The following is a 57,671-nucleotide window of genomic DNA, read 5'->3' as shown; positions in this document are numbered from 1 at the left end:
GCGTCGCCGGTGACATCTGCCAGCGCAAGGAACGCCTCGGTGCTGTGCATGTTGCTGTTGGCACCGCGATAGGATTCTTCACCGCTCCAGTCGCGGGCAAAGGATTCACGCATCGCGCCTTCCTCGTCGCTCCAGAAATGGCTGTTGATGACCTGAATCGCATCGGACAGCAGCGCCTGAGCGCCGGGCCTTCCGGCGACGACCGCAGAACTGGCGGCCAGGGCAACGAACGCATGCAGGTAAGCCTGTTTGGCTGCGGTGCCGCCGTCTTGCAGCGCCGCGCTGAACCAGCCGCCGTGCTCGGCATCGCGCAACACTCCGCTGAGCGCCGTGACGCCGTGATCCACCAGCGAAGCGCAACCGGGGATGCCTTGTGCATGCGCCATCGCAAAGCAATGGGTCATACGCGCCGTGTTCATGGTTTCGGCTTTCGCCCCCACCATCAGGCGACCGTAGTCATCGAGACTGCCAAAACCGTTTTCCAGTTTTGCCGCCTTGGCGAAGGTCAGCAGCCGCCGGCCCTCGTGCGCCAGCCATTGATGATGGGCTGGCGAGCGCAGCCAACTGCTGAAGGTTTGATTGTTATTGTTCATGACGCTGAGCTGCCTCCATCGATAAGACATACCTGCACGGTGGTCTTCGCGACCGGGTGCAATAATGCGCGCCCGGCCGGTCAGTGGCAAGCGCGCTCAAGCCCTGTCGATGTCGGTGTTTCAGACCTTGAAGCGCGCCACGACCTGATTCAGATCGGCGGCCAGACGCGACAGTTCGTGGCTGGAAGCGCTGATCTGATTGGCACCCTGGGTCGATTGCATCGAGAGATCGCGGATGTTGACGATGTTGCGGTCCACCTCACGCGAAACCTGGGCCTGCTCTTCGGCGGCGCTGGCGATCACCAGGTTGCGCTCCGATATCTGGTTGATGGACGAGGTGATTTCGCTGAGCGAATCCCCTGCCCCCTTGGCCAGCGAAAGCGTGGAACTGGCACGGTCACGGCTGGTGGTCATCGACGCCAGCGCCTCGGCCGAACCGCTGCGCATGGCATTGACCATCGAGTCGATTTCCAGTGTCGACTGTTGGGTGCGATGCGCCAGCGCCCTGACCTCGTCGGCCACCACCGCAAAGCCGCGCCCCGACTCTCCGGCGCGCGCCGCTTCAATGGCGGCGTTCAGCGCCAGCAGGTTGGTCTGCTCGGCAATCGAGCGAATCACGTCCAGCACCTTGCCGATGTCCTGAGACTGATCCGCCAGGCTCTGCACCAGCACCGACGTCGCCTGAACATTCTCGGTCAGGGTCTGGATCGACTGCACCGTCTCGATCACGCGAGTCTGCCCCGCCTGCGCGGAAGCACTGGAATGGCTGGACGCGTCTGACGTGGACACGGCGTTGCGGGCCACCTCTTCAACCGCCGAGGTCATCTCGTTGATGGCCGTGGCGGCCTGATCGATTTCGGCGTTCTGCTGGTTCAGCCCGCGGTAGCTGTCTTCGGTGACGGAATTGAGTTCGGTAGCCGCCGACGCCAACTGACCGGCAGAGCTGCCGATGTGGCGCATGGCATCGCGCAGGTTGCCCTGCATCTGCTCCAGCGCACGCAACAGTCGGGTGACCTCATCATCGCCATCCACTTCGATGCGATGGGTCAGATCGCCCTGAGCCACATGCTCGGCGGCGCTGACGGCGCGTTGCAGCGGGCCGACGATGCTGCGGGTCAGCCAGAGTGCCAGGCCGATTGTGCCCAGAGCCGCGAGTACCACGAATATCAGCACGATGCTGCGCGAGGCCTTGTATTGAGCCTCGGCCGCCTTGCCTTCGGCATCGACCTTGGTGACATAGAAATCGGCCAGGTCATTGAGCTGCTTGCCCGATCCGTCGACGATTTGCTTCATGTCAGCCAGCAAGAGCTTGTTAAGACCGGTGCTGTCACCTTGAGAGGCGAGTACGAAGGATCGATCCAGCGCAGTGCGGTACTGCCCCATCGTGACCAGAAACTGATCGGCGAGGACCTTCTCTTCGGGGGTGTCAACAAAGCCGTTGAGAATGCCCAGCTTCTTGGTCAGGTCGCCAAGGCGCACATCCATTTGCCCGCGGTAGGTGGAAATGCTCGCAGGGTCCGTGTCCAGAGCCATGCGCAGGGAAATCGTACGAATGCGCAGCATGATTTCCCGCACGTCATTGACCACTCGCATGCTCGGCACCCAGTTGGTTTCAACGGCCACTTCACTCTCGCGAATGGCCGACATCTGCACCAGCGCGAACCAGCCCAGCAACGCCACCAGAAGGGAGATCAGGGTAAAACCCAGGCCCGCACGGCGGGCGATAGTGAGGGTGCGTAAATTCATGGGCAGGGCTCTTTTGTTGTTGGAAGGCAGTAATGGGATCGACAGTCGTCAGACAACCGCACAGCGTATCGACATTAACCGACCGTTCTTTAACCGCACCGGCAGTCATTTACGGCGACGCGAACAGCCCGACGAATGAACGCGCTCAACCCGAGGTCAGGCTTGTCTACCCCTAAGTACTCGAAACCGGCTTGCACAACCGAGGAGGTTTGCCATGCATCTGGAAGGTTCCTGCCATTGCGGTGCGGTGGAGTTCAGCTTGAACAGCCCGCATCCCTACCCGTATCAACGCTGCTATTGCTCAATCTGCCGCAAGACTCAAGGCGCGGGCGGCTATGCCATCAACCTGAGCGGCGATGCGGCGAGCATGAAGGTCAAAGGGAAGGAAAATATCTCGATCTACCACGCACGAATCCGCAAGGATCATCACGTGGAAACCAGCAGCGCCGAGCGGCATTTCTGTAAGTTCTGCGGCAGCGGCCTGTGGCTGTTCAGTCCGCAATGGCCGCAGTTGATCCACCCGTTCGCCTCAGCCATCGACACGCCCCTGCCGATGCCGCCGGAGCGCACACACATGCTGCTCGACTCCAAAGCGTCATGGGTGGAGATCGATCCCCATCCGGGCGACAGGCAGTTTGAGAACTACCCCGAGGAATCGATTGCCGACTGGCACGAAAGGCTGAAACTGGAGCGTTGAGGCTCGAACCTGTCTTGAGATGCCTCTACGCCGCGAGACGACTGAACTGTGGGAGTGGACCGGGCGGCGTTTCGTTTGGCCGCGAGCCACTGAATCGTTGTCGGGCGTGGAGGCCCTTTCGCGGACACGTCCACCCCTACAATCGAATCATCACGACGTGCTGACAGGTGCTTTCGTCGAGGCCGCCAACTGCCAGATCCGCGCCACGTCCCGCGCACGGTCATGCAACAGGCGCGGCGCTTCGCGGCAGGCTTGTTCAAGGCTCATCGGGCCTCCGGTCAAGGCGAAAGCGGCGCTGATGCCGTGCTGATAAAGCTGCTCGTAGCCCTCGCCAAGCGTGCCAGCCAGAACGATGACCGGTACGCCCTGACGTTGGGCCATCCGTGCAACGCCCAGCGGCGTCTTGCCACGCAGCGTCTGGGCATCGAAACGGCCCTCGCCCGTGATGACCAGATCGGCACCGACCAGCGCCTGCGCGAGGCCTGTCAGGTCTGCAACCACTTCAACACCCGCGCGAAACGAGGCATTCAGGTAGGCCTTGGCCGCGAACCCCATCCCACCCGCTGCGCCGCTGCCGGGGCTGTCGCGCCTATCGTGCCCCAGCACTTGAGCCGAGTGATCGGCAAAATGCGCCAGCGCGGCATCAAGTGCCTGCACCTGTTCGGGTGACGCGCCCTTCTGCGGGCCAAACACATGAGAGGCGCCATTCGGGCCGCACAGCGGGTTGTCGACATCGGCGGCGATCTCGACCCCCACGGACGCCAGCCGTGGGTCCAGAGCCCTCAGGTCGATGCGCGCCAGATCGGCCAGCGCCAGACCGCCACGCGGCAAGGGCTGATCGTCAACGCCCAGAAAGCGCGCACCCAATGCCGAAAGCATGCCACTGCCGCCATCGTTGGTGGCGCTGCCGCCGATGGCCAGAATGACCCGCTGCGCACCGGCGTCCAGCGCTGCCGCCATCAGTTGCCCTGTACCTTCGGTGCTGGTGCGGCAGGCATCGCGCTGTGAGAGGGAAAGCAGTTGCAGGCCGCTGGCCGTGGCCATCTCGATGATCGCCGTACGGCTTTGCGCCAGCCAGCCCCACTGCGCCTGGACGATGTCACCGAGCGGGCCGCTGACCTGCGCGCTCATCAGTTGGCCGTTGCAGGCATCCAACAGTGCTTCGATGGTGCCCTCACCGCCGTCTGCCATCGGGCATTGGATCAGTTCGGCGTCGGGCCAGACCTCAGCCAGCCCGCTGGCAATGGCAATGGCCACGGCTTGAGCGCTCAGGCTGTCTTTGAACGAGTCGGGGGCGATGACTATTTTCATTGTTTGTTCTCCAGGTCCGTGACGGGATGTTCTCACCCCTGCCCCGCGCTGCCGTCTGCCCGGCGCACAATGATTCTCTGCACTTGTCGGGCATGTGAACAAAACCGGTGCTCAGCGCTGGCGCGGGTTGATCTGGACACCCACATACAAACGAAACAGGTCCTCGGTCTTGTAGGGATTCCAACCGGTCAATTCAGCAATCCTGTCCAGCCGGTAGCGAAGACTGTTGCGATGAATACCCAGCGCATCGGCACAGGCCTGGCTCTCACCACTGCAATCGAACCAGGCGCACAGGGTTTCGAACAACTGGCCCTGGTGGTGCAAACGGCCGACGGGCTCGGCGATGTCGGCGGCCAGCCAGTCATGGCGATGGCGCCAGAACAGCACCGGCAGGCGATGGTCCGCCAGAGGCAGCAGCCTGTGGGTGGGGCGAGCCTGAATGGCGTAATCCAGCAGGTCCCGGGCAGCCGCGCAGGCTTGGCGCAGTTGCGGCAGGTCCGCCGAAGGCTCGACCACCGCCATGCGCACGACCGGCCAACGATGCTCGTCGAACTGCTTGAGCAAGGCCGCGTCATCCCGGTCCTTGCCGGTCGCCCGGCACCAGCAGAGCAACGTCGGCTCACGCAGTACGAACCAGCTGTCGGCATAGCGTGAACCCAGCCACCCGGCAACCTGACTGGCCATCGAACTCTGCCCCTCAAGCTGGATCAGTACGGCCTGCCGTGGCAACTGCGGTTGCAGCCCCAACTGCCGGGCTTCATCCACAAGGCTTTCAGGACAGTCCTGCAGCAACAGGCGCGCCAATAGGTCCTCACTGCGCTGCTGCCGCCATTGGCGATCCACCTGTTGGCGGCGATGCTCCATGAGCATTTCAGCGGTCATCTTGACCAGTTCGCCATAGACCCGGACCTCGTCCGGCTCGCCGGTGATGCCCAGCACCCCGACCAGCTTGTGATCGAGCATCAGTGGCAGATTGACCCCAGGTTTCACGCCGCCCAATTGCAGCGCGGCCTGGGAATCGATTTCCACCACTCGACCGTTGGCCAGCACTCGCTGCGCGCCTTCGTGCCGAGTACATAGACGCTCGGGGTCGCCACTGCCGATGATGATGCCCAGATAGTCCATGACATTGACGTTATAGGGCAGAATCGCCATGGCGCGGTCGACGATGTCCTGAGCCAGGTCCCGATCAAGCGCAAACATGAAGAACTCCCGGTGCCACGAGGGGCTTGGAGTGAGTAGACATGCGGATACATTTTGTTGAAGTTATTGAGGCAGGGAGTGTGCCTGAAACGGCCGGTGAGCGCGATGCGCATGGCATAGTGCCCTTGCAGCCAGCAGTCTCCCACGGTTTGTGATCGTTCCCACGCTCTGGACTGCCTCCCTAAAATTGGACAGTTTCAGCTTGCTGCCTTAGCCCTGTAATTTGCATGACCCAATCCAGACTCGCCAAACCCAAGGCTTTCAGAACTTGATCAGATCCCGACTCGCCAGCCTGCTGTCCCTGCTCACGCTTTCGGCGTGTACCTCAATGGCCGAGAGTGAAGACCCCACCCGAGGTTTCGAGGATTACCGCGAGCAGACGCGTGAGCTGATCCGTTCGCAGCGTGCCTTCCAGACCGCCGACCATGAAGCCGAATTGAACTGGAATGCGCCGCAACAGTGGACACCAAGCGGCGACGTGAAGGGTGGCGTGTTGCTGGTTCACGGGCTGGGTGACTCGCCCTGGTCGTTTCACGACATCGGCCAACGGCTGGCCGATCAGGGTTATCTGGTGCGCACCGTGCTGCTGCCCGGCCACGGCACCCGGCCTGAAGACATGCTCAAGGTCACACTTGAGCAGTGGCAACAGGTGGTACGCGAGCAGGCTCGCCTGCTCGAAAAGGACGTACCCAAGGTGTATCTGGGTGGTTTTTCGACCGGGGCCAATCTCGTACTGGACTACGCCTATGACCATGACGAGGTCGCCGGCCTGCTACTGTTCTCTCCCGCTTTTCGCTCGGACAGCAGTTATGCCTGGCTGACGCCCTGGATCGGTTGGGCAAAACCGTGGCTGCTGGCGTCCCCCAAGGACAGTCTGCGCCCGATGCAAACGCCGCTGCGCTACATGAATGTGCCCACCAACGGTTTTGCCCAGTTCTACCGCAGCAGCGCCCTGGCCCAGAATCGCCTGCTCAAGCGCCGTTACGATAAACCGGTGTTCATTGCCATTGCCCAACACGACTCGGTGCTGGACACCGCCTACGTGCTGGACACCTTCAATGAGCGTTTCAGCCATCCTGACAGTCGCCTGGTCTGGTACGGCGACCTGCCCGCCCAGGCTGCGCGCACGCCGAGGGTTGAAGTGCGCACCGATTACCTGCCGGACTACCGCATCAGCCGTTTCTCGCACATGGGCCTGGTGTTCTCACCGGACAACCCCCTGTACGGCATCAATGGCACGCAACGGATCTGCTGGAACGGCCAGACCGATGAGGACACCGCCACGTGCACGGCGGGTGAAACGGTGTGGTATTCAGACTGGGGATACCGGGAGCCGGGCAAGATTCACTCGCGACTGACCTTCAACCCCTACTTCGATTGGCAAATGCAATTGATGCTGGGTGTGCTCAACGTAGCGAATTAAGACTCTTCCAGCGGCACCAGACGCTCCCGGCTGTTGCTCAGGTGTGTCCACATCGCCGCCCTCGCCGCGTCGGGGTCTTTGCGGCGGATGGCGCTGAGCAGTGCTTCGTGTTCCAGATTGGCCAGATAGCCTTGATGCGCCAGCGTGTTTCCGGCCCGCTCGCTTGAGGCGATGCGGCTGCGCGGAATGATCGCGCTGCCCAAGTGCTGCATGATCTCCATGAAATACGGGTTACCGGTGGCTTCGGCAATCAGCATGTGGAAGCGTTTGTCAGCCTCTACACAGCTGTCTTCGCTGGCCAGCAGGTCCTGATAATCGTCCAGTGCCTGGCGCATGGCAGCCAGTTGCTCGTCGGTGCGTCGTACCGCCGCCAGCGCCACGGCCTGGGTTTCCAGACCGATGCGCAGTTCTATGATGTCCCGCACCCTGGACACCGTTTCGACTTTCAGGCGCAGCCCGGTCTGGTCGCCACGCTCCAGCACGAAGGTGCCGATGCCGTGATGGGTCACCACCAGCCCCGATGCCTGCAACTTGGAAATCGCCTCGCGCACCACCGTGCGACTGACACCGTGCTCCCGGACAATCTGATTTTCCGACGGCAGCTTTTCACCCGGCGCGATCTTCCCGAGCAGGATGCGCTGGCTCAATTCCGTGACCAGATCGGTGGCCAGACTGTGCTGACGGCGTTTGGGCGCGGTGCTTGAAGGTTCTTGCATGAGGGTTGTCCTGAACGTATCTGGCGCTTGTCTGATTGTGGGGCCTTTAGCGAACCCGCAACGCAACGGCCGGGCTGACCGAGGCGCTGGGGCCTGCGTTTTAACGCCACTGGAACTTGTCTGACTTGTATTACAAGTCGCCTGTAGCTGTCAAAACTTACACCCTTTTTTTGTTGTGCTTGTTCTCTTGCGGCCAGACCAAAAAAATAGCGCACGCCCGCCTTACCCAGCGCCACCAGTCAGGCTTAAATCCTTGAATACAAGCGATAAAGTGATTTACAGGCTGATCAAGCCCTGAACCCAACGCTTAAACCTTTCGTCGCCAGCCGCGAAAATTTATGACGATAGCCCCTCTCAAGGGGCTTGCGCACGCTCGCCTTACTTGTATGATGACCGACAATGCGAGGGACACACCTCGCACAGACCCGCATAAAAACAACGAGTGGGAGATTCAACTGTGAGCACATCCAATTCCGGGATGGCCAACGGCGCAGATTCGGTCCTGAGTTCAGCCGTCTCGAAAGTCAAACGTCATGTCCTGCCGCTTTTCGTCATCATGTTCATCGTCAACTACATCGACCGGGTAAACATCGGCTTCGTGCGTTCGCATATGGAGCACGATCTGGGCATCGGTGCTGCGGCCTATGGCCTGGGTGCCGGGCTGTTCTTCATCGGCTATGCGTTGTTCGAGGTCCCTTCCAATATCCTGTTACAGAAAGTCGGCGCACGTATCTGGCTGACGCGAATCATGCTCACCTGGGGCCTGGTCGCCTCCTGCATGGCCTTCATTCAGAACGAAACCCACTTCTACATCCTGCGTTTTCTGTTGGGTGTGGCCGAGGCCGGTTTCTTTCCTGGCGTGATCTACTACTTCACCCGCTGGCTGCCTGGCGTCGAGCGTGGCAAGGCGATTGCCATCTTTCTCAGCGGCTCGGCCATCGCGTCGCTGATTTCCGGCCCGCTGTCCGGCCTGCTGTTGCAGATCACCGGCTTCGGCATGAAAGGCTGGCAGTGGATGTACTTCATCGAAGGCCTGTTCTCGGTGGGCCTGTGCTTCTTCGTCTGGTTCTGGCTGGACTCCAAACCGCACGATGCCAAGTGGCTGACCCGCGAGGAACAGGACGCACTGGTCAATGCCATCGACGCCGAACAGGCCGCTCGCGAAGCCGCCACGCCGGTCAAGGCGTCCATCGGCAAGCTGCTCAAGGACGGTCAGATCATTCTGTTCTGCGTGATCTACTTCTTTATTCAATTGACCATCTACGCGGCGACCTTCTGGCTGCCGAGCATCATCAGAAAGATGGGCAGCCTGACCGATTTCGAAGTCGGCATGTTCAACTCCATCCCCTGGCTGCTATCGATCATCGGCATGTACGCCTTCGCCACCCTGTCGGCCAAGTGGAAGCGCCAGCAGGCCTGGGTTGCCGCTGCGCTGTTGATCGCCGCTGCGGGGATGTTCATGTCCACCACCGGCAGCCCTATCTTTGCCTTCGTTGCCATTTGCTTCGCGGCGCTGGGCTTCAAATCGGCTTCGTCATTGTTCTGGCCGATTCCCCAGGCGTACCTGGACGCTCGCATTGCCGCTGCGGTGATCGCGCTGATCAACTCGGTGGGCAATCTTGGCGGCTTCGTGGCGCCGACCACCTTCGGCCTGCTGGAAGAGCATACGGGCTCGATCCAGGGCGGACTTTATGGGTTGACCGCCACCTCGCTGATCGCCGCAGTCATCGTGTTCGCCGCCCGCAACACGCCAAAGCCCGGCTCGACACCGGTCGCTGCCGTGCAAACGCCTGCCACTCACTGACGCTCATTCCAACAACAATTTCGCTAAGGATTTCACCATGAACGCTCAGCATTCCAACATCACTGCCAAGGCCCCTGTCATCACCGAGATGCAGGTTGTGCCGGTAGCGGGCCACGACGACATGCTGCTCAACCTCAGCGGCGCGCACGGTCCTTACTTCACCCGCAATATCGTGATCCTCAAGGACAACGCTGGACATACCGGCGTTGGCGAAGTGCCGGGCGGTGACCTGATTCGCCAGACACTGGAAGACGCACGCTCGCTGGTGGTCGGCAGCAGCATCGGCACGTACCAGAAGATCCTCAATGACGTGCGCAAGGCCTTCGCCGAACGCGACTCGGGCGGTCGCGGCCAGCAGACCTTCGACCTGCGCATCACCATTCACGCGGTCACCGCGCTGGAAGCCGCCCTGCTCGACCTGCTTGGCCAGCATCTGGACGTGCCCGTCGCCGCCTTGTTGGGGGAAGGCCAGCAGCGCGACCAAGTAGAGATGCTGGGTTATCTGTTCTACGTCGGCGATCAGAACAAGACCGATCTGGCCTATCGCAGCGAAGCGGACGCCGACAACGACTGGTTCCGTCTGCGCCATGAGGTCGCTCTGACGCCTGAGGCGGTAGTACGCCTGGCTGAAGCGGCGCATCAGCGTTATGGCTTTCAGGACTTCAAGCTCAAGGGCGGCGTGCTGCGTGGCGACGAAGAAATCGAGGCGGTCACGGCGCTGGCCGAACGCTTCCCCGACGCGCGCATTACCCTGGATCCCAACGGCGCGTGGTCGCTCAAAGAAGCCATCCGCCTGTGCCGCGATCAGCATCATGTATTGGCGTACGCCGAAGACCCGTGCGGCGCGGAAAACGGCTTCTCCGGTCGCGAAGTGATGGCCGAGTTTCGCCGCGCCACGGGCCTGAAGACGGCCACCAACATGATCGCCACCGACTGGCGCGAGATGGGTCACGCCATTCAGTTGCAATCGGTGGACATCCCGCTGGCCGACCCGCACTTCTGGACCATGCAAGGCTCGGTGCGTGTCGCGCAGATGTGCAACGAGTGGGGGCTGACCTGGGGCTCGCATTCCAACAACCACTTCGACATCTCGCTGGCGATGTTCACCCACGTGGCCGCCGCTGCGCCGGGCAACATCACCGCCATCGACACCCACTGGATCTGGCAGGACGGCCAGCGCCTGACCAAGGCACCTTTGCAGATCGTTGGCGGCAAGGTCGAGGTGCCGAAAAAGGCCGGCCTGGGCGTTGAGCTGGACATGGATCAGTTGGCCAAGGCACACGAGCTCTATAAAGGCATGGGGCTGGGCGCACGTAACGATGCCGTGGCCATGCAGTTTCTGATCCCGGACTGGACATTCAACAACAAGCAGCCCTGCCTGGTGCGCTGAACCGCTTTCACCTGTTTCAAACACTCGCCACAGTGTTGGCACACGGCGCGCAACCCCCTTGCGCGCCGTTTTTTCTCGCTTCGCGCTGCCTCGTGATACTGTCTTGCAACAATCAGTAACGACTAGCCCGCATGCGCCATCTCGTTCATACCCGCCCCCGCTTGACCATCGCCGCCCTCGTGGGCCTGACCTGTGGTATTGCGTCCGCCTGGGTGCTTCCCGACGCCAGAATCACCCAGAATCTGCTCATTGGCTGGGACCTGGGCGTCTGGCTCTACCTGATCCTCATCTTTATCCGCACTCTGCGCAGCGATGCGAGCGATGTGCAGCGCATCGCCATGATGGAAGACGAGAATGCCGGCGCGATTCTGGTGACCGTGTCCATCGCTGCACTGGCCAGCCTGGCCGCCATCATCGTTGAAATTGCTGGCACCAAAGGCCTTTCGCCGCATGCTCAATTACTGCACCACGCGTTCACCGGCGTCACCGTGATTGGTTCGTGGCTGCTGATCGGCGTCGTGTTCAGCCTGCATTACGCCCGCCTGTTCTATACGTCGACCAGTAAAGAGCCGGCCCTTTCATTCGCTGGCGGGGAAAAGCACCCCGATTACTGGGACTTTCTGTATTTCTCGTTCACCTTGAGCGTTGCGGTGCAGACCTCCGATGTCGGCGTGGCAACCCGTCAGATGCGCCGGATCGTGCTGGCCCAGTCGCTGATCTGCTTCGTGTTCAACACGGCTATTCTGGGGTTCTCGATCAACATCGCGGCCAGCCTGTTCGACTAGCCGCTTTCTCCGAACCTGCCCAAGGAGACCACTACTCATGACCCGATTGACCATTGCAGTGCTTGATGACTGGCAGAACGTGGCCAGCGATGTGGTGGACTGGTCGCCACTCGGCGCGATTGGCGACGTCAGCTTCCTGCATGATTTCCCTGCCGAGACCGCCACTATGGTCCAGCGCCTGAAAGACTTCGACATCATCTGCGTGATGCGCGAGCGGACGCTGTTCGACGATGCCCTGCTCAGCCAGCTGCCACGCCTCAAGCTGCTTACCACCGGCGGCATGCGCAATGCCGCCATCGACGTGGCGGCTGCCAAGCGGCTGAACATCACAGTGTGCGGTACCGACAGCTACAAGCATGCAGCGCCGGAGCTGACCTGGGCGCTGATCATGGGCATCACACGCAATCTGGTGGCCGAAGCCAATTCGCTGCGCGCCGGTCATTGGCAGGTCGGGCTGGGTGGCGACTTGCACGGCAAGACGCTGGGGATCCTGGGATTGGGCAGTATCGGCAAGTGGATTGCGCGCTACGGTCAGGCGTTCGGCATGAAGGTGATCGCCTGGAGCCAGAACCTGACGCCCGAGGCCGCCGCCGAATGTGGCGTGACCTATGTCAGCAAGCAGGCATTGTTCGAGCAGGCCGATGTGCTGTCGGTGCATCTGGTGCTCAGCGACCGTAGCCGTGGGCTGGTGGATACCCAAGCGCTAGGCTGGATGAAGCCTGGCGCGTTCATCGTCAACACGTCTCGCGGGCCGATCATCGACGAAGCTGCGCTGATCGAAACCCTGCAACAACGCCGGATCGCCGGTGCCGCGCTGGACGTGTTCGACGTCGAACCGCTCCCGGAAAATCACCCGTTCCGCACGCTGGACAACGTGCTGGCGACCCCGCATATCGGCTATGTCACCGACAACAACTACCAGACCTTCTACAGCCTGATGATCGAAAACATCCAGGCCTGGCATGCGGGGTTGCCGATCAGGGTGTTCGCCTGATCGCGGTCGTTTAACGCTTAAAGGGTGTAGGCAATCCCGACCTGCACCGTGCGCGGGGCGCCTGGGTAGGCATACACGTTGCCGAAGGCGCCTTCTTCATACTCGGTGTTGAAGAGGTTCTTCACATCCAGGTTGAGCTTCACATGCTCGTTGACCTTATAAAAGGCCAGCAGATCGAACACGGTATAGCTGTCCATCGAGAACGCGGTATTGGCGGTCTGCCCGGCACGCTGATCGACATAACGCCCGCCAGCGCCCAGACCCAGGCCGCGTAGCGCACCCTCCTGGAATTCATAGACGTTCAACAGGCTGAAGGTCTGCTCCGGGATGTTCAGCAGGCGGGTGCCCGAGCGCAGGGTGTTGTCTTTGGTGACTTCGGCATCGACATAGGCATAACTGCCCATCACGCGCCATTCCGGCGTCAGGTTGCCGACCACGTTCAGGTCCAGGCCTCGACTGCGCACTTCACCCGCCGCCACACTGAAGGTGGAATCGACCGGGTCGGTGGTCAGCACGTTCTGCTTCTCGATCTGATACAGCGCGGCATCGACACTCAACTGACGGTCCAGCGCTTCCCACTTGACGCCCACCTCGTAGGATTTACCCTCCTCCGCCTTGAAGCCTCCGCCCAGACGGCTCGCGCCCGTATTGGGTTTGAAAGAGCGCGCCGTGTTGGCGTAAACCGCCACGGTGTCGGTCAGGTCATAGGTCAGGCCGAGACGCGGGGTCACGGCGTTGTCGCTATTGGTGAACGGCACGCCGACGCCGAACGTGTCGTAGTCGTGTTCAAAACGCTCGAAACGCACGCCTGCCAGCAGCTTCATGCGCTCGGTCAGGGCCACCTGATCCTGCACAAAGGCCGCGTAGGTCTTGAGGTTTTCCTTGTCGTTGGTGGTGGTGCGGGTCAGCGCCGGACGGGCCTTTCCGTAAACCGGATCGAAAATATCGATGGTGTAGGCATTCACCGCACCGCTGGAGCGTCGGATGATGGACTTGTAGTCGTAGTCTTCGTACTCCACACCCGCCAGCAATGTGTGGTCGAACGTTCCCGTGGCGAAATGCCCGGTGACGTTCAACTGCACGTCACGATCAGTCCATTCCAGTTTGCGGTAGTTGAAGTTGCGCCCCAGCGTGCGCCCGTCGGCTGCCAGGCCGTTGGCTTCAATGGCGTCGCCTTTGAGCGAGCCGTCGAGCATCTGGATGCCGCCGCCCAGTTTCCAGTCGGCATTCAGGTCGTGGTCGAAGCGGATCTGCGCCATGTTGTTGTCGTTGTGCAGTTTGCCCGCATCTTTCTCACCGAAGAACGTGTCACGGGAAGCCGTGCGAGTCTGCGCGGGATAACGTGTCAGGCCGCGGTCCAGCGGCGCGTTGTTGCGCATGAAATCGCCTTCGAACGTGATGCGCGTGGCGTCATCGACCTGCCAGCTCAAGACCGGCGCCACACCGTAGCGTTCGGTTTCGACGTGATCGCGAAACGTATCGCCGCCCTCGCCCACTACGTTCAGGCGATAGGCAAACCGTCCTTCATCGTCCAGCGGACCGGACGCATCCAGCGTGCCGCGCTTCATACCCTGATCATTGAGCTGACTGCCCAGCGTGACGGAGCGCTCGGCCAGCGGCTGCTTGGACACCACGTTGAACGTTCCCCCTGGATCGCCGCGCCCGTAAAGCGTAGTGGCAGGGCCGCGCAGCACCTCCAGACGCTCAATGACATTGGCGTCCGGCATGTTCGGGTAACCGCGATTGATCGGGAAACCGTTGCGATAGAACTCGCCGGTGGTGAAGCCACGTACGGTAAAGGTGGTCAGGCCCTGGCCACCGAAGTTGTTGGCCCGCCCGACGCCCCCTGCGTAATCCAACGCATCCTGCAAGCGCGTGGCACCGATATCCTCAACGGCTTCACGGGTTACCACACTGATGGACTGCGGGGTCTCATGCAGCGACGTATCGGTGCGGGTCGCGCTGGCAGACCGCGTTGCCCGATAACCTTGAACAGGTCCCTGTGCGGTTTCGATATCCGTCGCGCTCTGGATGTCGATGTTTTGCAACTCGATTGATGAAGGAGAGGGAGTGATCTGATCGGCCCAGGCAGACGGGGAGATCGCTTGAATGACGCAAAGAGACAGAAAGGTACGACGCATCGATGTGCAGCCCTTGGCAAAAAACCGGTACCCATAGGAACCGGCAGGATTTTTTCGCGAATAGTACAGATTCTTATTAGCGCCTGATACACATTACCAAAAAAGACTTTAAAGCCGTTCTGCCGGTTTTTGGCTGCAAAACAGGGTCGTCTGCCGCTCCTTCTGCCAACTGGTGCGCACAACCTTCGATGCAACAGGTCCACAACGAACGACGGCGTGCGGCGCCTGTCTGAAGCATCGGACCGGCGCAGACCGCGTCTTCATCTTCAGCGCACCAGCAACGCATCAGGAAACGGTATGGACCACGAAGTAGACGGCAAGACCCCCGGCCTGTCAGCCGATGAGGAGCGCGAGATCGATGAGAACCAGCCGCCCCGCGCGGCGGTACTGCATGAAACCATCCGTATGCAGGGTGACCACGAGCTGGAGCGCAGCGTCGCGGCTCTCTGGTGGTCGGCACTGGCCGCCGGCTTGACGATGGGCCTGTCGCTCATGGCGATGGGGTTGCTCATGTCAAACCTGGAAGGTATTCCCGGCAGTCACGTGATCACCAGCCTGGGTTATTCCGCAGGTTTTCTTGCGGTCATTCTGGCTCGTCAGCAACTGTTCACCGAAAACACCATCACGGCGGTGTTGCCGATCATGAGCAAACCCAACCTGGCCAATATCTGGCGTCTGCTGCGGCTGTGGGGCGTGGTGCTGGGCGGCAATCTGATGGGTACGCTGCTGGTGGCGTATGTGATGCTCAACCTGCCCATTTTCGACGCCAAAACCGACCATGCCTTTCTGGAAATCGGCCGCAAGGTCATGGAAAACGACGTCGGTCAGATGTTTTCCAAAGGGATCGTGTCAGGCTGGATGATTGCGACGATGGTCTGGATGATCGCGTCGATGGAAAATGCCAAGATCGCAATCATCGTGCTGATTACCTACCTCATGGCGCTGGGCGATTTCACGCACATCGTGGTGGGCTCGGCGGAAGTGTCGTACCTGGTGTTTGCAGGAGAAATCGGCTGGAAGGACTTCTGGTTCACCTTCGCAGGCCCTACCCTTGCAGGCAACATCATCGGTGGCAGCTTTATTTTCGCGCTGATCAGCCACGCGCAGATCCGCAGTGAAAAGGACACCAGCGACAAGCTGGAGCGGGACAAGAATCGGCGCGCCGAGGAGAAGCGTCTGGCAGAGGAGCAGAAGCTAAAGGACGCCGATGCAGCGAGCCGGAAAGAAATATGATCCCCGTCATTAAACTTTCTTTCAGAAACTTTGCGGTCATTTAGGGGCAAACTAGACTCTTGAACGTACTCATTCAGGCAGGGACCATGACCCGAATTCTGGCAATCGAAGATGATGCCATCACCGCAAAGGAAATCGTCGCGGAACTCAGCAGCCACGGACTGGAAGTGGACTGGGTCGACAACGGCCGTGACGGGCTGGAACGTGCGGTTAGCGGCGACTACGACTTGATCACCCTTGACCGCATGTTGCCGGAGATCGATGGCCTGACCATCGTCACCCAGCTGCGCGCGCAGGGGATCTCTACGCCCATTCTGATGATCAGCGCATTGTCCGATGTGGACGAGCGCGTTCGGGGCTTGCGTGCTGGCGGTGATGACTACCTGCCCAAACCTTTCGCGTCCGACGAGATGGCGGCGCGCGTCGAAGTGCTGTTGCGCCGCAGCAACCCGGTCAGTGCCGCCAAGACAGTGCTGCAAGTGGCCGATCTTGAGCTCGATCTGATTTCGCGGGAAGCCTGCCGTGGCGGTGAACCGCTGGTGTTGCTTCCGACCGAGTTCAAGCTGCTTGAATTCCTGATGCGCAACAGCGGGCAAATCATCACGCGCATGATGATTTTTCAGGAAGTATGGGGCTATCACTTCGATCCGGGCACCAACCTGATCGATGTGCATATCGGTCGTTTGCGCAAGAAGATTGACCAACCCGGCATCGCACCGCTGATACAGACCGTGCGAGGTTCCGGTTATGTCATTGCCGAACCCGTCTAACGGCTGGCGTTCTTCCTCCAGCCGACTCCTGGCGCTCTACAGCTCGTTATTCGTGGCTTGGAGCGCCATTTTGCTGGGCGTTTTGTATTGGGAGGTGACCAGTTACCTCGACACCCTCGCCCGCCATTCGCTGATCCACCGCCAGCAACTCTTTTCACGCTTCCAGGGCCAGGCCCTGGTCGATGCGCTGGCCACCAGCATGACCTTCGACATGCGCGCCGTGGACGCTTACGGCCTGTTCGATGATCAATTCCGACATATTGCCGGCCCCATCACCCACGTGCCTAAAGTGCTGCCCATCGATGGCCAGATACACGAGTTGAGCAACTGTATCGACTCGGACGACCCGGGCCTGCCCAAAGACAGCTGCGACGCGGTGGCGTCCCAGACCCTTGATGGGCGCTGGCTGGTGCTGGTAAAGGAAAACGGCTCGCTGTTCGCCGTCAGTACATTGATTCTGCATGCGCTGCTCTGGGGCATTTCGCTGACGATCATTCCCGGCGTAGCGGGCTGGCATCTGTTACGTCAACGCCCTCTGCGCCGCATCCGGGCTATCCAGCTCAGCGCAGAATCGATCATCGCCGGCGACATGGCCGGCCGTCTTCCGGTGTCCAACAGGCGCGATGAGCTGGACATGCTGGCGGTTATCGTCAACGCCATGCTCGACCGCATTGAAAAGCTGATGAACGAGGTCAAGGGCGTCTGCGACAACATCGCTCACGACCTGCGCACCCCGCTCACACGGTTGCGCGCTCAGCTCTATCGCATTCAGCAGCAAGCCAAATACGACTCACCCTGCGCCCTGCAGATTGCACAGGTGATTGGTGAAGCCGACACGCTGATGGCCCGTTTCCGGGGATTGCTGCGAATCTCCGAGCTGGAAGATCGTCAGAGGCGCTCCGCGTTCGTCGAGCTTGAACTGCGCCCCCTTTTGCAAGAGCTTCACGACTTCTACCTGCCGCTGGCCGAGGAAGACCAGATCACGCTGTTGCTGAACCTGGCCGACCCTTTGCCTACCCTCGTGGGTGACCGGGCCCTTTTGTTCGAAGCACTGGCCAACCTGCTCAGCAATGCCATCAAATTCACGCCCGCAGGCGGCACCGTGGCAGTGAACGCCTACGCCGGAAAAGACGGTAAAAGCCCCTGCATCGATGTTCAGGACTCAGGACCCGGTATTCCTGTCACCGAGCGCGCAGCGGTGTTTCAACGCTTTTATCGCAGCGAGACCGGAAACCAGCACAGCGGTTTTGGCCTGGGCCTGTCGGTAGTGGCCGCCATCGTCAACTTGCATGGTTTTACGCTGCAGATCGGCAGCAGCCCCTACGGTGGGGCCAGTTTGAAACTGGAATGTCGCGCTGTAAGCCCACTGGTCTAAAGGCCCCACTTATACCCCGCGACGCCTGCTTTTTGACGAGGTTAAGGCGTCTAGCCCGAGGCTTTCGGGCGTTTAGTTGTTAATCTGACGCTCCTTGCCAAGCGCTATTTTGTTTCTGAATGTTTCAGAAAATGTGTTAGCAGACCATTTTTCTTTCTGCAAGTTCCCTCTAATAATTCAACGTTTGCGCATCGTTCAGATGTTTTTCTCCGAATTAACTCAATTAACTGTCAAGAAATGCGTCACGCCGTCGATAGTAAAACGTGACCAGATCGACACTTTTATGGCGTCAGTGTCTTGTCGGTATACCAACACTGCGTTATCTATAGGCACCGTGATACACGGTCCAGATGCACCCAAAACAAGAACTCATCGGATTTCGCTCTGAACAGGGCGAGGCTTTCGGCATGGTCGCCGGGGCAGAGAATGCTGCACTAATTTCGTAGGATCGACATCGGCTGGGAGGCTGTTATGGGCGCACAATCAACTATTTTAAGCGTGGGCAACTACAAGGTTTACACCGAAACTTACTGGAAAGGCAGCCATGTAAAGACCATCTTGCTGGTCAATGGCGCATTGTCGACTACTGGCTCTTTCGGGCAAACCGTCAAATACCTTCAACCGCACTACAACATTGTTTTGTTCGACCTGCCCTTCTCCGGTCAGTCACGGGCTCACAACGCCGACGACATGATTGTGACCAAGGAAGATGAAGTCGGCATCCTGCTTCAGCTCATCGAGCGTTTCGAGGTCAACTACCTGCTGTCTGTGTCCTGGGGCGGTGTTTCGGCCCTGCTGGCGCTTGCACAGTGCCCTGCGTCGGTTGAAAAGGCGATCATCAGTTCGTTCTCGCCCGTGCTCAACGAACCCATGCTCGACTACATCGACAAAGCCCAGGTTTACCTGGCCGCCCGCGAAAAACGCAAGATCGGCGCCTTGCTCAACGACACCGTGGGCAAGTACTTGCCGCGCCTGTTCAAACTCTACAACTACAAGCACCTGATCAGCCTCGCCGAACACGAATACGGTCAGATTGATTTTCATATCGGCCAGATTCGTCAACTCAGCGCCAGCAATTACGTCGAGCGTTTTTCATCGATCAAGATCCCGGTGCTTTTCGTCAATGGTGAGAAAGATGAGTACACCACGGTCGAAGATGCCCGAACGTTCGCCCACTACATCAAACGAAGCAGTTTCGACGTAGTTCCAGATACCGGTCACTTTCTGGACCTGGAAAGCAAAGCGGCCTGGCACCACTCCCAACGTAACGTGCTCGCCTTTCTGGGCACCGAAGCCTGTAACGAGGAATGGCCCAGCGTGACTGCAATGGCCTGAAACGCCCGCGCCACTCCCCGTGGCGCAATGGTTCACGGATGACCGTTTATTTTTTTGGGCAGTGGCTATTCATTGATGATGTCTTTCTGTGCAGATCTTGTGCGTCGGCTCGGCCGCGCTTGCAAAACAAGCCGGCCGACCCACCTCCCTCCATTTAGGTTGCAGCTGTCTCTCGGTTGCACCGTCGCGATAACCCTGACGCTCGGCGCCTGCTCTGCGGACAAACCGGAAGAGAAGCGCCCTGTGCGGGTCGCAATCCAGGTGATTCAACCGCAGAACATTGCGACTGACGTTGTACTGAGCGGCGACATCCAGGCACGCAAGGTCACGGACCAGTCGTTTCGTGTCTCGGGCAAACTGGTGAAACGTTTTGTCGACGTCGGTGACCGGGTACGCGTCCATCAGGTGCTGGCCAGACTGGACCCGAGCGAGCAGCGCACGAACCTTGAATCAGCCAATGCCGACGTCATCGTCCGAGAGTCCCGGCTGCGCCTTGCCGAACAGAATTACCAGCGTCAGCAACGTTTGCTGCCCAAGGGCTACACCAACCTGAGCGAATACCAGCAGGCGCGTTCGAATCTGGACAGCGCACGCGGCGACCTGGCCTCGTTCAGGGCTCAACAGGCCACTGCACGCGAGCAGGTCGGCTACACCGAACTGATTGCCGTCGCGGATGGTGTGATCACCGCCCGGCAGGCAGAGGAAGGCCAGGTGGTGCAGGCGGCAGCGCCGGTGTTCAGCCTGGCGCATGACGGCGAGCGCGACGCGGTGTTTTCGGCCTATGAGTCGCTGCTCAGCCCTGACCGGATTGGTGATGAGGTGACGATCAGTCCGGTTGGCCAGCCAGACATCAGACTGACCGGCCGCATTCGCGAAATCACACCCATCGTCTCGCAAGCCAGCGGGACATTACGTGTCCGTATAGCACTTGCGAACGCACCCGACCTACCCGGCCTGGGAACCGTCGTCAGCGCGCGTGTGGAAAACGGCTCGCAGCGCGCCGTTGTCCTGCCCTGGTCGGCCCTGACCCGTACCCAAAGCCAGGCGGCAGTGTGGCGGGTGGATGACACATCACACGTCTCGCTGCGAAAGGTTCGGGTATTGCGCTATGAACACGGTCAAGTCGTCGTGGCCGAAGGCCTTTCGAGCGGAGATCGGGTGGTTTCCCAAGGCCTGCAATTTCTCTACGCAGGGCAACGCGTCGAGGTCGTCACGCTGCCTGAACAGCTACCCGCTGCCTCACTTGCCGTCGTGGAGCCGCAGCCATGAGCGCGCCCGGCATCGCAGCGCGACGCCTCTGGCTGGTCGGTGCGTTGATGATGATCGCCCTGCCCGGCTGCCGGGACAAACCGGTTCGCGAAATCGTCGAGCGCCCGGTGCTATTTGCCGAAATCGTCGCGCAGCATGACCTGTTGCATGGCCGCTTCGCCGGGAGCATCCAGCCGCAGTACGAAGTACCGCTGGGGTTTCGGGTTGCCGGGCGAATTGCCACCCGCCAGGCCGAGATCGGCACTCGGGTGCGCAAGGGTGAGCTTTTGGCCACGCTGGAACCCACCGAGCAACACAATCAGTTGCGCGCTCGACAGGCAGAGCTGAGCAAGGCGCAGTCGTCCTGGCAACAGGTGCGTGATGAGCAACTGCGTTATCAGCAACTGTTCGAGCGCGGTGTCGGCTCGCAAGCGCGGCTCGACCAGTTGAACAGCGACCTGCGCAACCAGGACGCCTTGCAACAACGGGCCGGGATTGCCCTGCAGCAAGCCCGCGATCACCTGTCGTACACACGGCTGTTCGCCGAGTTCGATGGACTGGTCACAGACTGGCGCGCCGAAGTCGGTCAGGTGATGTCTGCAGGGCAACCGGTGGTCAGCCTGGCGCGTCCAGAAAGCCGTGAGGCCGTGGTCGATTTGCCGGTCGGACTCGCTGCGTCGCTTACCGACACTGTGCGAATCAAGGTGACATCCCCCCTCAACGAGCAGGTATCGGTCACGGCGCAGGTGCGCCAACTGTCCCCGCAGATCGATGCCAACACCCGCACCCAACGGGTCCGATTGGCCCTGCAAAACCCGCCGGATCTGTTTCGCCTGGGCTCCGTCGTTAGTGTCGAAATCAGCGGCGCAGCGCCTGTGTCGCATCAACTGCCGCAAAGCGCCGTATTACAGCGCAATGGACAAGCGCAGGTCTGGGTGATCGACCCACTGACCTCAACCCTCAGTCCACGCGCGGTTCAGGTGCTCGCCCAGAAAAGCTCGACCGTGCAGGTCAGCGGCGAATTGCACCTCGGCGACAAGGTCGTTACCGCAGGCGTCAACACCCTGCAACCGGGTCAGAAGGTCCGTATGTCACGAGAGGTCGGCTTGTGAGGGAGCGCTTCAATCTGTCGGCCTGGGGCCTCAAGCATCGCACGCTGGTCTGGTACATGATGTTCGTTTCACTGCTGATGGGCAGTTGGTCATTCCTGAATCTGGGCCGTGAGGAAGACCCCTCGTTCGCGATCAAGACGATGGTGATCCAGGCCCGCTGGCCGGGTGCAACCCTGGACGATACCTTGCAGCAAGTGACCGACCGCCTGGAGAAAAAGCTCGAAGAAATCGACGCCCTGGATTACGTAAAAAGCTACACCCTGGCGGGCGAGTCGACGCTGTTCGTCTTTCTCAAAAGCGAAACCCGTAGCGCCGACATTCCCGAAGCCTGGTATCAGGTGCGCAAGAAAATCAGTGACGTGCGCGGCGAACTGCCCAGCGGCATTCAGGGCCCGGCGTTCAACGACGAGTTTGGCGACGTGTTCGGCAGCATCTATGCGTTCACCACAGACGGCTTATCCTTTCGCCAGTTGCGCGACTACGTCGAACAAGTGCGCGCTGACATCCGCAGCGTGCCCAACCTGGGCAAGATCGAATTGCTGGGCGCACAGCGCGAAGTCATCTACCTCAACTTCTCCATCCGCAAGCTGGCGGCGCTGGGCATCGACCAGCGCCAGGTGCTGCAAAGCCTGCAAGCGCAAAATTCCGTCACGCCCGCAGGCGTCATGGAAGCAGGCCCGGAGCGTATCGCGGTCCGGGCCAGCGGCCAGTTCACCAGCGAACAGGACCTGCTGGCGGTCAACCTGCGCTTCGGCGAACGCTTTTTCCGTTTGAGTGATCTGGCAACGATCGAACGCCGTTACGCCGACCCACCCTCTTCCCTGTTCCGCTTCAACGGCCAGCCCGCCATCGGTCTTGCGGTGGCCATGAAACAGGGCGGCAATATCCAGGCCTTCGGCACGCAATTGCAGCAGCGCATTGAAGCCCTGACCACCGAATTACCCTTGGGCATCGACGTACACCTCGTCTCGAGCCAGGCCGACGTGGTGGAGAAAGCCATTGGCGGCTTCACCCGCGCCCTGTTCGAAGCGATCCTGATCGTGCTGGTGGTCAGTTTCATCAGCCTGGGCGTCCGCGCCGGGCTGGTGGTCGCCTGCTCGATCCCCCTGGTGCTGGCGCTGGTGTTCGTGTTCATGGAATACAGCGGCATCACCATGCAACGTATATCCCTCGGCGCGCTGATCATCGCCCTCGGCCTGTTGGTGGATGACGCGATGATCACGGTGGAGATGATGGTGACCCGTCTGGAACACGGCGACACCCGTGAACAGGCTGCGACCTTCGCCTACACCTCGACTGCTTTCCCCATGCTGACCGGCACGCTGGTCACCGTCGCGGGTTTTATACCGATCGGTCTAAACCACAGTTCGGCGGGTGAATACGTGTTCACCATGTTCGCGGTGATTGCCGTGGCGCTGGTGCTGTCCTGGCTGGTGGCGGTGCTGTTTGCGCCGCTGATCGGCGTACACCTTCTAAAGGCCTCTCCCGCACACGCTGCGCCGGGGCGCTGGATGCGCGGCTTCAGTCGTATCCTGCGCAGCGTGCTGGAGCAACGCTGGTGGGTGATCGGCGTCACGGCGATGATCTTCATCGGCTCGCTACTGGCCAGCAAACTGCTACAGAACCAGTTCTTTCCGGACTCGGATCGCCCGGAAGTCCTGGTGGATATTTACATGCCGCAAAACGGCTCCATCGATGGCACGCGTCAGACGATGGACCGTTTTGAAGCCTCGCTCAAGGACGACCCAGACGTGCTGCGCTGGAGCTCCTACGTCGGCAAGGGCGCGGTGCGCTTTTACCTTCCGCTGGATCAGCAACTGAGCAATCCGTTCTACGGTCAACTGGTCATTGTCAGCCGTGGCGGTGAATCGCGTGACCGGCTGATCGAGCGCCTGCGTCAGCGCTTTCGTGACGACTACCTGGGCGTCGGCGGGTATGTTCAGCCTTTGAACATGGGGCCGCCCGTGGGCTGGCCGATCCAGTACCGCATCAGCGGACCGGACATTGAACAGGTGCGCAGTCAGGCAATGGCACTGGCCGCCCTGCTCGACACCCATCCCGACATCGGCCAGGTGATCTACGACTGGAACGAACCGGGCAAAGTGCTGAAGATCGATATCGCACAGGACAAGGTGCGTCAGTTCGGCCTGTCCTCCGAAGACGTGGCGCAGATTCTCAACAGCTTGGTCAGCGGCACCACCATCACCCAGGTGCGCGACAGCACTTACCTGATCGACCTGGTCGGACGCGCCGAAAGCGATGAACGCAGCTCGATCCAGACCCTTGGCAGCTTGCAGATTCCTACACCCAATGGCGCAACCGTGCCGCTGCTGTCTTTCGCCACCCTCAGCTATGAGCAGGAGCAGCCTCTGGTTTGGCGTCGTGACCGATTGCCCACCATCACGCTAAAAGCCAGCGTGCTGGGCAAGCTGCAACCGGCAGCGCTGGTCAAGCAGCTCAAACCGCAAGTCGATGCGTTCAGCGCCAGCCTGCCCCTGCGTTATGCGGTCGCCACTGGCGGTGCCGTCGAGGCCAGCGCTCGATCGCAAGGACCGATTCTGAAAGTGGTGCCGCTGATGCTGCTATTGGTCATAAGCTTTTTGATGATCCAGCTCCACAGCGTGAAAAAGCTGCTGCTGGTGGTCAGCGTGGTACCGCTGGGGCTGATAGGCGTCGTCGCCGCACTGCTGATATCGGGCTACCCATTGGGTTTCGTGGCAATACTTGGCGTGCTGGCGCTGATCGGCATCATCATCCGCAACTCGGTGATCCTGGTGACCCAGATCGACGAGTTCATGGCCACAGGCGAAACCCCTTGGACATCGGTCATCAAAGCCACCGAGCATCGATGCCGCCCCATCCTGCTGACCGCCGCCGCAGCAAGCCTGGGCATGATCCCGATTGCCCGGGAAGTGTTCTGGGGACCAATGGCCATCGCCATGATCGGCGGCATTGCAGTCGCCACGTTGCTGACCTTGTTCTTTCTGCCAGCGCTGTATGTGGTGTGTTATGGGATCAGGCCGGAGGGGCAAGGTCGTTGAGAAGATGGCAGGCAGGGGCGTGGGTACGAACCGGCTTCCATCATCACTCACAGAAATATCTTGTATCACCTCGGCACACCTACTTAATGCCGTGCAAAACCGTTAGCCTGCTCCGCATTCCATCCTGAGCGGCTCGCACGTCATTGAATGCGTGTGCAGCCCGATTGCCCGAGCGAGATCCGTGATGCCCCACTCGACCCATCCCCGCAACGGCAGCCTCACCATGACCCGTGGTCTGGTGATGCTGTTTGCGTTCTGCTGCGGCGCCATCGTCGCCAATATCTACTACGCCCAGCCGATCATTGAACTCATCGCGCCGGACATCGGGCTGTCCAGCACGGCGGCGAGCCTGATCGTGTCATTGACGCAGATCGGTTATGCGTTGGGGCTGTTCTTTTTGGTGCCGCTGGGCGACTTGCTGGAAAACCGCAAGCTGATGCTGCTGACCACGGCGGTGGCGACGTTGAGTCTGCTGGGCGCAGCATTTGCCCAGCAGCCGAACCTGTTCCTGCTGGTGTCGCTGCTGGTGGGTTTCAGTTCCGTGTCGGTGCAGATGCTGATCCCGCTGGCGGCGCACCTGGCCCCGGAGGAATCGCGTGGGCGTGTGGTGGGCGGCATCATGGGCGGTTTGCTGCTGGGCATTCTGCTGGCACGGCCAATCTCAAGCCTGGTGGCCGACCACTTCGGCTGGCGCGCGGTGTTCGGCTCGGCGGCGGTGGTGATGATCGGCATCAGTGTCGTGCTCGCGACCACCATGCCCAAGCGTGTGCCTGACCATCGCGCCACGTATGGCCAGTTGCTGTTTTCGCTGTGGACGCTGCTGCGCACCCAACCCGTTCTGCGTCAGCGTGCGTTTTATCAGGCGTGCATGTTTGCCACGTTCAGCCTGTTCTGGACGGCAGTGCCGCTTGAGCTGTCGCGCAATCATGGCCTGTCGCAAACCCAGATTGCCCTCTTCGCGTTGATCGGTGCCATTGGTGCGATTGCCGCACCGATCAGTGGCCGACTGGCTGACGCGGGTCACACACGCATCGTCTCACTGGGCGCGCTGTTGTTCGGCGCACTGAGCTTTTTGCCCGGTTTGGTCCACCCCGCCTACAGTGTCGTCGGCCTGGCCATCACCGGCGTGCTGCTCGATTACTGCGTCCAGACCAGCATGGTGCTGGGCCAGCGCACCGTCTATGCCCTGGACGCCGCCAGCCGCAGCCGACTCAACGCGTTGTACATGACCAGCATTTTCATCGGTGGTGCCATTGGCTCGGCCGTGGCCAGCCCGCTGTTCGATCACGGCGGCTGGACTTGGGTGCTGGTGGTCGGCACTGTCCTACCCCTGATTGCACTGCTGGCGTTCTTGAAAGATGCAACAGGTGAGCGAGCTGCGCGGATCAGCCAGAGCTGAGTGCAGCCAAACGCTTTTTTCGCGGACAGAACAGCCTGTCCGCGTTCCTTTGAACAACCCTTCTTCTGCCTGACGTGCTCTATCTCAATGATTGCACGACGTAACGCTGCACTTTGCACGAAAATTACCGGATAATCGCGCCGCGCCGACATGGTTCGATCGCCCTTCTGTTTCTTTGCGCATCAAAAAGCTCAGGCAGCGCGATTGAACACGGATCGTACAAACGCCTCATGACCAGGCCTTTATCTGCCATGCAGTTGATCTGACATCGGCACGCACCTCTCGATTTTCGAACAAGGCAAAACAGCAATGGACGCAGCACCACCCGCACCCACTCCATCACCCGCCGCCCGTAAGATTTCAGCGATTTTTGCCAGGATATCGTTAGGTATCGGCGGCATGATCGGTGCTCTGTGGAGCATCTTCACCTACCTTTTTCCAGACCCGAGCGTGCTGGGCCTGAACGTCGACTCGATCAACTGGCAAACTCTGATCACCATCGTCGCCAGCATGACGCTGTGCGGCGGGCTGGTCATCGCGATCATGGCCAGAAAACTGCCTGGTTTTCTGAAACTGGGCGTCTGGCTGCTGCTGGCACTGATCCTTTGCGGGGTGTTCTTCAAGCTGGGCGGCGAGTACGCCAAGCCCTCAGTGGAGTTTGCTCGCAGCCAGAAACTGTTCGTTGAGAACGACAATGCCAATGTATTCGGCAAGCGTGCAGAGACCGTCGACAACCTGACCCTGGAGCTGCTGGAGTGTGATCAGAACGGTCAGGCACCGACCTGTACGCTGGAGTTGGTGAACAAGAGTCCGGACCGTGACTTCCGTTTCCTGAACCCGGTCAGTCTGTTCGACGAAACCGGCGGCGCGTTGAACATGGTCCAGATGCGTGTCGGTGATGCAAAGTTTGATCGTTGGGATTCATTTCAGTTAATTCGTAACGTTCCGACCCGCTTGACGTTGACCTTCGAGGCAGCCAAGGGCCGACTCAAACTGTCCCCCGCGCTCAAGCTCACGTTCCGTGATCGCGAGAGCAAGGAAAACGTGCTCAAGTTCAAGGACGTAAAGGTCAATTAATCGTTGGGCCCTGGTTGTGTTCGATGCAACGCATGCGCTGGTTTCGCTGCCGGTGCCCGGCAGATCGCTGGCAAGCCGCCTCCCACAGTTCGGTGAACAGCTGTGAGAGGTGGCGAGCTGGAGAGAAGACCGGTCAGCGCGCCGACTTTTCCAGCCAATTCGCCAGGTCTGCAATCTCTGCCTCACTCAGGCTGTGCCCGAGCCCCTGATAGCCGTGAAATTCGGGCTTCAAGCCAAGGGCTTTAAGGGTCGCTTCTGCTTCAGGGCCACTGGCGTAGGAAACCTGACGATCTTCGGTGCCGTGGCCGATGAACACGTTCAATCCTTTCAGCTCATCACCAGGCTTGAGTTCGGATTTCACCACGCTCAACAGCCGCCCGCTCAACGCCGCGATTCCGCCCACCAGCGCTGGCTGACGCAGGGCCACTTCGTAACTCATCATGGCGCCCTGACTGAAACCCACCAGAAATACCTTGTCTGGCCGGGTCTTGTACTTGCTCGTCGCCTGACCGATGAACGCGGTCAATTTATCGGTGCTGTTTTTCAGGTCTTCGGTCACGCCGTCGTACTCGACGACGCCGGGCTTGCGGGTGAACCACTTGTAACTGTCGGGTTGCAGCTGCACCGGCGCCTGGACCGACAGGTAGTTGTAATCGGCCGGCAAACGCGCCTTGAGGTCGAACAGGTCTGCTGCGTTGCTGCCGTAACCGTGGATGAAGATCACCAGCGGCTTGTCAGGTATGTCGGCGCTGGCTTTCGCCAGGTAATCCAGTGGCAAGTCGGTGTTCAGGGTGTCCTGCGCCTGAACCAGACCCGAGCAGACAAACAGCAACGCAGCAAAAAACTTCAGCATCGTAGAAGACCTCTAATGAACGCTGCCCACGGGCAGCGTCTTGGGTGGACGAGGCGTCAAAAACTAACACATCCTCAGTTCTGCAGGCTGGTCCGCGAGGCTTCGGGCTTGATCAGTTGCATCTGCTGGCGATAGTCATCGGTGACCTGACGCGCCTGGCTGCTGCTGGTGATCACACGCGGCGTAATCAGCACGATCAACTCGGTGCGGTCCTTGGATTTCTGGCTGTTGCCGAACAGCCACTTCAAGCCCGGAATACGGCCTAGATAAGGCACAGCGTTAACCGTCTCGGCGTTGTCCTGCTTGATGAGGCCACCCAGCAGCACGGTCTGGCCACTCTGCGCCGCGACCTGCGTGGCAACCGAGCGGGTCGAAATGCGTGGGTTGCCGCTGGGGTCCGTGGTGCCGGTATTGGCGTCGCTGACCTGCTGCTGGATGTCCATGTACACCAGGCCGCCCGGATTGATCCGCGGCACCACATCGAGGATGACGCCGGTCTGCACGTATTCAACGCTGCTCAAGGTCGTGGCCGAGGCATTGGTGTTGACGGTGGTCTGGTTGATCGGAATGTTGTCGCCGACCTGAATCTGCGCCTGCTCGTTGTTCATCACGACCAGGGACGGAGCCGACAGCACTTGGGTGCGACCATTGCTTTCCAGGGCACGCAACGCCACTTGCAGGTTATTGCTGACAAACGAGTAGAAGAACGAGTCGGTGGCTGCCAGTGCAGCGCCGCCCGCGCCCAGCGCACCCTGGCTGCCAGGGGTGTTGATGACGTTGTTGGGCGTCCCGGCATTGCCTGCCAGACGACCCAGATACCATTGCACACCCATGTCCAGCTCACCGGTCAGCTTGACCTCCAGAATGCGCGTCTCGATTTGCACCTGAAGCGGCGGATTGTCGAGGCGCTTGATAGCCGACTCGATCTCCTTCCACTGTGCCGGACGCGTGCGGACCAGCAACTGGTTGCTGCTTTTCTGCGCCGTGATGCGGGTGCTGGCGTCCAGGGACTTGGAGTTACCCGTCGAGCCGCCTTCTTCGCTGGCTGCGTCGCTTTCGCCACCGCCCTGCTCGTCTTCGGATTCACCGTTACTGCCATTCTGGCTGTTCATGCCCTGGCTATTGCCGAAGCCGCCGCCGTTCATGCCATTCATGCCGCCACCCATGCCACCGCCGCTCATACCGCCGCTGCCCATGCCACTGGAGCTGCTCATGCCGTTGCTGCCGGTGCCGTTGAGCGAGGACAGGTTGGTGGTGCGCAGACCCGGGGCGACCTTGGCGGGCGAGTCGTCCTTGATCGCACCTGTGCCGTAGATCTGCCGCAGGTATTTGGCCAGATCCGTGGCTTTCATGTTGCGCACGTCGTAAACGTACATCTGAGGCTCGTTGCCGCCGCCTTCGTCGATGGTGTGAATCCACTCGCCGACCTCACGCAGATACTCAGGCTGCGAGGAGATCGCCACCACCGAGTTGGTCCGCTCGATAGGCAGGAAGCGCACCATGCCCGCCAGTGGCATGCCGCTGTCCGGGCCGAACATTTTTTGCAGTTCGGGCATCAGCTCGCCGACCGAGGCGCGTTGCAGCCCGAACACGCCGACCGACATGCCTTTGAGCCAGTCCACGTCGAAGGTGTCGATGGTGTCCTGATAATTCGCCAGTTCTTCCGACGTACCGGCCATGCTCAATACATTGCGCGCCGGATCAACCAGCAGGAAGGCGTTCTCACGGGCAAAGGGCTTGAGCAGCTTCTGCATCTCGTTGGCCGAGATGTAGCGCAGCGGAAACAGGCGCGCCGACATGCCGGCAGAGGGCTGAGCCACGCGCATTTCCGGGACCAGCTTGCCGGCAACGGCCTGATTGGACGGCAGGATGACATAGCGGTTGCCCTGCTTGATCATCGCGTTATCGGTCCAGGACAACAGGGTTTCCAGAATTGACAACGCTTGCTGCTTGTTGACTGGCTTGGAGGTGGAGAAACTGACATCCCCCTTAACACCCTGGGCAATGCTGTAGTTCTCGTGCAGCAAGTCGCCCATGATGCTGTTGATCACCGCCTGGATTGGCTGATTGGTGAAGTTGAACACGATGTCGCCCGTCTCACCCGCCTTGGCGGCCGGGGCCGCTGCGGGCTGGCGGATGAAACGCTGGTTACCCTGAATGATCTGGCGCTGCGGGGAAATCGCAGGCGACGGGGGCTGCGCCTGAACCGGCAGCTGTTCGCTGCGTGGATCCACCGGCGGGCGTTGTGAACCTGTTCCCTGGAGCGCTTCCTGCAGCATGCCATTGTCGGGGTCGAGGGTATCTTGCCGTGATGCGCAGCCGCCAAGGGCGACAGCAGTGGCGAGACAAAGCAGGGGGGTGCGCAAGGTAGCGATGACGGAAACTCCAGGAAAGGTACCCATCACTGGGTCGAATCGTTGGTAAGGGAAATGGGGGGTGTCGTCGATGGCGGCGGCAGACGCGGCGCGGGCAGGCGCAGGGTCTGTGTGCGACCGTCGAGGCTGAACGTGGCTTGCATCGGGTCGAGTCGATCAAGTGTCCAGCCGTTGGCGAGCGTATCGCCCTGTTTGATTTTCACGGCAGGGCCGCTGGCCTGCTTGAGTAATGCCACGCGCAATGTACCGTCGAGTATGACGCCAGTCAGGGTCAGGCCCGCCAGGCTGCTGGCCTGAACATCGCTCTTGCGCACCGCAAGATCAGGGCTGCGGTCGGTGCTGAACAGCGGGGTTTTCCAGGTATTGGCCAGGCTATCCAGCGCCACGGTCGGCGCACTGTAAGTCGGCGCTGGGCGGTCGGCAGAAGTGCGCGGTGCCTGTTCCGGCAGCCAGTCCGGCGAATGCGCGGCACCGCTGAGAATCAACGCCGCCAGCGCGGCGAGTACTGCGGCGATACCCAGCAAGGTCCACTCCAATGGACGCATCGAACGCATCATTGCTCGCCCTCCCCGGCAACTGCCGGTTGCAGGTAGCCGCGCACCAGCAGATGCACGACCAGCTTGCCGGCACCGCCTGTGGCAGGGGCGTCGGTGTCGCGGCGCAGGCTCATCTCGTCGACGAACAGAAACGGACGCTGGTATTCCAGCGCATGCAGGATGGCGGTCAACGGCTCGATGGCGCAGTCCAGCGTCAAGCTGACCTTCACCTGCCGATAAGGCTCGGCGCTGTCCTGTTCCGGGGTGATAGGCATGCGCTGGGTCAACGCACAACCGCCGCCGGTGTCGGCCTGGCTGCTGATCAGGTCGGCGACACGCTGCATCAGGTCAGCCGCCACGGCACTGGGATCATTGCCTGGCAGCAGACTGGTGCTGCTGGCCGGATCGCTGCGAGCCTGCTCCAGTTGCTCGCGCAGAGCGTCTCCCTGTTTCAACAGACTGGCATAGCGCTGCTGCTGCTCACGCAGCTGTTCGGTTTGCTCGCCGATGTCGCGCAACGGGCCGGCAAACCAACTGCCGATCAGCAGCCAGTAGGCCAGATAAAGGACCAGCGCCAGAATGATCAGCGCCGCACCCCGCCGCTCACGGCTATTGAGTGGACGACGCATCGGCGCTCTCCTGCGATTCTGAGGGATCAGACTGTTGGGGCTGATCCGGCTGCTGGCTCTGGCGCAAATGCGCACGCAGCGAATACTGGTCCTTGCCGGTCTTGCTGTCCGGCTGGATCACGCCCTGGAACTGGGCGTTATCCAGACTGCGACAGTCCTTGACCCTGCCAATGAGGGCGCTGGCCTTGGCGCTCTGGCCTGCAAAAGCCACCTCGGCGCTGTCGCTGATTTCCAGATGATCGATCCAGGTGTCGGACGGCAGGCAGGCGGTGAGTTCGCTGAGCAGCGCCGACAGCGGCGGTTGCGCAGCCTTGCGCCGCAACAGGTAATTGGCCGCGCCACGGGTGTTGGTCAGTTGTTGACGCAATTGCTGGACTTCGCTGACCTGGGCCTTCTGCGCCTTGACCTCGGCCTGCATCTCTTCAAGCAGCTGCTGGCGGTCGTTGAGCCACAGCAGCATGGTGCCCAGCAGCAGCCCGGCAGCCATCCACAGCAACCCGCGTTGCAGGCGATGGCCTGAACGGGACTGCTGGGGACGCAAGGGGCCTGGCAGCAGGTCGACTTTCATGCGGGCTTCAGGGGTACCGACATCCACCACGTCAGGCCTGAGGCCCTGCGCCGCGCACGCCTCCAGAATGGCGTCCAGCCTCTTGCGCAGCACCGCGACCAGCGTGACCTGAATGAAGCTGGCGTTACGACTTTCCTGACGGGCGACGAAATACACCTGCCCGGCATCGAAAGGCGTGAACCGGTCCAGCTCGTAACCGATCACGGTCGGCAGATTACGCGCCGCCGCCACCGGCAGTTGCAAGGTCTGGATCAAGACCAGGGATGAGGGCAACAACAGGGTCTTTTGCGCATCGGCACCGGAGGCGACCACCGGCTCGAAGAGCGGCCAGGCATACACCTGCTCTACGGTTTCGTGAACCAGCCACTGCCGGACACGCGGCGGCAGGCAGGCGCGCAATTCTGCGCTCCACCACTGCCAGGCCTGTTGCCCCAGACTGCCACGCCATTGCTGGACAACCCGGTCGCGAAGAGCGATCAGCGGTGCCAGACGTGCTGAAACGGATGCATTCATTCTTGCCAACGCAATACCCGATAAGGCTGTGCGCTTCCCTCCGATGGGCTCAATAAAATAATGGTTTGTAACAGGGCGACTACGCCGTCCGGTCGTTCTGCACGGCTGTCGATGGCCAGCACCTCACCCGCATCGGCTCCCACCGCGCTCTGGTTCGGCAAATTCAGCGCCCGGCGCAACAACGCCGAAGCAAAAGCAGGGTCAGGCCGGTCCAGCCCGCTCCATAACGTCACTTCCGGCAACAGCCGGGCGTACAGCGCTTGAGTCATCCCCGGCAACTGACGCACTTCTTCCACCACACGCAGCGGCGCCTGACCATCGTCACGCTGCGCCTCCACGGTCTGCGCAATGCTGCTGGCCAGATTGCGCGACGCACCGCAGGCTTGCAGCAGCCGGGCGATATCGGCTGCGGGCGCACTGTTGAGGTCAAGCTTGCCGCGCTCACTGCGAATACTGATCAGCAGTTGCGTATCATCCAGCCGCAAGGCCACCGGCCGTCCATCGGCGACCCAGCGCTTGCGCTGGGTCGGATCAAGCAATCCTTGTACCGCCATGTTCAGGCCACCTTCAGCGGCCAGCAGCGCGTGTGTGCTTTGACGCAGCCAGAGCGCCTGACGACTCTCAAGCTGCACCCAGCCGGCCAACCCGCCCAGCAACAGACTCAACAGCGCCAATACCCAGAGCACCACCAACAACGCCACGCCTTGCTGGCGCTTATGAAAACCGCTCACTGGCCGCCCGCCCCGCCTGAAAGATCCAGACGCAAGGCCACCACTTCGCTGACCCAGGCAATGGAGCCTTTGACCCTGGCATCGATGCGCACCGCACCGGGCAGGCGTGTCGGCCAGGGCCATTCGTTCAGCCAGCCCGTAGGTTTGCCCTTGGGGGTGAGGCCGCGATAGCTGAAATTCAACGCTTCAACGTTGTGCAACAACACCTGCGGGTCGCCCCAAGGCTCAAGGGTGATGCCGTTGGCCGAGGTGTGAATGCGAGCGAACGCCACCTGCAAATCGCGCTTGCCCTCAGGCCCCTTAAGTTCCAGGGTATGCAACTGGATCCCGCCGCCCAATTCCCCCGGCAATGTGGCCACGAACCGCAGACGCTCACCCGTGCCCTCAAAAAAGCCGCTGTTGGCGTCATCTTCGGCGGAGGTGTCCAGCGGCAGCGCCTGACTGATGGATGATCGCAAGAAAGCTTGTGCAGCGCGCATTTCATCCAGCCCCACGGTGTAGCGCTCGGCCTTGAGCACCGCACGATTGGCGCCCAGCAAGGCGCCGGCAACCAACACCAGCAGCACGCCCAACAGGCTGATCACCAGCAGGACTTCCAGCAGGGTGAACCCGCGCTGTCGGCCTTTCAAGATCCGGCACCGGTCACGGCGCCGCGCAGACGCAAGGTGCTGAACTGAACACGCCGCTGATGTTCCAGTAACGTCAGATCCAGACGAAACAGCCGGGCCTGATCGTTACTGCCCGAGACTTGACGGATGTCCAGATTCCAGTCGATACCGGCCACCCGCCCCTTGCGTGTTCCGTTTTCAAGCGGGCCGCCGCTTTCCTGATCGAACACCGTGCGCGCAGCATGACTCAACCGGTCGCTGCGCGATACCTGCTGCAACGAGCGTGCGCTTTGTCCGAAGGCCACCAGCAAAACCCCGCTGCACACCGCCATGACCGTCAGGGCGGCAAGCATTTCAAGCAGCGTGAACCCGGACTGCGACGTTTTCATTAAAGAGGGCGCACCTGGACACTGCCCGTAAGCCATCCGATATCGATGCGCCAACGACGATCACCGTCGGCCACCATCACGTTGCCGCCGCTCGATCCGCCGTCGGGGTAAAACTCCACTGCCGAGCCCAGGTCAGACGCCGTTTGCATGGTCACCTGCAAATGCTCAGGCCAGCGCTGCTCGCGCTTTCCGGGTGCCTTGAACGTCAGGTGGCGCAGGTCGAACTCGGTGCGTGCCGGTTGTCCGGTCACGATGGCCCGTACGCGGGTAGCGCGCAACGCTTCGACCATATCGCCCACTGCCCGACGTTCGCTGGCGGTACTCAATCCCTGCTGCAGGCCAAACCCTACCAGACCGACAGCGATGCTCATCAACACCAGCACCACCAGCATTTCCATCAGGGTAAAACCACGACTTGCAGCACGCATCTTCATACCGATAGTTACTCCCAGTTACCCAGATCGGCGCTGTAGCCTTCACCGCCAGGCTGACCGTCCTGACCATAGAAAATCAGATCGAAGCTGCCGTGCTGGCCGGGGAACCGGTAGCCGAACGCATGACCGAACGGGTCTTTGAGGTCCGAAGGCTTCGCGTACGGGCCATTCCAGCCAGCGGCGTTACCGGGTTTGTCAGTCAATTGCTGCAAGGTCTTGGGCGGCGATCCGACGTCCAGCGCGTAGCTTTCGATCTTCATGCCAAGGCTCGCCAACTGCGCTTTGCCAGCGCCGTATTTGCCTTTGTCGACGTTGCCGCCCACCTGGCGCACGACGATGGTCGCCACGATGCCCAGCAGCACGATAACCGCGAGCATCTCAAGCAACGTGAAGCCGCTCTGTCGGCGTGCAGGGGTAAAGCGTTTACGGCTAGCGTTCATCGGGGTGATTTCCTCGTTCATGAATTCAGATATTGCTGGTCAGGCTCATCAGCGGCAGCATGATCGCAAGCATGATCACAGCGACCATGCCTGCCATGACAACCGTGAGCGCCGGGACCAGTGCGGCGAGCATACGGTCAATGCCGCGCTTGGCTTCTACGTCGAATATATCGGCCACTTTGAGCAGCATGCTGTCCAGTTCGCCAGCCTGTTCACCGACTTCGATCATTTGCAGGGCCAGATCGGGAAGCAGCGGCTGTGCACCAAAGGCGCTGGCCAGCGTGCCGCCGCCTTTCACCGACTCGGCGGCCTGCTCCACTTGAGCCTGCAGTGCGCGGTTGGTGCAGACCTGACGGGCGATAACCAAAGCCTGTAACAGCGCCACGCCATTGCTCAACAACGTACCCAGCGTGCGGGTCAGGCGGGCCGCTTCGATCCGTTGCAGCAGCGGGCCGATGACCCGGATGCCCAGCACCCGACGATCATGACGTTCGCGGCGCTGCGGATCGCGCATGCGAATCACCAGCCCCCAGATCAGCACGATCAGACCGGCGAAAACGGCCAGCCCGTAATCGCCGAGAAACTGCCCAAGGTCCAGAATGACCTCGGTGATCAACGGGATCGGCACCCCAAGATCCTTGAAGATCGGCACGAACTGCGGCACCACATAGGCCAGCAACAGCGCCAACGAGCCCAGCACGCCGACCACCAGAAACGCAGGGTAGATCAATGCATTGATGACCTCGCCACGCAGCAATTGGCTGCGCTCCAGATAATCGCTCAACTGGCGCAGGGTGCTCTCCAGCGCGCCACCGGCTTCACCTGCGCGCACCATGCTTATATAAAGCGGCGAGAACTGGCTGCCCTCCTCTTCCAGCGCGACAGACAACGGCTTACCGGCTTTGACCTGCTCACGAATGCGCTCGATCAATGCCTTGGTCTGTGGTTGTCCGGGCTGTTTGAGCAGAATTCCGAGTGATCGTTCCAACGGCTGCCCCGCGCCCAGCAATGTCGCCAGTTGCTGAGTGAAGCTGACCAGCGCCGCTCCATTGAGCAAACCGTTGCCCAGCGCACGGCGCAGACCACCAAGACCTGCGCTGTCGACCTGCAAGACCATCAGGCCACGCTTTTGCAGAGCCGCAACGGCGGCGTCCTGATCGCGGGCCTCAAGCGTGCCATTCTGTTGCACGCCCTGGGCGTCCAGCGCACGGTACTTGAACAGGCTCATCAGCTCTCACCCCGAGTGACGCGCAACACCTCTTCCAGCGAAGTCACCCCGGCCACTGCCTGACGCAGACCTTCTTCATGCAACGTGCGCAGACCGCCGCGACGGGCAGCTTCTTCCAGCGTGGAGGCATCGGCGTGGCGCATGAGCAGGCTGCGCAGCTCTTCATTCATGACCAGCAATTCCGTGATCGCACTGCGGCCGCGATAGCCGCCGCCCGGCGCATCGGATCGCGGCCGGTACAAGCGAATCGGGCGCTCGTCGGTAAACCGCTCAAGACCATGCTCGGCAATCAATTCAGGCGGCGCATCGAAGGCTTCACGGGTTTCCGGGTCGAGGCGGCGGACCAGGCGCTGGGCCAGAATGCCGTTGACGGTCGAGGCAATCAGGTAGCTTTCCACGCCCATGTCCAGCAGACGCGTGATACTCGCCGCGGCGCTGTTGGTGTGTAGGGTGGACAGCACCAAGTGGCCGGTCAGCGAGGATTGAATCGCGATACGGCAGGTTTCCAGGTCGCGCATCTCACCGATCATGATCACATCCGGGTCCTGACGCACGATGGAGCGCAGTGCGCCAGCGAAGTCTAGCCCGATGGCCGGCTTGACTTGAATCTGGTTGATGCCTTCGAGCTGGTATTCCACCGGGTCTTCAACGGTGATGATCTTGCGCTCGGCGGTATTGAGCCGCGACAGCGCAGTGTAGAGCGTGGTGGTCTTGCCTGAACCGGTTGGCCCGGTGACCAGCAGAATACCGTGGGGCCGTTCGAGCACATCGAGAAAATGATCGAGGCGTTCGCCATCGAAACCCAGGCTTGGGAAGTCGAAATCGATGGTCTGTCGATCCAGCAGACGCATCACTACGGATTCGCCAAAACTGGTCGGCACGGTCGAAACCCGCAGGTCCAGCTCCTTGCCTTGAATACGCAGCATGATCCGCCCGTCCTGCGGCAGTCGACGCTCGGCAATATCCAGACGGGCCATGATTTTCACGCGAGAAATCACCGCAGCGGATGAACTGGACGGCGGCGCTTCAGCTTCGTGCAGCACACCGTCAATGCGGTAACGCACTTTGAGCTGACTTTCGAACGGTTCTATATGAATGTCGGAGGCGCGCTGCTCGACAGCACGCTGCAGAATCAGGTTGACCAGGCGAATGACCGGCGCTTCGGACGCCAGGTCCTTGAGGTGCTCGATGTCTTCCAGCGAGCCGCCTTCATCATCGAGGTTCTCGATCAGCGTCCCCATCGCCGAGCGACCCTGGCCGTAATAACGCTCGATCAGGGTTTCCACTTCATTACGCGGGCCGATCGCAACCTGCACCGGCGCTTCGCACGCGTACGCCACTGCCTGAAACGGATAGAGCACGCAGGGGTTGGCACTCAGCACCTGCACGCCGTCTTCATTCCAGCCGACCGGCACCACCTGATACTGCCGCATGAAGCGCTCGGTCAGCGGTGGCAACGGATCCAGCAGCGGCGGCAATGCATCGGCCATTAATAGAGGCGCTTGCAACAACGCAGCCCAGGCACGCGCCAGTTCAAATTCGGACACCACCCCCAGACGCGTCAGCAGCCCTAGCAACTCGGTGCCTTCGGACTCCTGCTGCAAACGCTGCGCGCGCTCAAGATCCTGGGGCTTGAGGCCAGCATGCTCGGTCAACCAGGCACACACCTGCCCTGCATCGGGGATCAGTATTTGGGTGGCATCGACGGGGGCTGGCTGCATGGGCGAGAACATCTACTACTCGGAGGGACAGGTTCACGACCCTCGCCTGCCTTCGTAAGGCCCGACAAGGATCGTGGTCAGAAGCATCAAACGGTCAGTTTGACTGTTTCTGAGGCGTTGCGTTCTGTGGACGACCACCTTTTGTGGTTTCAGTCTTCTGCTGCTGCGCCTTTTGCGCCGCCTTGGCATCGGTGGTCTGGGTCATGACGGTCGAATCCGCAGCACCGGAGGCCGTATCACTATCCGTGGACTCGGCAGCCAACACTGCACCGCTCAATGCCAGACCCGCAATAACACCTGCTGCCATATTGGACAACTTCATAATAATTACTCCACTGGATAAACAATAAGCCCTCCAACAGGAAGGGCTATTAACGACACAGTCAGGAAGAACACCACAGTGCCACTACCGGAAACAAGCCAGAAGCATCACAACACCTGAAAAATCTTAAACCCATCGACCAGTAGGTTTAAGGGGAGTTCCCGAGATGTAAGAAAAAAACAACAAAAGCAAGAAAAATACGCTTTTGTTTGACATTTATGCTCGGTTTTAGACTTAATTGTAACGCTTTGCGAATTCAAAGTGCCATCTATGATAGCTGTATGATGGCACTCGCCACAATGTAAAACATAATAAATAAAAACTGAAACTTGATTAAAACCCCCATGAATCGCATTCCAGACTACTGGAATAAGTCGCGACAGCGGGTAACGCTTGCCGAAAGAAAAGAACACAGACCCGTGCGGAATATCACGGTGGCCTGTGGGAAAACTTTTAATTGAAACGTAGTTGGAGAGCGGTATGAATAAGCGAAAGATGATGGGTGCGCATTCCGCACTGGCCTTGCTGGCGCTGGCAGTGTCGCAGGTACACGCTGCTGACGCTTCGACGCTGCAGGCGCGGGAAGCCCGTGCTGAAAAAGCGGCGCAGAAGACGCTGGACAAGATGACCCAGGAAGAAAAGCTGGCCTATATCGGTGGTACAGGCGGCTGGGATGTGAAACCCCTTTCCAACTACGGCGTTCCACAGATTCATGGCGCCGACGGCGGCGTGGGTGTGCGCTACACCAGCGAAGGCAATGCACAGGGTGTGGTCTACCCGTCAGGCCCGAACCTTGCGGCCACCTGGAACCCGCGTCGTGCCATCGACCTGGGTCGTGCGTTGGGCTATGACACCGCTGTCGGCGGCTACCAGTTCGTCACCGGCCCGGGTGTGAACCTGTACCGCATGCCATACGGCGGCCGTGCCTTCGAATACCTCTCCGGTGAAGACCCGTTCCTGGGTGCCAGTCTGGCACCGGGCGTGATCAACGGCATCCAGTCCCGTGGTGTATGGGCCAACGCCAAGCACTACGCGGCCAACGATCAGGAAAGCAACCGCTTCAACCTCGACCAGATCATGAGCGAGCGCGTGCTGCGTGAAATGTCGCTGCCTGCGTTCGAATCGGCGTCGAAGAACGGCAACGTCGCGATGATGATGTGCGCCTTCCAGAAAGTGAACGGCGAGTTCGCCTGCGAAAACGACCACCTGATCCGCCAGATCCTGAAGAAGGAATGGGGCTACAAGGGCTTCGTGCAGAGCGACTACAACGCCGTGGTTCATGGTTTGAACGCTGCGCAAGCGGGCACCGACCTGGACATGATGGGCTTCCAGATGAACAGCAATGTTCTCAAGCCTTACCTGGACAGCGGTGAGCTGAGCACTGCGACCATCGACGATAAAGTCCGTCGCATCCTCAAGCAGATCTACCTGTACAAGTTCGACAGCAAGACCCCGTCGACCCTGCACAACATGAACAGCTCCACCAGCAACAAGGTTGCGCTGAACGCTGCCCGCGAAGGCATCGTGCTGCTCAAGAACCAGAACAACCTGCTGCCGCTGGACAAGCAGAAAGCCAAGCGCATCGCCGTCGTCGGCAACCTGGCCAAGTACGCACCGCCGACCGGTTTCGGCAGCGCCAATGTCATGGCCAGCCACTACATCAGCGAGCTGAGCGGTCTGCAGCAGATGGCGCCCAATGCCAAGGTCGAGTTCATCGACGGCCTGTCGCTGGACCCAAGCACCACTGCCTGGAGCAGCACTGACCAGACAGGCAAAGACACTCAGGGCATGAAGGTCGAGTACTTCAGCAATGCCAACTGGTCCGGTGATGCTGCCGTGACCCGTACCGAGCAGCATGTCGATCTGGACTGGGCCAACGACAAGAACCTGCCGTTCGAAAGCAACGCCGCAGGCTCTGACCCCTACACCAGCAAAGGCTCGACCGCAGGTTCGCTCAACGGCGACACCTCGTCGACCTCGATTCGTTACACCGGCAAAATCACGCCGACAGAAAGCGGCGACCAGGTCTTCAAGGTCCGGGCCGACGGCGCTGTGCGCCTGTGGGTCAATGGCAAGCTGATCATCGACAACGGTGACGGCAAGCCACTGCCGGGCAACAGCATTCCGCCAACCATCCCGGAATTCGCCAAGGTCAATCTGCAGGCTGGCCAGTCTTACGACGTGAAGCTTGAATACTCGCGCCGTGCCGGCTACCTGTCGACGATGGGCGGTCTGGTAGGCGTACAGATGAGCTGGGCGTCGTTGAACGCGCCACAGGATCTGTCGGCTTACGATGCAGTTGTGGTTGCAGTAGGTAACAGCAGCGAATACGAAGGTGAAGGTTTCGACCACAGTTTCGACCTGCCTGAATACCAGAGCCAGCTGATTCAGAGCATCGCCAAGGTCAACCCGAACACCGTGGTCACGATGTTCGGCGGTACGGGCCTGAAGATGAGCGACTGGATCGAGCAGGTTCCGGTCGCGCTGCATGCGTTCTACCCGGGTCAGAACGGCGGTCAGGCACTGGCTGAGATCCTGTTCGGCAAGGTCAACCCGTCGGGCAAGCTGCCGATCAGTATCGAACGCAACATCGAAGACAACCCGATTTTCGAGACCTTCCCGAAATTCGACAACCAGAACTCGCTGGCCGAAATGAGCTACAAGGATGACCTGATGCTGGGTTATCGCGGCTACGAGAAGAAAGGCATCAAGCCGCTGTATCCGTTCGGCTACGGCCTGTCGTACACCACCTTCGGCTACAGCAACATCAGCGTGACGCCTGGCGTTGCGGTGGGTAACACGCCGATCAAGGTGTCGTTCGACCTGACCAACACCGGCAAGGTCGGTGGTTCGGAAGTGGCACAGCTGTACGTGGGTCAGCAGAACCCGAAAGTCGAGCGCCCGATCAAGGAACTCAAAGGCTACAAGAAGGTGTTCCTCAAGCCGGGTGAAAGCAAGCGCGTGACCATCGAGCTCAACGATCGCTCGCTGGCCTACTTCGACACCAAGACCAATCAGTGGGTGGTCGACGCCGACACCTTCAACTTGTCGCTGGGTGCTTCGTCGCAGGATATTCGCTTGAACGCCAAGCTGACCAACTCGTTCCGCCAGGAACTGTCGACCACCACCAGCAACCCGCTGCCACGTTCGGCGCTGAACTCGGTGAACGTCGAGAAGCCACCGGTCAAGACCGGCGGCGTGTTCGATCAGACGGTTGAGTAAGCGTTACGCAGTGACTGACTGAATCAGGGACGGAACAAGGCTCAAGGATGAGCCCTTACTGCGGCATCGACCTGCGCAATGTAGGCATCGAAGCTCTTGACCAGATCCACCCGTTCGGGAAAGCGCAGCCACTGAATCTGCAACCCATCCATCATCGACAGGATTTGCTGGATCAACATGTCCAGATCCACATCCGCCCTCACCTCCCCACGCGCCACTAATTCCGAGAACTGCTTGAGCAGGTGCGCATGTATGCGCGCGTATCGGGTCTGGAACCATTCATAAGCAGGCTGGTTGTCCAGCAGACTTTCGGCGTTGAGAATCGAGAAGGCCCGCACCACGCCCGGTGCCGTCGAGTTGGAAAGATTGATTGCGCGCAGCCCGCCCAGCAGGCCGGTCAGGCTGTTATCCGTACGCACTTCAGCAGCGATGCGCCCGTTGACCTCGTCGCGTCGATCCAGTACGCCCATGAGCAAAGAAATCTTGCTAGGAAAATGGTGCAAAAGCCCTGCGACCGAAATCCCGACAATGGCCGCAACCCTGGCAACCGAAGCACCGGTATAGCCTTCCAGTGAAAACACCTGCAAAGCCGCATCGAGCAGTTCTTCGCGACGTTTCTCGCCCTTCGGTGCGCGCCGTTGCCGGATCGCAACCGCACCGGTTTCCCTGGGTTCATGCTGTGTCATATCAGGTTCCTTCTTGAGCAGGTGGGTACCCTACCCATTCGAAACAAAAGTGGCAACGGTGATGACCGGTCGGTCACATTACAATCAGTTCACCTTTCCTCCGACATCGGTCTGATCAGGCCGCCATCAGTAGCCTTGGCCGACAGTACCTCTGCAGTAAGAGCGACGTCATCAGCAACACACCACTGATGCCCAGCGACAGCCACAACACTCCAGAATCGCCCGACACCGCCTGCACCCACGCGTATAGCCACGGCGCGGCCGCCGACATCATGAAACCGGGCGCCAACAACCGGCCCTGCAAGCGCCCATAATCGTGAGGCGCGAACAGCTCGAACGGCAGAGCGGCGCGCAGCAGTGTGCCCAAACCGTTCATGGCGCCATAACCGAAGACAAACAGGCACGCCAGAAAAGCGTGCCCCTGACTGTGCAGCGCCATCACGAAACACAACACCATTGCGGCTGCGACCCAGACGTTCAATCGTAACGCGGGCAGGTTCTGCCCCATGAGTCGACTCACCAGACGTGCGCACGTCTGGCCGATACCCCATAGCGCCACCCAAGCAACCGGAACCCCCAAGCCTGCCAGCAGCGCGGGCAGATGGGCTGACAACCCGGCAGACATAAAACCGATCAGCATCATGCACAGCGCGTACCCCGACTGGCGCAGCCAATTCGTGGTCGCGGGCTCGCCAGATAACGCGTCGAGCGGCGGCGCAACGGTTGAAGACGCATCGGGCAATCCACTCATCAACAAGCCGCCCAGCAGCGCGAAACAGCCGTAGACCGCCACCGCGCTGCGCCAGCCGAGCGTCTCCAGCAACACGTTGCCCAGCGGCCAGAACACCGCCGATGCCAGTCCGCCCAAGAGCGTGATCTGCACCATCAATGGCCGGGACCGCACGCCGATCAATCCTGCCAGCGCAGCAAACAGCGCGTCGTAAAGCGACAGGCGCATGCCGACACCCAGCACCGTCCAACCGAACAACCAGGTCGGCGCGGTTTCGCACATGGCCAGTACGCAGCAACCCGAGGCTGCCAGCGCAGTGCCCAGTTGCAGCACCTGGCGCGCCCCCCATAACCGGATCAACCACGACACCGCAGGAGACACGCACCCCATGACCAGCAGCGCAACCGACAGGCCGGAAAACACCTGCGGCCCGCTCCAGCCCAGGTCTTGAGCAATGGCGTTACCGAACGCGCCGGGCAGATAAAAAGTCGTGCCCCAGATAATCAGTTGCGCCAACCCCAATCTGAAAACGGTGAGCCGGGACAGATCAGGGTTGCTCATGCCGGTCAGACCTTGGGGTCAACGGGAACCGTGGACGCGCCGTCGCCCAGCGCACATTGCATCAGCACAGTGTCCACCCAACGACCGTGTTTGAACCCTACCGACTCGAACGCCCCGACGCGATGGAACCCCAGGCTTTCGTGCAGGGCGATCGACGCAGCATTTTCACTGTTGCCGATCACCGCGATCATCTGCCGCCAGCCGCCCTGTTCGCAGTGCCAGATCAGGTCACCCAGCAACGCCCGGCCGATACCGACGCCGCCCATGCCGTGGCGCACATACACTGAATCCTCCACGGTGAAGCGATAGGCCGGACGCGGTCGATAAGGCGTGACGTAGCCATAACCGAGCACCTCGCCGTCGCGATCCGCAACCCGATAAGGCAAACCGTGTTCAAGCACCTGCGCGCGACGGCGCAGCAGTTCGTCAACGCTGGGCGGTTCCAGCTCGAAGCTGGAAATGCCATGCAACACATGCTCGGCGTAAATCGCCTGAATGGCAGGCATGTCGTCTTCGTGGGCGTCGCGCAGAATAAAAGTCGGGCTCATGGCAGGCTCTTGGCGGTGTCAGGGAATGAGGGCAATGATGCGTCCGGTGTCATCATTAAAAAAGCTATGATTTATCATCCTCAGCATAAGAAATATTTTGCCATGCGCCGATTGAACCTCAATCACTTGCACACGTTTTCGCTGGTCATCGCTCATGGCAGTTTCTCGGCCGCTGCCGAACGCCTGCACCTCACACAGCCAGCCGTAAGTGTGCAAATCCGGCAGTTGGAAGAGCAGTTGAATCTGCGCTTGATCGAGCGCGTGGGTAAACGCATCAAACCCACCTCAGCCGGCGAAACCCTGATGGAGCATGTTTCGCGTATCGATGCGGTGGTCGAGGATGCACTGCTCGCGCTCTCCAGCCACGCCGAAGGGATCGCCGGACAGGTCGCCATCGGCACGGGTGCCACGGCGTGCATTCACCTGTTGCCGCCCCTGCTGCAGACCTTGCGTCAACGGTTCGCGCAACTGGACGTGCGGGTGAGCACCGGCAACACCGACGTCATTCTCAAGGCGGTGGAAGAGAACCGGCTCGACCTGGCGTTGGTGACACTGCCAGCCTCGGGTCGCAGCCTCGACATCACGCCGTTGCTGGAAGACGAATTCGTCGCGATTTTCGCCAGCGACCACCAGCCCATGCCCAGCGAAATGAGCCCCGGGCAGTTGAGCGAATTGCCCTTAGTGGTGTTCGAAGCCCAGAGCAGCACGCGACTCTTGATCACCGAGTGGTATCTAAAGGCTGGGATTCGCGTCAAACCGGTGATGGAACTGGGCAGTGTCGAAGCGATCAAGGAGATGGTCGCTGCCGGACTCGGCTATAGCATTGTGCCGCGCATGTCAGTGGCCGCGCCCCACCACCGGCGCGGCTTGCAGGTTCATGCACTGACACCTGGAATGAGCCGTACGCTGGGCGTCGTTCTGCGTCAGGACAAACCGGTCAGCAAAGCACTTCGTCAGGTGCTTGACGCATTACAGGCCCTGAAAGGGTCATAAATACGGGTCATGATTCACTGCGTGAGGGCCTTTGCTCTATAAAGAGCAGCGGCAATGCTGGCACTCGCCGCATCTTATAGCAGGGACTGGCAGTTGCATCGTCAGCAAGTCAAGTTGTACGATGACTGCCGACTTATCCAAGGCGCCGCCGGCCCGCTCACACGACGAGCGCCCGCGACCCACGAACACCGTAAAGCAACTCGGCAACCCATAAGGAGCGCAAGGCCCATGTACACGGTCCCCGCCTCCACCTTCAAAACAACAGGAGATACCGATGCCTAACATTCTCGGCCAGAACTTCATCGCTGGCGGCCGCAGCGCTCTGGGCCAAAGCCTGCAAAAAAGCCTCGATGCCACCACGGGCGAAGAACTGCCCTACAGCTTTCATCAAGCCACCGACGGCGAAATCGACGCTGCTGCCCTGGCTGCCAAAAACGCTTTCCCTGAATACCGTCAACTGAGCCCGGCACGCCGCGCCGAGTTCCTCGACGCCATCGCCGACGAATTGGACCAGTTGGGTGATGATTTCGTCGCCGTCGTCTGCCAGGAAACCGCCCTGCCGCAAATGCGTATCCAGGGTGAGCGCGGTCGTACCAGCGGCCAGATGCGTCTGTTCGCCAAGGTGCTGCGTCGCGGTGACTTCGTCGGTGCGCGCATCGATCAGGCCCTGCCGGACCGTAAGCCGCTGCCACGTGTTGACCTGCGCCAGTACCGCATTGGCGTCGGTCCGGTTGCCGTGTTTGGCGCCAGCAACTTCCCGCTGGCCTTTTCGACGGCCGGTGGCGACACCGCCGCTGCCTTGGCCGCCGGCTGCCCCGTCGTGTTCAAAGCGCACAGCGGTCACATGGCCACCGCCGATCTGGTTGCGAGCGCAATCATTCGTGCCGCTGAACGCACCGGCATGCCAAAAGGCGTGTTCAACATGATCTTCGGCAACGGCGTGGGCGAAGGCCTGGTCAAGCACCCGGCCATCCAGGCGGTCGGCTTCACCGGCTCGCTGAACGGCGGCAATGCCCTGTGCAAAATGGCCGCCGAGCGTCCTCAACCGATTCCGGTGTTCGCAGAAATGTCGAGCATCAACCCGGTGGTCCTGCTGCCAGGCGCATTGACTGCACGTGGCGAAACCGTTGCCAAGGAACTCGCAGCCTCCGTTGTCATGGGTGCCGGCCAGTTCTGCACCAACCCAGGTGTGGTCATCGGCCTGCGCTCCCCGGCGTTCTCGTCGTTCCTTGAGCAACTGACCGAACAGATGGGCAGCCAGGCTCCACAGACCATGCTCAATGCGGGCGGTCTGCGCAGCTACAGCAAAGGCGTCGAGCACCTGCTGTCGCACCCGGGCGTCACTCACCTGGCCGGCAAGCCGCAGGAAGGCAAGCAGGCTCAGGCCCAACTGTTCAAGGCTGACGTCAGCCTGCTGCTCAACGGCGATCAACTGCTGCAGGAAGAAGTCTTCGGTCCGACCACACTGGTCATCGAAGTCGCTGACGATGCGCAGTTGAAAGAAGCGCTGCTGGCGCTGCGCGGTCAACTGACGGCAACCCTGATCGGCGAACCTGCCGACTTGAGCCAATACAGCTGGCTGCAGCCGCTGCTGGAAGAGAAAGTCGGCCGCATCCTGGTCAACGGCTACCCGACCGGCGTCGAAGTCTGCGAAGCGATGGTCCACGGCGGCCCATACCCGGCCACGTCGGATGCCCGTGGTACATCGGTAGGCACCTTGGCCATCGACCGCTTCCTGCGCCCGGTCTGCTACCAGAACCAGGCAGACAGCCTGCTGCCACCTGCGTTGCAGAACGCCAACCCGCTGGGTCTGCGTCGCCTTGTGAATGGCGAATGGAGCGATCAGCCGATCGCTTGATGACTGAGTAAAAAACGGCGCGCCCTGTCAAAGAGCGCGCCGTTTTTTTACGCCCAAAGGAAATCTCAAGCGATAGGCCGGGTTAGAAAACAGTACTGAAAAATTTCCGTTTTGTGCGTGCATACACGTTTCACGGGGCGATTTTTCAAGGCGGTGGCAGCATCCATGAGGCGCGAAACCGATGCTGTTCATAAATTAACCACACCGCTACACACCACGAAATACAAGGGTTTCGAAAAGTTACCCACAGACATACCCACGATTTCCGTGGACAACTTCTGGTGAATTTCGAACCTTAAAACCCGTGATGAGCGCAAGCCAAAAATCTTACATCAACCCCCTGCAATTCCAGCCCAAAATATGCATAGGCGTGCCCTTGCTGATCGTTATACGAAACTGGCGGTTGATTCCCGATGCGCTTGCCCTTGAAATAGCGATTTTGCTCAAGGTGGGTCTGCAAATGGAGCATCACTGTGAAGTCGCCGTTCTCGGCCTCGGGGCGATGGGTGCCGCCACCCTCTATCAACTGGCCAAAGCAGGCGCGGACGTTCTGGGTGTGGACCGATACTCACCCCCTCACACGCAAGGGTCCAGCCACGGCGACACACGCATCACACGGCTGTCGGTGGGTGAAGGTCCGCAATATCTGCCCCTGGTGCGCGACTCGCATCGCATCTGGCGCGAGCTGGAAGCGCTGACGGGTGAGTGCCTGTTTGAGCAGTGCGGCGTGCTGGTCATGACCTCAAGCCCGACGTATGCCTCCGAAGACCCTGAAGACTTTACCCACAAGACACTCGCACTGGCCCGCCTCTACGGGATCAGACACGAGGTGCTGTCGGCGAGTGATATTCGTACACGATTCCCGCAGTTCAGCCCGGTACTGGACACCGCCATCGGCTATTTCGAACCTGAAGGGGGTTACATTAGGCCGGAGCGCTGCATCGCCGTGCAGCTTCAACAGGCTGCAAAAATGGGCGCGCGCATTCGCACGAACGAAACCGTCACCCACATGGAGCCTGATGGCGAACGCGTACGAATCATCACGGATCGCGGATCGATCATCGCGAACAAGGTGGTAGTCAGCGCAGGCATGTGGTCATCGCAGTTGCTGGGGGCACCGTTCACCGACCTGCTGCGGGTCTGCCGGCAGAAGCTGTTCTGGTTCGGGCTGGAAGACGATGCGGTGTTTGCGCCGCGATCACCCAGCTTCATCCTGACCCACGGGCCGGGCGAGACAGGCATCAACTACGGATTCCCACCCCTTCTTGGCGAGCGCAGCATGAAGATCGCCACCGAGCAATACCGGGAGTCATCGACGCCCGCTGAACTGGACCGCAGCATCAGCAATCTGGAAAAACAGGTGATGTTCCAGACCCAGGTCAGCGGCAAGATCGCAGGCCTCAAGCCAGACGTGGTCAAGTCGTCGGTCTGCGCCTACACCGTGACGCCGGATGACCACTTTATCGTTGACGAGCATCCGCACTTGAACAATGTGACGGTCGTCTCGGCCTGTTCCGGTCACGGCTTCAAGCACTCGGCCGGGCTGGGCCTGGCGTTGGCGCAACGCTGCCTGCAGGGTGCCAGCGAAGTAGACCTGTCGGCGTTTTCACTGCAACGCTTTGCCCAAACCCCATGACAGATTCCACTTGCCAGCCAGTTATCGCGCCACCACGAACGCTTCATCGATGCGTGCAAGGTCGGTATCACGCAGGGTGCCTGCGTGGTAATGCAGCTTGATCCACGCCATCAGGTAATCGTATCGTGCCCGCGCCAGGTCGCGGCGCGTGCTGTAAAGCTGCTGCTCGGCATTGAGCGCATCGAGGTTGATGCGCTCGCCCCCGAGAATGCTCTGACGTGTCGACTCGACCAGCGCCTGCGCCGACACCAGCGCTTTCTGATAAGCACGCAGCTTGCCGATGCCGGAGGCGCAGGCGTTGAACTGGCGACGCAATTCGATGAGGGTTTCCCGCGTCTTGCCCTCCAGCTCGTATTCGGCCTGATCTCTCAAGCTGTTGGCCTGACGCACCGAGGCGCTGGTGCCTCCGCCCGCGTACAGCGGCAGGCTGACCTCGATGCCAACCGTATTGGTGTCGTAGCGCTGGTTATAGGTGTTGCCGCTGTCCGACTCGTTCTGACGAATGCTCGCGTAGGCATTAACCCTTGGCAGGTGACCCGCGCGGTTGCGCTCGACTTCGTAACGCGCCACTTCCAGCGCCTGCCGCTGCGAGGCCAGCACCGGACTGTTGGCCATCGCCAGCGCATGCCACTCGGTGAAGCTTGAAGGCTCCAGCGCCAGTGTCTGAAAGCCGTCCCTCAGCGGTTCCAACTGTTTGATGTCGAGGGTTGGCTCACCCAGCAGCGCGCCGAGTTCACGTAACGAGGCATCCTGCTCATCACGTGCTTCGATCTGCTCGGCAATGGCCAGCTCATTACGCGATTCGGCCTCCAGGATATCGGTGCGGGTGCCCTCGCCCTGCTGGAACATCTGCCGGTTCTGTTCGAACTGACGGTTGAAGGCTTGCTGCTTGGCCTGGGCGATGTTGATTTGATCCTGCGCGAACAAGGCCTGGGTGTAGGCCGTCAGCACCCGGACCAGCAACTCCTGGCTTTTGCTGCGAAAGGTTTCGTCGGCAAACAACGCTTGAGCAACGCCTTTGCGGTAGTTCGCATACGCCTCGTAATCCAGCAGGGGCTGCTGAACCGTGAGCGCGGAACCGAAGCTGTTGTAATGCCGATGGTCAGTCGTGTCTTCGCGCCCTCCCTTCAAGGTTGCCTTGGAATCATTACGCCCCTTGTTGTAGGTGTACGAAACCCTGGGCAGCAGACCCGCTCGGCCAATAGTGCGATTTTCCAGTCCCGCGTCACGTTCTTTAAGCGCACCGAGAAAGACCGGATCATTGCGTAGCGCCAGTTCGTAGACCTGAAACGGTCCCATCGCATGGCTTGTGGGAGCGACACAGAGCAGCAGGGCTGCCAGAACGGCAGCCTTCGAGTTGAAGTGGATCATCCTATTCCTCGGTCAACGCGGAGCCGGCACGATCCAGCAAAGGTTTAAACAGATAATTGAGCAGCGAGCGCTCGCCCGTGCGCACGAACATCTCGGCAGGCATTCCAGGCTTGATCACCAGACCATTGAGCTTTTCCATGACCGCATCACTGACCGAGGTGCGCAGCACGTAATAAGGCTGACCGGTTTTTTCGTCTTGCATCTGGTCGGCCGATATCAGGCTCACCTCGCCGGTCACCCGTGGCGTCCTGCTCTGGTTGAAGGCCGTGAACAAAATGTCTACCGGCAGATGGCTGCCGACCTTGTCGATCAGGTTGATCGGCAGGCGCCCTTCCACCTCGAGTCGAGTGCCTTGCGGCACCACTTCCAGCAGCGTCTGACCAGGGCGCACCACGGCGCCTTCGGTGTGAACCCCAAGATTCACGGCAATACCGTCGGCAGGCGCAAGGATCTCACTGTGTTGCAGACTGAAACCGGCTGAAGCCAGTTGTTGCTCCAGCGTCAGGGTTTTTACCTGGGCGTCGGCCCATTGGGTGCGCACCTCTTTCTGGTATTCCTCGCGCTGCTGTTGCAGGCGCAAGCGAGACTCGATGATGCTCTGTTCGATTCGTCCGGTTTCACCTGTGTTTTGTGCCAGCTCCTGCTGGACCTGGGACAACTGCCGCTCGTACTCCAGCAGACGATTGCGCGGAATGAAGCCGTTTTGCGCCAGCGGTTGCAGATTGCTCAATTGCTGGCGCAGAGAGTCGGCCTGAGCCGACAAGTCCGAACGCGCCCGACGCATGCCCGCCAATTGCGCTGCGGCACCTTCGATACTCGCCTGCAAACCCGCTTGCTCACGCGCCAGAGCCTGCCTGCGACTGCTGAATAACTGGCGCTGCCCCTCGAGCACCAGCGCCAGCCGCGGATCAGGGTCTTTGCCCTGGCCGGCTGCGATCAGCTCGGCGGGAAAATTCACTTCAGCCAGGTTGTCGCGCTCACTCTGCCAGCGGGCCAGACTCGCCCAGGCCATTCGGTACTGGGCGCGCAACGACTGAACGTCGGCTTCAACTTGCGTCTGATCCAGACGAAACAGGGGTTCACCCTCTTTGACGGCCTGCCCTTCGCTGACCAGAATCTTGCTTACCACCCCACCGTCCAGCGATTGCACGGCCTTGCGGTTGCCAGACACCACCACGGTGCCCTGTACGGCAATGCCTTGGTCCAGCGGGGCCAGGCTTGCCCAAAGAAAGAAACTGCCAGCGCCCACCAGGGTCAGCACCCAGCCGGCTCGGGTAAAGAAATGCACGCCGCGTTCCTTGCCTGGAACGGCGTAATCGTTATCGCGTGGGCTACTCATACGTCTGACTGCCTGTTCTGTGTGCCGTACTGGCGGCTCATGGAAAGCCCCACCGCCGGACGAGGCTGCGGCTGCGCTGACGGTTGAGGTTGCGCCTGCGGAGTCTGTCCGGAAAGCGCTTGCAGCACTTGCGCGGTGGGGCCGAACGCCTGCATCCGTCCTTCGCTCAATACCAGCAGTTGATCGGTCTGGGACAACGACGGGGTGCGGTGCGTGACCAGCACGACCGTACAGCCACGCGCCTTGAGTTCGCCGATCGCTCGGGTCAGCGCAGCCTCACCAGCGGTATCCAGATTGGAATTGGGCTCGTCGAGCACCACCAGTTTTGGCTCGCCGTACAAGGCACGGGCCAGGGCAACGCGTTGCTTCTGGCCACCGGAAAGGCCACTGCCGTCGTCGCCCAGACGAGTGTCGTACCCATGCGGCAGGCGCAGGATCAGCTCATGAACACCGGCCAATTGGGCCGCCGCCACCACTGCGCCTGGATCATTTTCACGAAACCGCGAGATATTCTGCGCGACGGTGCCGCTGAACAATTCGATGTCTTGCGGCAAATAGCCGACGTAAGGGCCCAGCGCTTCTCGGTCCAGACGATGCATATCCGCACCGTCGAGTCGGACCGTGCCGCCCAGCACCGGCCAGATACCCATGAGCACACGCGCCAGCGTTGACTTGCCGGAGCCGGAGGCACCCAATACACCTAACACTTCTCCAGCCTTCAATTGAAAGCTGACTTGATGCAGCGTGGGGAAAGTCCCGCCAGGAGGCGCGGCGCTCACTTGCTCGAAACCGATCTGACCTCGTGGAACCGGCAACGCCATGCGCTGCGCAGGTTCCGCGTAGGTCTTGAGCAACTGGTCCAGACGCCCATAAGCCAGGCGTGCAGAGCTCCATTGTTTCCAGACTGCGATGACTTGGTCGATGGGGCTCAGCACCCGGCCCATCAGGATCGAGCCTGCGATCATCATGCCTGGGGTCATCTGGCCGCGAATCACCAGAAACGCACCCAGCCCCAGCACCAACGATTGCAGGCACAGGCGCAGCGCCTTGCTGATCGAGCTGATGACTGCGCCGGTATCACTGGCATCGTTCTGTCGGGCGAGAAACCGACCATGTACGTCAAACCAGCGACGGCGCAGCGCATCGAGCATGCCCATCGCCTGAATGGCCTCGGCCTGTTGCAAATGACGGGTGGCCAACTGTGAGGACTGTTGCGAAAAACCACTCGCTTCGCCCAGCGGTTTACGGGTCAGCCATTCATTCAGACACGCCAGTGCCACCAGCAGCGCAGCGCCCACCGTCGCCAGCAGCCCCAGCCACGGATCGAAAAGAAAGATCACCGCCAGGTAGATAGGGAACCAGGGCGCGTCGAAGAACGCAAACAAGGCCGGACCGGTGAGGAACTGGCGAATGAAGGTCAAATCGCCCAAAGCCTGCCCGGCCTGGCGTTGACCTGCGTGCAGGTTGCTCTCGAACGCGGCCTGGTACACCCGCAGGTTGAAACGACGCTCAAGCTCGCTGCCGATGCGAATCACCACGAAACTGCGAACCATCTCCAGCAGGCCAATGAACGCGAAAAAGCCGACCACCATCAGGGTCAGCATGGCCAGTGTGGTCTGGTTTTGCGAGGTGAGCACGCGATCGTAAACTTGCAGCATGTAAATAGACGGGGCCAACATCAATACGTTGATCAGGGCGGTAAAACAGCCCACGCTGATCAGCGCATGCTTGTAGTGCGCCAGGGCTTTATAAAGAGGGGGGCGGGCACCCAAAGGCAACGCACTCATGGTATTTCCTTCACGGCAACAGTCGGTGCCGGGTGACATCGGTAGGGAGGTTTATCGATTCATGAATGGAGCAACGCATCACCTAGTCGGCCAAGCGTTCCAGGTTCAGCAGCTCACCGTCTGGCAAGCGGGCTTGATAACGCTGATTGCCCAGATGGCTTAAATGGATCAGGCCAGTGCCTTCCTTGCCGGTAAAACCCAACCCGTCAGGTGTGGGATACCATCCTGTCGGCGCCTCGCCCATCCAACGGGCTGCGCAGGCCGGGTCACCGCCTACTTGCGGTGCATTGGTATTGAGGTGAAGTTCGCAGACTTCACGTGAGTCAGTCTGAATGAACAGCCGCCACTTGCCGCTGAGCTCCGCGGCACTGGGTAACTTCAAACTCGTCGCCATACTGACTCCAGAAATACTGAACAACAGCGCAAGCGCCGTCGTCGTGCTTCGAAAAAAATGCAGGGTGATCATGGTCAGTGCGTTCCAGAACATGGGCAGCCCGGTCTGAGCTGCCCACGAATGCTACGGATTAAACCACGATATCCGTGGCGAGCGCTTGGCCGACAGTGCCCACCAGGAAGTCTGCAACGCCTTGACCGGTGAAGTCGATAGCGAGGCTGCCCAGGTTAGTACTCTGGCTGTAGCTCAGAACGGCTTCGCCGACTTTGCCGCTGAACGCGTTAACGAACTGCAGTGAAGTGAGCGCGGAGATGGCCGACACGTCGATCTTATCCTGACCCTTGGTGAAGTCGCGGATTGTATCTTGTGCCGCACGGTTGGAATCGGAACTGGCACCGAACACAAAAATGTCCGCGCCTGCGCCGCCCCACAGGGTGTCCGCACCGCCACCACCGTAGATGATGTCGTTGCCGGCACCGCCTTTCAGGTCGTTGGCCGCCGCATTACCCACCAGCAGATCGTTGCCCGACCCACCCACAGCGTTTTCAACCAGCACGCCCTTGGCAATGGACACGTTGCCGACCATGCCGCCCACGTCCGAGAACGACGCCTCGTTGAGGTTGATTTTCTGGTTTTGGGTAAAACCGGAGAAATCCAGCGTGTCTTTACCGCCGCCATCCCAGACCGAAAATACCACCTTGGAAGAGGCGGAGGTTGCGCTGTAGAAATCACGCCCTGCGGTGGAGTTGAAACCGTACACCGTGTCACCGGCACGGGTGCTCATGTTCGCGCCGTAGAGTTGCTGGATGGCCGCAATGTCATCCATCAACGGGCCTGACGAATACACCGGGGTGCCGCCCTTGACGAAGTTCTGGTCGGTGTTGGACTCACTCCAGTAACTCATGACGCTGTAGCCGCGCGTGTCTTCTGCGTAACTCACATCGTTGTAAGTCGGGTTGCCTTCGCCAGCGTTGTAATCGCCAGGGTGAGACAGGCCCAAGGAGTGACCGATTTCATGGGTCAGCGTCTGGCGACCGTAGTTGCCATTGTCAGGGGTCAGGTTGACCGTGTACGAGTTGTTGGTCAGGTACCAGGACTGACCGTCGTAACGGCTGTTGCCGCTAGGCAGATAGGCGAACGCCGCACCACCGCTGCTGCCGTCGCTGTAGTTACCGAAGGTCATATGCCCGTCACCGCCGGACGCCGCCTGGGTGAAGTTAACCTTGGCAACGTCGGCCCAGGATTGCATCGACAACACCGCTTGAGCTTTCTGCTGTGCGTTGAATGCGCTGAACGTTCCCAGGGAGGTGTCGAACCCGGAAGGTCGGGCGGTCAGGAACGTGTAGGTGAGGTTGATGGTGCCGTTGCCGTCGCGATCAACCCATGCAGCATCGTCACGCAGGATGTAATCAGCGGCCTGATCCACCGAATACGACGGTTTGCCATTGATCGTGAGATTGCCACCGCGATCATACGTATGAATGAATGTATCGATCTGGTTGAACGCTGTGCTTCCGGTTGCAGCCAGTTGAACAGCTGAGAGTGCAGCACTTTCTTTGACTTTCGACATGTCACTTCCTTGTCTACAAATAGAACAGCTTGATACGACAGCCTCTCTCAGGTAGCGAGAGAATCCTGTCACTCGCCTTTTGAAGCGTAAGCAAACTGACACATTCAGAAATCCTGTGTCTATGCCTCCGCGAGCATGTCAAGAAGCCAAAAGGCGAAAATGCCTACAGCCATTGGGGAATAACCCGATAATTATTTTAGTGATATGACAAGCGGCCATAAATGGCTGAAAGGACTGTAAGAATCTTGATAAATATGACCGATCGGTCATGGTTTTTATGACTGATCAGTCAGCTAATTTTCAGGAAACAGGACGCCGAATCAGTCACGACTCGTGCCTTAGGGACAAGTTGCAATTCGCAGGTAAGCGAGCACGGGGAGGCCCTGCTTTTCGAGTAACGGAAATGCAAACGCCCCGACGAGTCGGGGCGTTTGTTTAGAGCTTGGCAAACCAGGCGTTCATTCAGCAGAGGCAGGCCTCTGTGAAGGTTGAACCTCTGTCAGTCGTCGCGGCTCATGATGCCGAAAATCTGCAGCAGGCTGATGAACAGGTTGTAGATCGAAACGTACAGGCTGACGGTCGCCATGATGTAGTTACGTTCGCCACCCTGAATGATCGCGCTGGTCTGGAACAGAATGCAGACCGACGAAAACAGAACGAAGCCCGCGCTGATCGCCAATTGCAGCCCGCTGATCTGAAAGAACAGGCTGGCCAGGACTGCAGCCAGCAGGACAAAGAAACCTGCGGTGATGAAGCCACCCAGGAAGCTCATGTCCTTGCGAGTGATCAGTACATAAGCCGACAGACCACCAAACACCAGAGCGGTCATCGCAAACGCCGAGCTGACAACCTCAGCGCCGCCGGCCATACCCAGATAACGGTTAAGAATCGGGCCTAGCAGAAAACCCATGAAACCTGTCAGGGCGAAGGTCGACACCAGCCCCCACACCGAGTCACGCAGCTTGTTGGTCAAGAAGAACAGGCCGTAGAAACCGATCAGCACCACGAAAATGTTCGGGTAACCGACCCGCATTTGTTGAGCCACGAATGCCATGACACCGCTGAACGCGAGGGTCAAGGCCAGAAGACCATACGTATTGCGCAGGACACGACTAACCTCTAGCTGGTCGGCCTGCATGCCGGTTTTAAGGGCGTAATCCTGTTCGCGCATCGCGAAACTCCTTCCTGTTGAAATGTTGAGTTGCAAAGATCATAACAGAGGCGCTGCAACTGGCTAGTCACAGAGTTTGACAGCTTGTTTCATTCCGGTATTATGGCGCCCGCAACGAAGTGGAGGTATGGCCGAGTGGTTTAAGGCAGCAGTCTTGAAAACTGCCGACTGTAACAGGTCCTAGAGTTCTTATCTAAGGCCGATTCTGGTTGCATACTGACACACACGTTGCGAGTGATCGTAAAAAATGGAAGGTTGGCTGAGTGGTTTAAAGCTCTGGTCTTGAAAACCAGCGTGTGAGAAATCGCACCCGGGGTTCGAATCCCCGGCCTTCCACCACGAATTTCAAGGCATATGCTTTGCAAATCAAGGGCTTAGAGAAATCTAAGCCCTTTTTTTATGCCTGCTTATCTTAAGCCGCTCAGCCTCAAAATCTAGTCTGGAGCACAGGTCGCAGGCATTGTTCAAAGTACGCAATTCGGCTGGTTGCTCAATATTGCATGCTGTTGCACGCCTCCAGGGCAAGGCGAGCCTACTGAAACCAGTTGCATCCTTCGCGCATCGCCTGTCAGCAAATCCTTGAAAGTCAACTGGATGGGTATGGACACAGTGCACTCCTTATAAAACGGCACCTCGCCAGCTGCTAGGGACGTGTATGGAGCTACCCATGATCCCTCTGGCCATCCCTGATGCTTCACTTAGGTTGCGCCATAAGCTGCCCATACGAGTCCTTTTGGCATGTGCTGCAACCTTTATCGGCTCGGGACTTGCTCAATTGTGTTCCACGTTCTGTACCTTAGCGCCTTCCCCACCGATCACTTAATTGAGGTTGTTCATCAAAGCCTCGAACGCTCGCTTGGCAACAAAAGTTTTGTCGTTTTCTTTAATCGACCGTTTTCACAGTCGCCATGCCGGCGTTCTTGTGAAGCTCGGCGCTACGGTCTTTATACGCGTTTCTCGAAGCGTCTCCCTTAGGACGGCGACGAACGAAAAGCTAAAGCCTTGGATGGGCTGTACGTAGTCTCGTCGGAGGTGAGCAGCAAACGTATGCGATCCATAAACCCC

General features: G+C 60.1%; 47 protein-coding genes, 1 tRNA gene and 1 pseudogene (1 of these 49 running past the window's edge). 20 read left to right on the top strand and 29 right to left on the bottom strand.

All coding sequences use genetic code 11. From position 1 onward, the window contains the following. The 3 genes and pseudogenes from ALP40_RS13105 to ALP40_RS26180 form a co-directional block, all read right to left on the bottom strand. A protein-coding gene (locus ALP40_RS13105; protein ID WP_122208686.1) for an AGE family epimerase/isomerase crosses the window boundary here: on the bottom strand, positions 1–593 show its 5' portion. The gene continues 652 nt to the left of window position 1, outside the view; the window shows 593 of its 1,245 coding nt (coding positions 1–593); it begins with the start codon at positions 591–593; the stop codon falls past the left edge of the window. A 120-nt stretch (positions 594–713) separates the two neighbouring features. Further along, complete coding sequence (locus ALP40_RS26185; protein ID WP_409077525.1) at positions 714–1,553, bottom strand: methyl-accepting chemotaxis protein; 840 nt, start codon at positions 1,551–1,553, stop codon at positions 714–716. Positions 1,554–1,568: 15 nt separating this feature from the next. Next, positions 1,569–2,339: pseudogene (locus tag ALP40_RS26180) on the bottom strand (HAMP domain-containing protein); the annotation flags it as partial. Between the two features lie 214 nt (positions 2,340–2,553). On the opposite strand from ALP40_RS26180, the gene ALP40_RS13095 reads away from it, so the two are divergent. Further along, positions 2,554–3,036: a GFA family protein gene (locus ALP40_RS13095; protein ID WP_122208684.1), complete on the top strand. Its 483-nt coding sequence runs from the start codon at positions 2,554–2,556 to the stop codon at positions 3,034–3,036. A gap of 150 nt (positions 3,037–3,186) precedes the next feature. On the opposite strand, the gene ALP40_RS13090 is transcribed toward ALP40_RS13095, so the two are convergent. Both ALP40_RS13090 and ALP40_RS13085 read right to left on the bottom strand, forming a co-directional pair. Next, positions 3,187–4,347, bottom strand: coding sequence for a glycerate kinase (locus ALP40_RS13090; RefSeq protein WP_122208683.1), 1,161 nt, complete (start codon positions 4,345–4,347; stop codon positions 3,187–3,189). A gap of 111 nt (positions 4,348–4,458) precedes the next feature. Further along, entirely contained in the window at positions 4,459–5,550 is a 1,092-nt protein-coding gene (locus tag ALP40_RS13085) for a sugar diacid recognition domain-containing protein (RefSeq protein ID WP_122208682.1), read from the bottom strand. Positions 5,551–5,818: 268 nt separating this feature from the next. Between ALP40_RS13085 and ALP40_RS13080 the strand changes: the two genes are divergently transcribed. Continuing rightward, positions 5,819–6,973, top strand: a complete 1,155-nt coding sequence (locus ALP40_RS13080) for a carboxylesterase (protein WP_122208681.1) — start codon at positions 5,819–5,821, stop codon at positions 6,971–6,973. Here ALP40_RS13080 and ALP40_RS13075 read toward each other — a convergent pair. Continuing rightward, a complete protein-coding gene (locus ALP40_RS13075) occupies positions 6,970–7,689 on the bottom strand; it encodes a FadR/GntR family transcriptional regulator (protein WP_122208680.1) in 720 nt (239 codons plus the stop codon). The genes ALP40_RS13080 and ALP40_RS13075 overlap by 4 nt on opposite strands. A 478-nt stretch (positions 7,690–8,167) precedes the next feature. Here ALP40_RS13075 and ALP40_RS13070 point away from each other — a divergent pair, with 478 nt between their 5' ends. The 4 genes from ALP40_RS13070 (at position 8,168) to ALP40_RS13055 (ending at position 12,662) form a co-directional block, all read left to right on the top strand. Next, positions 8,168–9,493 carry an MFS transporter gene (locus tag ALP40_RS13070; RefSeq protein ID WP_122208679.1) on the top strand — a complete coding sequence of 442 codons (1,326 nt, stop codon included), beginning with the start codon at positions 8,168–8,170 and terminating at the stop codon, positions 9,491–9,493. 37 nt (positions 9,494–9,530) lie between these two features. Beyond that, the gene (gene gudD, locus ALP40_RS13065; RefSeq protein WP_122208678.1) at positions 9,531–10,883 is read left to right on the top strand and encodes a glucarate dehydratase; all 1,353 of its coding nucleotides are present in this window, start codon (positions 9,531–9,533) and stop codon (positions 10,881–10,883) included. Positions 10,884–11,014: 131 nt separating this feature from the next. After that, complete coding sequence (locus ALP40_RS13060) at positions 11,015–11,668, top strand: DUF1345 domain-containing protein (protein WP_122208677.1); 654 nt, start codon at positions 11,015–11,017, stop codon at positions 11,666–11,668. Between the two features lie 37 nt (positions 11,669–11,705). Next, entirely contained in the window at positions 11,706–12,662 is a 957-nt protein-coding gene (locus ALP40_RS13055; protein WP_122208676.1) for a D-2-hydroxyacid dehydrogenase family protein, read from the top strand. A gap of 17 nt (positions 12,663–12,679) precedes the next feature. On the opposite strand, the gene ALP40_RS13050 is transcribed toward ALP40_RS13055, so the two are convergent. Continuing rightward, positions 12,680–14,803: a TonB-dependent siderophore receptor gene (locus ALP40_RS13050; protein WP_122208675.1), complete on the bottom strand. Its 2,124-nt coding sequence runs from the start codon at positions 14,801–14,803 to the stop codon at positions 12,680–12,682. A gap of 297 nt (positions 14,804–15,100) precedes the next feature. Here ALP40_RS13050 and ALP40_RS13045 point away from each other — a divergent pair, with 297 nt between their 5' ends. The 9 genes from ALP40_RS13045 to ALP40_RS13005 all read left to right on the top strand — a co-directional run bounded on the left by ALP40_RS13045 (position 15,101) and on the right by ALP40_RS13005 (position 27,393). After that, entirely contained in the window at positions 15,101–16,036 is a 936-nt protein-coding gene (locus ALP40_RS13045) for a formate/nitrite transporter family protein (RefSeq protein ID WP_122208674.1), read from the top strand. Positions 16,037–16,122: 86 nt separating this feature from the next. Next, positions 16,123–16,806: a response regulator transcription factor gene (locus tag ALP40_RS13040; RefSeq protein WP_122208673.1), complete on the top strand. Its 684-nt coding sequence runs from the start codon at positions 16,123–16,125 to the stop codon at positions 16,804–16,806. Beyond that, positions 16,784–18,181 carry a HAMP domain-containing sensor histidine kinase gene (locus ALP40_RS13035; protein WP_122208672.1) on the top strand — a complete coding sequence of 466 codons (1,398 nt, stop codon included), beginning with the start codon at positions 16,784–16,786 and terminating at the stop codon, positions 18,179–18,181. The genes ALP40_RS13040 and ALP40_RS13035 overlap by 23 nt, the downstream gene beginning before the upstream one ends. Before the next feature lie 471 nt (positions 18,182–18,652). Next, positions 18,653–19,516, top strand: a complete 864-nt coding sequence (locus ALP40_RS13030) for an alpha/beta fold hydrolase (protein ID WP_122208671.1) — start codon at positions 18,653–18,655, stop codon at positions 19,514–19,516. 75 nt (positions 19,517–19,591) lie between these two features. Next, positions 19,592–20,785, top strand: a complete 1,194-nt coding sequence (locus ALP40_RS13025) for an efflux RND transporter periplasmic adaptor subunit (protein WP_122208670.1) — start codon at positions 19,592–19,594, stop codon at positions 20,783–20,785. Then, on the top strand, positions 20,782–21,876 hold the full coding sequence (locus ALP40_RS13020) for an efflux RND transporter periplasmic adaptor subunit (protein WP_122208669.1): 1,095 nt from the start codon (positions 20,782–20,784) through the stop codon (positions 21,874–21,876). Before ALP40_RS13025 ends, ALP40_RS13020 begins: the two co-directional genes overlap by 4 nt. After that, the gene (locus ALP40_RS13015) at positions 21,873–24,917 is read left to right on the top strand and encodes an efflux RND transporter permease subunit (RefSeq protein WP_122208668.1); all 3,045 of its coding nucleotides are present in this window, start codon (positions 21,873–21,875) and stop codon (positions 24,915–24,917) included. Before ALP40_RS13020 ends, ALP40_RS13015 begins: the two co-directional genes overlap by 4 nt. A gap of 223 nt (positions 24,918–25,140) precedes the next feature. Continuing rightward, the gene (locus tag ALP40_RS13010; protein WP_409077524.1) at positions 25,141–26,316 is read left to right on the top strand and encodes an MFS transporter; all 1,176 of its coding nucleotides are present in this window, start codon (positions 25,141–25,143) and stop codon (positions 26,314–26,316) included. A 309-nt stretch (positions 26,317–26,625) separates the two neighbouring features. Further along, positions 26,626–27,393: a hypothetical protein gene (locus ALP40_RS13005; RefSeq protein WP_122208666.1), complete on the top strand. Its 768-nt coding sequence runs from the start codon at positions 26,626–26,628 to the stop codon at positions 27,391–27,393. Between the two features lie 133 nt (positions 27,394–27,526). Here the strand turns inward: ALP40_RS13005 and ALP40_RS13000 are convergent, their stop codons facing one another. The 13 genes from ALP40_RS13000 to ALP40_RS12940 form a co-directional block, all read right to left on the bottom strand. After that, the gene (locus ALP40_RS13000; RefSeq protein ID WP_122208665.1) at positions 27,527–28,246 is read right to left on the bottom strand and encodes an alpha/beta hydrolase; all 720 of its coding nucleotides are present in this window, start codon (positions 28,244–28,246) and stop codon (positions 27,527–27,529) included. 74 nt (positions 28,247–28,320) lie between these two features. Continuing rightward, positions 28,321–30,648 (bottom strand): type II secretion system secretin GspD, encoded by a 2,328-nt coding sequence (gene gspD / locus ALP40_RS12995; RefSeq protein ID WP_122208664.1) that lies wholly within the window; start codon positions 30,646–30,648, stop codon positions 28,321–28,323. Then, positions 30,648–31,178, bottom strand: a complete 531-nt coding sequence (locus ALP40_RS12990) for a general secretion pathway protein GspN (protein WP_122208663.1) — start codon at positions 31,176–31,178, stop codon at positions 30,648–30,650. The genes gspD and ALP40_RS12990 overlap by 1 nt, the downstream gene beginning before the upstream one ends. Continuing rightward, positions 31,175–31,786, bottom strand: coding sequence for a type II secretion system protein GspM (gspM, locus tag ALP40_RS12985; protein ID WP_122208662.1), 612 nt, complete (start codon positions 31,784–31,786; stop codon positions 31,175–31,177). The genes ALP40_RS12990 and gspM overlap by 4 nt, the downstream gene beginning before the upstream one ends. Continuing rightward, positions 31,767–32,867 (bottom strand): type II secretion system protein GspL, encoded by a 1,101-nt coding sequence (locus ALP40_RS12980; RefSeq protein ID WP_122208661.1) that lies wholly within the window; start codon positions 32,865–32,867, stop codon positions 31,767–31,769. Before ALP40_RS12980 ends, gspM begins: the two co-directional genes overlap by 20 nt. Continuing rightward, positions 32,864–33,598, bottom strand: coding sequence for a type II secretion system protein GspK (locus ALP40_RS12975; RefSeq protein WP_122208660.1), 735 nt, complete (start codon positions 33,596–33,598; stop codon positions 32,864–32,866). Before ALP40_RS12975 ends, ALP40_RS12980 begins: the two co-directional genes overlap by 4 nt. Then, on the bottom strand, positions 33,595–34,227 hold the full coding sequence (locus ALP40_RS12970; RefSeq protein ID WP_122208659.1) for a prepilin-type N-terminal cleavage/methylation domain-containing protein: 633 nt from the start codon (positions 34,225–34,227) through the stop codon (positions 33,595–33,597). The genes ALP40_RS12975 and ALP40_RS12970 overlap by 4 nt, the downstream gene beginning before the upstream one ends. Continuing rightward, positions 34,224–34,595 (bottom strand): prepilin-type N-terminal cleavage/methylation domain-containing protein, encoded by a 372-nt coding sequence (locus tag ALP40_RS12965; RefSeq protein WP_122208658.1) that lies wholly within the window; start codon positions 34,593–34,595, stop codon positions 34,224–34,226. Before ALP40_RS12965 ends, ALP40_RS12970 begins: the two co-directional genes overlap by 4 nt. After that, a complete protein-coding gene (locus ALP40_RS12960) occupies positions 34,595–35,029 on the bottom strand; it encodes a prepilin-type N-terminal cleavage/methylation domain-containing protein (protein ID WP_122208657.1) in 435 nt (144 codons plus the stop codon). The genes ALP40_RS12965 and ALP40_RS12960 overlap by 1 nt, the downstream gene beginning before the upstream one ends. Positions 35,030–35,037: 8 nt before the next feature. Next, complete coding sequence (gspG, locus tag ALP40_RS12955; protein WP_122208736.1) at positions 35,038–35,469, bottom strand: type II secretion system major pseudopilin GspG; 432 nt, start codon at positions 35,467–35,469, stop codon at positions 35,038–35,040. Between the two features lie 25 nt (positions 35,470–35,494). After that, the gene (gene gspF, locus ALP40_RS12950; protein ID WP_122208656.1) at positions 35,495–36,697 is read right to left on the bottom strand and encodes a type II secretion system inner membrane protein GspF; all 1,203 of its coding nucleotides are present in this window, start codon (positions 36,695–36,697) and stop codon (positions 35,495–35,497) included. Then, positions 36,697–38,418, bottom strand: a complete 1,722-nt coding sequence (gene gspE / locus ALP40_RS12945) for a type II secretion system ATPase GspE (protein ID WP_183136040.1) — start codon at positions 38,416–38,418, stop codon at positions 36,697–36,699. Before gspE ends, gspF begins: the two co-directional genes overlap by 1 nt. Before the next feature lie 94 nt (positions 38,419–38,512). Beyond that, positions 38,513–38,740 (bottom strand): hypothetical protein, encoded by a 228-nt coding sequence (locus tag ALP40_RS12940; protein ID WP_181115712.1) that lies wholly within the window; start codon positions 38,738–38,740, stop codon positions 38,513–38,515. Between the two features lie 480 nt (positions 38,741–39,220). Here ALP40_RS12940 and ALP40_RS12935 point away from each other — a divergent pair, with 480 nt between their 5' ends. Then, the gene (locus ALP40_RS12935; RefSeq protein WP_122208653.1) at positions 39,221–41,962 is read left to right on the top strand and encodes a glycoside hydrolase family 3 protein; all 2,742 of its coding nucleotides are present in this window, start codon (positions 39,221–39,223) and stop codon (positions 41,960–41,962) included. Positions 41,963–42,003: 41 nt separating this feature from the next. Here the strand turns inward: ALP40_RS12935 and ALP40_RS12930 are convergent, their stop codons facing one another. From ALP40_RS12930 to ALP40_RS12920, 3 genes are all read right to left on the bottom strand, one after another. Then, positions 42,004–42,648 carry a TetR/AcrR family transcriptional regulator gene (locus ALP40_RS12930; RefSeq protein ID WP_122208652.1) on the bottom strand — a complete coding sequence of 215 codons (645 nt, stop codon included), beginning with the start codon at positions 42,646–42,648 and terminating at the stop codon, positions 42,004–42,006. A 115-nt stretch (positions 42,649–42,763) separates the two neighbouring features. After that, complete coding sequence (locus tag ALP40_RS12925) at positions 42,764–43,939, bottom strand: MFS transporter (protein WP_122208651.1); 1,176 nt, start codon at positions 43,937–43,939, stop codon at positions 42,764–42,766. A gap of 5 nt (positions 43,940–43,944) precedes the next feature. Beyond that, complete coding sequence (locus tag ALP40_RS12920) at positions 43,945–44,487, bottom strand: GNAT family N-acetyltransferase (RefSeq protein ID WP_122208650.1); 543 nt, start codon at positions 44,485–44,487, stop codon at positions 43,945–43,947. A 102-nt stretch (positions 44,488–44,589) separates the two neighbouring features. On the opposite strand from ALP40_RS12920, the gene ALP40_RS12915 reads away from it, so the two are divergent. From ALP40_RS12915 to solA, 3 genes are all read left to right on the top strand, one after another. Further along, positions 44,590–45,480 (top strand): LysR family transcriptional regulator, encoded by an 891-nt coding sequence (locus ALP40_RS12915; protein WP_122208735.1) that lies wholly within the window; start codon positions 44,590–44,592, stop codon positions 45,478–45,480. A gap of 274 nt (positions 45,481–45,754) precedes the next feature. Then, complete coding sequence (locus ALP40_RS12910) at positions 45,755–47,338, top strand: aldehyde dehydrogenase (NADP(+)) (RefSeq protein ID WP_122208649.1); 1,584 nt, start codon at positions 45,755–45,757, stop codon at positions 47,336–47,338. Positions 47,339–47,798: 460 nt separating this feature from the next. Next, entirely contained in the window at positions 47,799–48,974 is a 1,176-nt protein-coding gene (gene solA, locus ALP40_RS12905) for an N-methyl-L-tryptophan oxidase (protein ID WP_122208734.1), read from the top strand. 21 nt (positions 48,975–48,995) lie between these two features. On the opposite strand, the gene ALP40_RS12900 is transcribed toward solA, so the two are convergent. The 6 genes from ALP40_RS12900 to ALP40_RS12875 all read right to left on the bottom strand — a co-directional run bounded on the left by ALP40_RS12900 (position 48,996) and on the right by ALP40_RS12875 (position 56,606). Then, the gene (locus tag ALP40_RS12900) at positions 48,996–50,345 is read right to left on the bottom strand and encodes a TolC family outer membrane protein (protein ID WP_122208648.1); all 1,350 of its coding nucleotides are present in this window, start codon (positions 50,343–50,345) and stop codon (positions 48,996–48,998) included. A gap of 1 nt (position 50,346) precedes the next feature. Then, a complete protein-coding gene (locus ALP40_RS12895) occupies positions 50,347–51,684 on the bottom strand; it encodes an HlyD family type I secretion periplasmic adaptor subunit (protein ID WP_122208647.1) in 1,338 nt (445 codons plus the stop codon). After that, on the bottom strand, positions 51,681–53,471 hold the full coding sequence (locus ALP40_RS12890) for a type I secretion system permease/ATPase (RefSeq protein ID WP_122208646.1): 1,791 nt from the start codon (positions 53,469–53,471) through the stop codon (positions 51,681–51,683). The genes ALP40_RS12895 and ALP40_RS12890 overlap by 4 nt, the downstream gene beginning before the upstream one ends. A gap of 82 nt (positions 53,472–53,553) precedes the next feature. After that, a complete protein-coding gene (locus ALP40_RS12885; protein WP_236441269.1) occupies positions 53,554–53,937 on the bottom strand; it encodes a protease inhibitor Inh/omp19 family protein in 384 nt (127 codons plus the stop codon). Positions 53,938–53,995: 58 nt separating this feature from the next. Then, entirely contained in the window at positions 53,996–55,435 is a 1,440-nt protein-coding gene (locus tag ALP40_RS12880) for a serralysin family metalloprotease (RefSeq protein ID WP_122208644.1), read from the bottom strand. A 499-nt stretch (positions 55,436–55,934) separates the two neighbouring features. Beyond that, on the bottom strand, positions 55,935–56,606 hold the full coding sequence (locus ALP40_RS12875) for a Bax inhibitor-1/YccA family protein (protein ID WP_073163113.1): 672 nt from the start codon (positions 56,604–56,606) through the stop codon (positions 55,935–55,937). A gap of 249 nt (positions 56,607–56,855) precedes the next feature. Between ALP40_RS12875 and ALP40_RS12870 the strand changes: the two genes are divergently transcribed. Continuing rightward, positions 56,856–56,945: transfer RNA gene (locus tag ALP40_RS12870), tRNA-Ser, on the top strand. Positions 56,946–57,671: the final 726 nt, after the last annotated feature.

It is taken from the genome of Pseudomonas viridiflava, from assembly GCF_003702045.1.
Classification (GTDB): domain Bacteria; phylum Pseudomonadota; class Gammaproteobacteria; order Pseudomonadales; family Pseudomonadaceae; genus Aquipseudomonas; species Aquipseudomonas viridiflava_C.
Note: the sequence above shows the minus strand (reverse complement) of the source record. Positions and strands in the feature narration are given on the sequence as shown.

Bases quoted from the DNA above. Each gene is read 5' to 3' on its own strand.
- ALP40_RS26185 (WP_409077525.1), bottom strand. From the start codon at position 1,553: ATGCGCCACATCGGCAGCTCTGCCGGTCAGTTGGCGTCGGCGGCTACC.
- ALP40_RS13095 (WP_122208684.1), top strand. From the start codon at position 2,554: ATGCATCTGGAAGGTTCCTGCCATTGCGGTGCGGTGGAGTTCAGCTTG.
- ALP40_RS13090 (WP_122208683.1), bottom strand. From the start codon at position 4,347: ATGAAAATAGTCATCGCCCCCGACTCGTTCAAAGACAGCCTGAGCGCT.
- ALP40_RS13085 (WP_122208682.1), bottom strand. From the start codon at position 5,550: ATGTTTGCGCTTGATCGGGACCTGGCTCAGGACATCGTCGACCGCGCC.
- ALP40_RS13075 (WP_122208680.1), bottom strand. From the start codon at position 7,689: ATGCAAGAACCTTCAAGCACCGCGCCCAAACGCCGTCAGCACAGTCTG.
- ALP40_RS13070 (WP_122208679.1), top strand. From the start codon at position 8,168: ATGGCCAACGGCGCAGATTCGGTCCTGAGTTCAGCCGTCTCGAAAGTC.
- gudD (WP_122208678.1), top strand. From the start codon at position 9,531: ATGAACGCTCAGCATTCCAACATCACTGCCAAGGCCCCTGTCATCACC.
- ALP40_RS13060 (WP_122208677.1), top strand. From the start codon at position 11,015: ATGCGCCATCTCGTTCATACCCGCCCCCGCTTGACCATCGCCGCCCTC.
- ALP40_RS13055 (WP_122208676.1), top strand. From the start codon at position 11,706: ATGACCCGATTGACCATTGCAGTGCTTGATGACTGGCAGAACGTGGCC.
- ALP40_RS13050 (WP_122208675.1), bottom strand. From the start codon at position 14,803: ATGCGTCGTACCTTTCTGTCTCTTTGCGTCATTCAAGCGATCTCCCCG.
- ALP40_RS13045 (WP_122208674.1), top strand. From the start codon at position 15,101: ATGGACCACGAAGTAGACGGCAAGACCCCCGGCCTGTCAGCCGATGAG.
- ALP40_RS13040 (WP_122208673.1), top strand. From the start codon at position 16,123: ATGACCCGAATTCTGGCAATCGAAGATGATGCCATCACCGCAAAGGAA.
- ALP40_RS13035 (WP_122208672.1), top strand. From the start codon at position 16,784: ATGTCATTGCCGAACCCGTCTAACGGCTGGCGTTCTTCCTCCAGCCGA.
- ALP40_RS13030 (WP_122208671.1), top strand. From the start codon at position 18,653: ATGGGCGCACAATCAACTATTTTAAGCGTGGGCAACTACAAGGTTTAC.
- ALP40_RS13025 (WP_122208670.1), top strand. From the start codon at position 19,592: ATGATGTCTTTCTGTGCAGATCTTGTGCGTCGGCTCGGCCGCGCTTGC.
- ALP40_RS13020 (WP_122208669.1), top strand. From the start codon at position 20,782: ATGAGCGCGCCCGGCATCGCAGCGCGACGCCTCTGGCTGGTCGGTGCG.
- ALP40_RS13010 (WP_409077524.1), top strand. From the start codon at position 25,141: ATGACCCGTGGTCTGGTGATGCTGTTTGCGTTCTGCTGCGGCGCCATC.
- ALP40_RS13005 (WP_122208666.1), top strand. From the start codon at position 26,626: ATGGACGCAGCACCACCCGCACCCACTCCATCACCCGCCGCCCGTAAG.
- ALP40_RS13000 (WP_122208665.1), bottom strand. From the start codon at position 28,246: ATGCTGAAGTTTTTTGCTGCGTTGCTGTTTGTCTGCTCGGGTCTGGTT.
- gspD (WP_122208664.1), bottom strand. From the start codon at position 30,648: ATGGGTACCTTTCCTGGAGTTTCCGTCATCGCTACCTTGCGCACCCCC.
- ALP40_RS12990 (WP_122208663.1), bottom strand. From the start codon at position 31,178: ATGATGCGTTCGATGCGTCCATTGGAGTGGACCTTGCTGGGTATCGCC.
- gspM (WP_122208662.1), bottom strand. From the start codon at position 31,786: ATGCGTCGTCCACTCAATAGCCGTGAGCGGCGGGGTGCGGCGCTGATC.
- ALP40_RS12980 (WP_122208661.1), bottom strand. From the start codon at position 32,867: ATGAATGCATCCGTTTCAGCACGTCTGGCACCGCTGATCGCTCTTCGC.
- ALP40_RS12965 (WP_122208658.1), bottom strand. From the start codon at position 34,595: ATGAAAACGTCGCAGTCCGGGTTCACGCTGCTTGAAATGCTTGCCGCC.
- ALP40_RS12960 (WP_122208657.1), bottom strand. From the start codon at position 35,029: ATGAAGATGCGTGCTGCAAGTCGTGGTTTTACCCTGATGGAAATGCTG.
- gspG (WP_122208736.1), bottom strand. From the start codon at position 35,469: ATGAACGCTAGCCGTAAACGCTTTACCCCTGCACGCCGACAGAGCGGC.
- gspF (WP_122208656.1), bottom strand. From the start codon at position 36,697: ATGAGCCTGTTCAAGTACCGTGCGCTGGACGCCCAGGGCGTGCAACAG.
- gspE (WP_183136040.1), bottom strand. From the start codon at position 38,418: ATGCAGCCAGCCCCCGTCGATGCCACCCAAATACTGATCCCCGATGCA.
- ALP40_RS12940 (WP_181115712.1), bottom strand. From the start codon at position 38,740: ATGAAGTTGTCCAATATGGCAGCAGGTGTTATTGCGGGTCTGGCATTG.
- ALP40_RS12935 (WP_122208653.1), top strand. From the start codon at position 39,221: ATGAATAAGCGAAAGATGATGGGTGCGCATTCCGCACTGGCCTTGCTG.
- ALP40_RS12930 (WP_122208652.1), bottom strand. From the start codon at position 42,648: ATGACACAGCATGAACCCAGGGAAACCGGTGCGGTTGCGATCCGGCAA.
- ALP40_RS12925 (WP_122208651.1), bottom strand. From the start codon at position 43,939: ATGAGCAACCCTGATCTGTCCCGGCTCACCGTTTTCAGATTGGGGTTG.
- ALP40_RS12920 (WP_122208650.1), bottom strand. From the start codon at position 44,487: ATGAGCCCGACTTTTATTCTGCGCGACGCCCACGAAGACGACATGCCT.
- ALP40_RS12915 (WP_122208735.1), top strand. From the start codon at position 44,590: ATGCGCCGATTGAACCTCAATCACTTGCACACGTTTTCGCTGGTCATC.
- ALP40_RS12910 (WP_122208649.1), top strand. From the start codon at position 45,755: ATGCCTAACATTCTCGGCCAGAACTTCATCGCTGGCGGCCGCAGCGCT.
- solA (WP_122208734.1), top strand. From the start codon at position 47,799: ATGGAGCATCACTGTGAAGTCGCCGTTCTCGGCCTCGGGGCGATGGGT.
- ALP40_RS12900 (WP_122208648.1), bottom strand. From the start codon at position 50,345: ATGATCCACTTCAACTCGAAGGCTGCCGTTCTGGCAGCCCTGCTGCTC.
- ALP40_RS12895 (WP_122208647.1), bottom strand. From the start codon at position 51,684: ATGAGTAGCCCACGCGATAACGATTACGCCGTTCCAGGCAAGGAACGC.
- ALP40_RS12890 (WP_122208646.1), bottom strand. From the start codon at position 53,471: ATGAGTGCGTTGCCTTTGGGTGCCCGCCCCCCTCTTTATAAAGCCCTG.
- ALP40_RS12885 (WP_236441269.1), bottom strand. From the start codon at position 53,937: ATGATCACCCTGCATTTTTTTCGAAGCACGACGACGGCGCTTGCGCTG.
- ALP40_RS12880 (WP_122208644.1), bottom strand. From the start codon at position 55,435: ATGTCGAAAGTCAAAGAAAGTGCTGCACTCTCAGCTGTTCAACTGGCT.
- ALP40_RS12875 (WP_073163113.1), bottom strand. From the start codon at position 56,606: ATGCGCGAACAGGATTACGCCCTTAAAACCGGCATGCAGGCCGACCAG.